Origin of the sequence: Sanguibacter sp. A247 (assembly GCF_052324925.1) — a bacterium.
Lineage (GTDB): Bacteria > Actinomycetota > Actinomycetes > Actinomycetales > Cellulomonadaceae > Flavimobilis.
On sequence record NZ_JBQPRE010000001.1, the window covers coordinates 522,060 to 579,730 of the forward strand.

Annotated in this window: 48 protein-coding genes (2 of these 48 cut by a window edge); 40 read left to right on the forward strand and 8 right to left on the reverse strand. The window is 71.1% G+C overall.

All coding sequences use genetic code 11. The features are described from left to right. The 5 genes in view from ACTVCO_RS02310 to ccsB are tightly spaced (at most 2 nt apart) and all read left to right on the forward strand, a layout consistent with a single transcriptional unit that may run on beyond the window. Window positions 1-621 carry the 3' portion of a histidine phosphatase family protein gene (locus ACTVCO_RS02310; protein ID WP_443726768.1) on the forward strand. Its footprint begins 60 nt before the window's first position, so only the last 621 of its 681 coding nucleotides appear in the window; the start codon falls outside the window, past its left edge; it ends in the stop codon at window positions 619-621. Next, a complete protein-coding gene (locus tag ACTVCO_RS02315; protein ID WP_443726769.1) occupies window positions 618-1,205 on the forward strand; it encodes a redoxin family protein in 588 nt (195 codons plus the stop codon). Before ACTVCO_RS02310 ends, ACTVCO_RS02315 begins: the two co-directional genes overlap by 4 nt. Before the next feature lie 2 nt (window positions 1,206-1,207). Continuing rightward, on the forward strand, window positions 1,208-1,981 hold the full coding sequence (locus ACTVCO_RS02320) for a cytochrome c biogenesis CcdA family protein (protein ID WP_443727139.1): 774 nt from the start codon (window positions 1,208-1,210) through the stop codon (window positions 1,979-1,981). Continuing rightward, entirely contained in the window at window positions 1,978-3,711 is a 1,734-nt protein-coding gene (gene resB, locus ACTVCO_RS02325) for a cytochrome c biogenesis protein ResB (protein WP_443726770.1), read from the forward strand. Before ACTVCO_RS02320 ends, resB begins: the two co-directional genes overlap by 4 nt. After that, window positions 3,698-4,699: a c-type cytochrome biogenesis protein CcsB gene (gene ccsB / locus ACTVCO_RS02330; RefSeq protein WP_443726771.1), complete on the forward strand. Its 1,002-nt coding sequence runs from the start codon at window positions 3,698-3,700 to the stop codon at window positions 4,697-4,699. The genes resB and ccsB overlap by 14 nt, the downstream gene beginning before the upstream one ends. 88 nt (window positions 4,700-4,787) lie before the next feature. Here ccsB and ACTVCO_RS02335 read toward each other — a convergent pair whose 3' ends face one another. Continuing rightward, on the reverse strand, window positions 4,788-5,459 hold the full coding sequence (locus tag ACTVCO_RS02335; protein WP_443726772.1) for an AIM24 family protein: 672 nt from the start codon (window positions 5,457-5,459) through the stop codon (window positions 4,788-4,790). Between the two features lie 139 nt (window positions 5,460-5,598). Further along, complete coding sequence (locus ACTVCO_RS02340) at window positions 5,599-6,006, reverse strand: PLD nuclease N-terminal domain-containing protein (protein WP_443726773.1); 408 nt, start codon at window positions 6,004-6,006, stop codon at window positions 5,599-5,601. 31 nt (window positions 6,007-6,037) lie between these two features. Here ACTVCO_RS02340 and ACTVCO_RS02345 point away from each other — a divergent pair, with 31 nt between their 5' ends. After that, a complete protein-coding gene (locus ACTVCO_RS02345) occupies window positions 6,038-6,304 on the forward strand; it encodes a DUF4229 domain-containing protein (RefSeq protein ID WP_443726774.1) in 267 nt (88 codons plus the stop codon). 55 nt (window positions 6,305-6,359) lie between these two features. Here the strand turns inward: ACTVCO_RS02345 and ACTVCO_RS02350 are convergent, their stop codons facing one another. Both ACTVCO_RS02350 and ACTVCO_RS02355 read right to left on the reverse strand, forming a co-directional pair. Beyond that, on the reverse strand, window positions 6,360-7,229 hold the full coding sequence (locus ACTVCO_RS02350; RefSeq protein ID WP_443726775.1) for a 1,4-dihydroxy-2-naphthoate polyprenyltransferase: 870 nt from the start codon (window positions 7,227-7,229) through the stop codon (window positions 6,360-6,362). A gap of 79 nt (window positions 7,230-7,308) precedes the next feature. Beyond that, window positions 7,309-8,547: an AMP-binding protein gene (locus tag ACTVCO_RS02355; protein ID WP_443726776.1), complete on the reverse strand. Its 1,239-nt coding sequence runs from the start codon at window positions 8,545-8,547 to the stop codon at window positions 7,309-7,311. Between the two features lie 118 nt (window positions 8,548-8,665). Between ACTVCO_RS02355 and ACTVCO_RS02360 the strand changes: the two genes are divergently transcribed. Next, window positions 8,666-9,718, forward strand: a complete 1,053-nt coding sequence (locus ACTVCO_RS02360) for a DUF3048 domain-containing protein (protein ID WP_443726777.1) — start codon at window positions 8,666-8,668, stop codon at window positions 9,716-9,718. Window positions 9,719-9,825: 107 nt separating this feature from the next. Then, on the forward strand, window positions 9,826-10,059 hold the full coding sequence (locus tag ACTVCO_RS02365; RefSeq protein WP_443726778.1) for a hypothetical protein: 234 nt from the start codon (window positions 9,826-9,828) through the stop codon (window positions 10,057-10,059). 70 nt (window positions 10,060-10,129) lie between these two features. On the opposite strand, the gene ACTVCO_RS02370 is transcribed toward ACTVCO_RS02365, so the two are convergent. Both ACTVCO_RS02370 and ACTVCO_RS02375 read right to left on the reverse strand, forming a co-directional pair. After that, window positions 10,130-10,969, reverse strand: a complete 840-nt coding sequence (locus ACTVCO_RS02370; RefSeq protein WP_443726779.1) for an aldo/keto reductase — start codon at window positions 10,967-10,969, stop codon at window positions 10,130-10,132. 106 nt (window positions 10,970-11,075) lie between these two features. Beyond that, complete coding sequence (locus ACTVCO_RS02375; protein ID WP_443726780.1) at window positions 11,076-12,038, reverse strand: 1,4-dihydroxy-2-naphthoyl-CoA synthase; 963 nt, start codon at window positions 12,036-12,038, stop codon at window positions 11,076-11,078. 125 nt (window positions 12,039-12,163) lie between these two features. On the opposite strand from ACTVCO_RS02375, the gene ACTVCO_RS02380 reads away from it, so the two are divergent. From ACTVCO_RS02380 to ACTVCO_RS02405, 6 genes are all read left to right on the forward strand, one after another. Then, complete coding sequence (locus ACTVCO_RS02380; RefSeq protein WP_443726781.1) at window positions 12,164-12,490, forward strand: DMT family transporter; 327 nt, start codon at window positions 12,164-12,166, stop codon at window positions 12,488-12,490. After that, window positions 12,487-13,095 carry a TetR/AcrR family transcriptional regulator gene (locus tag ACTVCO_RS02385; RefSeq protein WP_443726782.1) on the forward strand — a complete coding sequence of 203 codons (609 nt, stop codon included), beginning with the start codon at window positions 12,487-12,489 and terminating at the stop codon, window positions 13,093-13,095. Before ACTVCO_RS02380 ends, ACTVCO_RS02385 begins: the two co-directional genes overlap by 4 nt. A gap of 55 nt (window positions 13,096-13,150) precedes the next feature. Next, window positions 13,151-13,603: a PTS sugar transporter subunit IIA gene (locus ACTVCO_RS02390; RefSeq protein WP_443726783.1), complete on the forward strand. Its 453-nt coding sequence runs from the start codon at window positions 13,151-13,153 to the stop codon at window positions 13,601-13,603. A gap of 29 nt (window positions 13,604-13,632) precedes the next feature. After that, the gene (locus tag ACTVCO_RS02395; RefSeq protein ID WP_443726784.1) at window positions 13,633-14,598 is read left to right on the forward strand and encodes an o-succinylbenzoate synthase; all 966 of its coding nucleotides are present in this window, start codon (window positions 13,633-13,635) and stop codon (window positions 14,596-14,598) included. Window positions 14,599-14,605: 7 nt separating this feature from the next. Continuing rightward, a complete protein-coding gene (menD, locus tag ACTVCO_RS02400; RefSeq protein ID WP_443726785.1) occupies window positions 14,606-16,492 on the forward strand; it encodes a 2-succinyl-5-enolpyruvyl-6-hydroxy-3-cyclohexene-1-carboxylic-acid synthase in 1,887 nt (628 codons plus the stop codon). 95 nt (window positions 16,493-16,587) lie between these two features. Beyond that, window positions 16,588-18,057, forward strand: a complete 1,470-nt coding sequence (locus tag ACTVCO_RS02405) for a S1C family serine protease (protein ID WP_443726786.1) — start codon at window positions 16,588-16,590, stop codon at window positions 18,055-18,057. A 272-nt stretch (window positions 18,058-18,329) separates the two neighbouring features. Here the strand turns inward: ACTVCO_RS02405 and ACTVCO_RS02410 are convergent, their stop codons facing one another. After that, a complete protein-coding gene (locus ACTVCO_RS02410; protein WP_443726787.1) occupies window positions 18,330-19,649 on the reverse strand; it encodes an isochorismate synthase in 1,320 nt (439 codons plus the stop codon). A gap of 68 nt (window positions 19,650-19,717) precedes the next feature. Here ACTVCO_RS02410 and ACTVCO_RS02415 point away from each other — a divergent pair, with 68 nt between their 5' ends. The 25 genes from ACTVCO_RS02415 (at window position 19,718) to ACTVCO_RS02535 (ending at window position 56,238) form a co-directional block, all read left to right on the forward strand. After that, window positions 19,718-20,422 (forward strand): demethylmenaquinone methyltransferase, encoded by a 705-nt coding sequence (locus ACTVCO_RS02415; protein ID WP_443726788.1) that lies wholly within the window; start codon window positions 19,718-19,720, stop codon window positions 20,420-20,422. Between the two features lie 198 nt (window positions 20,423-20,620). Continuing rightward, the gene (locus tag ACTVCO_RS02420) at window positions 20,621-21,916 is read left to right on the forward strand and encodes a geranylgeranyl reductase family protein (protein WP_443726789.1); all 1,296 of its coding nucleotides are present in this window, start codon (window positions 20,621-20,623) and stop codon (window positions 21,914-21,916) included. 175 nt (window positions 21,917-22,091) lie between these two features. Further along, window positions 22,092-22,454, forward strand: a complete 363-nt coding sequence (locus tag ACTVCO_RS02425; protein ID WP_443726790.1) for an NADH-quinone oxidoreductase subunit A — start codon at window positions 22,092-22,094, stop codon at window positions 22,452-22,454. Between the two features lie 28 nt (window positions 22,455-22,482). After that, on the forward strand, window positions 22,483-23,034 hold the full coding sequence (locus ACTVCO_RS02430) for an NADH-quinone oxidoreductase subunit B (protein WP_443726791.1): 552 nt from the start codon (window positions 22,483-22,485) through the stop codon (window positions 23,032-23,034). Further along, on the forward strand, window positions 23,031-23,786 hold the full coding sequence (locus ACTVCO_RS02435) for an NADH-quinone oxidoreductase subunit C (protein WP_443726792.1): 756 nt from the start codon (window positions 23,031-23,033) through the stop codon (window positions 23,784-23,786). Before ACTVCO_RS02430 ends, ACTVCO_RS02435 begins: the two co-directional genes overlap by 4 nt. Further along, window positions 23,783-25,135 carry an NADH-quinone oxidoreductase subunit D gene (locus tag ACTVCO_RS02440; protein WP_443726793.1) on the forward strand — a complete coding sequence of 451 codons (1,353 nt, stop codon included), beginning with the start codon at window positions 23,783-23,785 and terminating at the stop codon, window positions 25,133-25,135. Before ACTVCO_RS02435 ends, ACTVCO_RS02440 begins: the two co-directional genes overlap by 4 nt. Further along, window positions 25,132-25,926: an NADH-quinone oxidoreductase subunit NuoE gene (nuoE, locus tag ACTVCO_RS02445; protein ID WP_443726794.1), complete on the forward strand. Its 795-nt coding sequence runs from the start codon at window positions 25,132-25,134 to the stop codon at window positions 25,924-25,926. Before ACTVCO_RS02440 ends, nuoE begins: the two co-directional genes overlap by 4 nt. After that, a complete protein-coding gene (gene nuoF / locus ACTVCO_RS02450) occupies window positions 25,923-27,263 on the forward strand; it encodes an NADH-quinone oxidoreductase subunit NuoF (RefSeq protein ID WP_443726795.1) in 1,341 nt (446 codons plus the stop codon). The genes nuoE and nuoF overlap by 4 nt, the downstream gene beginning before the upstream one ends. Further along, window positions 27,260-29,818, forward strand: coding sequence for an NADH-quinone oxidoreductase subunit G (locus ACTVCO_RS02455; RefSeq protein ID WP_443726796.1), 2,559 nt, complete (start codon window positions 27,260-27,262; stop codon window positions 29,816-29,818). Before nuoF ends, ACTVCO_RS02455 begins: the two co-directional genes overlap by 4 nt. Next, window positions 29,815-31,206 (forward strand): NADH-quinone oxidoreductase subunit NuoH, encoded by a 1,392-nt coding sequence (gene nuoH, locus ACTVCO_RS02460; protein ID WP_443726797.1) that lies wholly within the window; start codon window positions 29,815-29,817, stop codon window positions 31,204-31,206. The genes ACTVCO_RS02455 and nuoH overlap by 4 nt, the downstream gene beginning before the upstream one ends. After that, the gene (gene nuoI, locus ACTVCO_RS02465; RefSeq protein WP_443726798.1) at window positions 31,199-31,855 is read left to right on the forward strand and encodes an NADH-quinone oxidoreductase subunit NuoI; all 657 of its coding nucleotides are present in this window, start codon (window positions 31,199-31,201) and stop codon (window positions 31,853-31,855) included. Before nuoH ends, nuoI begins: the two co-directional genes overlap by 8 nt. After that, window positions 31,855-32,697 carry an NADH-quinone oxidoreductase subunit J gene (locus ACTVCO_RS02470; RefSeq protein ID WP_443727140.1) on the forward strand — a complete coding sequence of 281 codons (843 nt, stop codon included), beginning with the start codon at window positions 31,855-31,857 and terminating at the stop codon, window positions 32,695-32,697. Before nuoI ends, ACTVCO_RS02470 begins: the two co-directional genes overlap by 1 nt. Then, the gene (nuoK, locus tag ACTVCO_RS02475; RefSeq protein WP_443726799.1) at window positions 32,697-32,996 is read left to right on the forward strand and encodes an NADH-quinone oxidoreductase subunit NuoK; all 300 of its coding nucleotides are present in this window, start codon (window positions 32,697-32,699) and stop codon (window positions 32,994-32,996) included. The genes ACTVCO_RS02470 and nuoK overlap by 1 nt, the downstream gene beginning before the upstream one ends. A 49-nt stretch (window positions 32,997-33,045) precedes the next feature. Next, the gene (nuoL, locus tag ACTVCO_RS02480) at window positions 33,046-34,965 is read left to right on the forward strand and encodes an NADH-quinone oxidoreductase subunit L (protein WP_443727141.1); all 1,920 of its coding nucleotides are present in this window, start codon (window positions 33,046-33,048) and stop codon (window positions 34,963-34,965) included. A 16-nt stretch (window positions 34,966-34,981) separates the two neighbouring features. Further along, window positions 34,982-36,517, forward strand: a complete 1,536-nt coding sequence (locus tag ACTVCO_RS02485; RefSeq protein ID WP_443726800.1) for an NADH-quinone oxidoreductase subunit M — start codon at window positions 34,982-34,984, stop codon at window positions 36,515-36,517. Continuing rightward, window positions 36,514-38,313 (forward strand): NADH-quinone oxidoreductase subunit NuoN, encoded by a 1,800-nt coding sequence (nuoN, locus tag ACTVCO_RS02490; protein WP_443726801.1) that lies wholly within the window; start codon window positions 36,514-36,516, stop codon window positions 38,311-38,313. The genes ACTVCO_RS02485 and nuoN overlap by 4 nt, the downstream gene beginning before the upstream one ends. Then, complete coding sequence (locus ACTVCO_RS02495) at window positions 38,310-39,335, forward strand: polyprenyl synthetase family protein (RefSeq protein ID WP_443726802.1); 1,026 nt, start codon at window positions 38,310-38,312, stop codon at window positions 39,333-39,335. The genes nuoN and ACTVCO_RS02495 overlap by 4 nt, the downstream gene beginning before the upstream one ends. A 272-nt stretch (window positions 39,336-39,607) precedes the next feature. Continuing rightward, on the forward strand, window positions 39,608-41,248 hold the full coding sequence (locus ACTVCO_RS02500) for an RDD family protein (protein ID WP_443726803.1): 1,641 nt from the start codon (window positions 39,608-39,610) through the stop codon (window positions 41,246-41,248). Between the two features lie 8 nt (window positions 41,249-41,256). Beyond that, window positions 41,257-42,198, forward strand: a complete 942-nt coding sequence (locus ACTVCO_RS02505) for a PP2C family protein-serine/threonine phosphatase (protein ID WP_443726804.1) — start codon at window positions 41,257-41,259, stop codon at window positions 42,196-42,198. Beyond that, window positions 42,195-43,538, forward strand: coding sequence for an FHA domain-containing protein (locus tag ACTVCO_RS02510; protein WP_443726805.1), 1,344 nt, complete (start codon window positions 42,195-42,197; stop codon window positions 43,536-43,538). The genes ACTVCO_RS02505 and ACTVCO_RS02510 overlap by 4 nt, the downstream gene beginning before the upstream one ends. Then, window positions 43,535-45,112, forward strand: coding sequence for a serine/threonine protein kinase (locus tag ACTVCO_RS02515; RefSeq protein ID WP_443726806.1), 1,578 nt, complete (start codon window positions 43,535-43,537; stop codon window positions 45,110-45,112). Before ACTVCO_RS02510 ends, ACTVCO_RS02515 begins: the two co-directional genes overlap by 4 nt. Continuing rightward, window positions 45,109-51,495: an Ig-like domain-containing protein gene (locus ACTVCO_RS02520; protein WP_443726807.1), complete on the forward strand. Its 6,387-nt coding sequence runs from the start codon at window positions 45,109-45,111 to the stop codon at window positions 51,493-51,495. The genes ACTVCO_RS02515 and ACTVCO_RS02520 overlap by 4 nt, the downstream gene beginning before the upstream one ends. 84 nt (window positions 51,496-51,579) lie before the next feature. Further along, window positions 51,580-52,542, forward strand: a complete 963-nt coding sequence (locus ACTVCO_RS02525) for an AAA family ATPase (protein WP_443727142.1) — start codon at window positions 51,580-51,582, stop codon at window positions 52,540-52,542. Between the two features lie 49 nt (window positions 52,543-52,591). Continuing rightward, window positions 52,592-53,827: a DUF58 domain-containing protein gene (locus tag ACTVCO_RS02530; RefSeq protein ID WP_443726808.1), complete on the forward strand. Its 1,236-nt coding sequence runs from the start codon at window positions 52,592-52,594 to the stop codon at window positions 53,825-53,827. Beyond that, a complete protein-coding gene (locus ACTVCO_RS02535) occupies window positions 53,824-56,238 on the forward strand; it encodes a transglutaminase domain-containing protein (protein ID WP_443726809.1) in 2,415 nt (804 codons plus the stop codon). Before ACTVCO_RS02530 ends, ACTVCO_RS02535 begins: the two co-directional genes overlap by 4 nt. Here the strand turns inward: ACTVCO_RS02535 and ACTVCO_RS02540 are convergent. Beyond that, complete coding sequence (locus ACTVCO_RS02540) at window positions 56,207-56,863, reverse strand: TetR/AcrR family transcriptional regulator (RefSeq protein WP_443726810.1); 657 nt, start codon at window positions 56,861-56,863, stop codon at window positions 56,207-56,209. The two genes, ACTVCO_RS02535 and ACTVCO_RS02540, sit on opposite strands and share 32 nt — an antisense overlap. A gap of 278 nt (window positions 56,864-57,141) precedes the next feature. Between ACTVCO_RS02540 and ACTVCO_RS02545 the strand changes: the two genes are divergently transcribed. Continuing rightward, window positions 57,142-57,671, forward strand: partial view of an MFS transporter gene (locus ACTVCO_RS02545; RefSeq protein WP_443727143.1) — the beginning only. 1,108 nt of this gene lie beyond the right edge of the window; only the first 530 of its 1,638 coding nucleotides appear in the window; it begins with the start codon at window positions 57,142-57,144; its stop codon lies beyond the right edge, outside the window.

Genomic DNA, 57,671 nt, shown 5'->3' on the forward strand with positions numbered 1-57,671 from the left:
CTCTACGGACGCCTTCCCGGCTACCACCTCTCCGAGCGAGGCCACGCGATGGCACGCACGGTCGCCGCTCACTTCGCAGGCGAACGCGTCGCGACGACCCCGGCTGACGTCGAGCCCGTCCGGTTCGACATCACGCACGTCATCGCCTCGCCCCTCCAGCGCGCACAAGAGACCGCGACGCCCATCGCGGCGGCGTTCGGCCTCGAGCTCGGCACGGACGAGCGCCTCATCGAGGCCGGCAACTACTTCGAGGGCAAGACCTTCGGCGTCGGCGACGGCTCCCTGCGCCGTCCACGCCACTGGCCCAAGCTGTGGAACCCCTGGCGCCCGTCGTGGGGTGAGCCCTACGTCGAGCAGGTCGCGCGCATGCGCGCAGCGATCGAGGACGCCCGGCGCCTCGCCGAGGGCCACGAGGCCGTGCTCGTCTCTCACCAGCTGCCCGTGTGGATCACCCGCTCCTCCTTCGAGGGCCACCGGTACTTCCACGACCCGCGCAAGCGCGAGTGCTCGCTCGCGTCGGTGACGTCGCTGCGCTTCGACGGCGACCGCTACGTCGGTCTCAGCTACACCGAGCCTGCAGCAGACCTGCTGCCGGGCGCGAACAAGGTCGCCGGGGCGTGAACCGGCGTCGCGCCTCGGGCATCTGGGCGGCCCTCGCCTCGGCGACGCTCGTCCTGGCCGCGTGCGCGTCGGGCGGCACGAGCGCGACCGAGGTCGCGAACCCCGGGTACGTCTCAGGCGACGGCTCCACCCGGCAGTGGTCGCCCGCCGAACGCTCCGAGGCCGTGACGCTCACCGGAACCGACTACGACGGCGAGCCCGTCGACACGAGCGAGTGGCGCGGTGAGGTCGTCGTCGTCAACACGTGGTTCGCCGCGTGCCCGCCGTGCCGCGTCGAGGCGCCCGACCTCGTCGCGATCGCGACCGAGCGCGCGGCCGAGGGCGTGCACCTCGTCGGGCTCAACCGCACGGACGACGCGGGAGCAGCCCAGGCCTTCGAGAAGAACTTCGAGGTGCCCTACCCCTCGATCGACGACCGCACGGGCACGGCGACCGCCGCGCTCCAGGGCGTCGCACCCATCGCGGCCACCCCGACAACCCTCGTGCTCGACCGGCAGGGCCGCGTCGCCGCCCGCATCCTCGGGCTGCTCGAGCGTTCGACCCTCGACGCGATGATCGACGACGTCCTCGCCGAGCAGGCGTGAGCGTGACCGCGGACCTCGTCCCGACCCTCCTCACCTCCCCGGGGACGACCGTCTTCTCCGGCGCGCTCCTCCTCGCACTCCCCATCGCGCTGCTGGCGGGTCTCGTGTCGTTCGCCTCGCCGTGCGTCCTGCCGCTCCTGCCGGGGTACCTCGGCTTCCTCGGCGGCATGGTCGGACAAGACGCCTCGCGCGTCGCGTCGCGCCGACGCCTCGTGCAGGGCGTCGTCCTGTTCATCGCCGGGTTCACGGTCGTCTTCGTCGCCTACGGTGCGCTCTTCGGAACCCTCGGGGCTGCGCTCGCGCAGCACCAGACGACGATCACGCGCTGGCTCGGCGTCGTCGTCATCGTCATGGGCCTCGCGTTCGTCGGAGCGTTCGCACCGCTGCAGCGCACGGTGCGCCTTCCCGTCGCCCCCACGGCAGGGCTCGGCGGAGCCCCCCTCCTCGGCATCGTGTTCGGCCTCGGCTGGACCCCGTGCATGGGCCCGACGCTCGTCGCGATCTCCGCGCTCTCCCTCGAGCAAGGCACCGCGGGGCGCGGCGCGATCCTCGCGGCCGCCTACTGCCTCGGCCTCGGCCTTCCGTTCCTCGGCATCGCGCTGGGCCTTGAATCGTCAAAGAAGATGGTGGAGCTCATGCGTGCGCACCGGGTCGCGATCTCCCGCGCTGGCGGAGTCATGCTCGTCCTCATCGGGATCGCGCTCGTCACCGGCCTGTGGTCGGGGTGGACACAGTCCCTCGCGGGCCTCGTCGGCGGATTCGAGACGGTCCTGTGAGCGGCTACAGCCCCGACGGCATCGACGACGCGTTCACGCAGGACGGCGGGCCGGCCGGACCAGGCACCGGCTCCGGGTCCGCGCGCGAGCTTCCCGCGCTCGGAGCCGTCGGCTGGCTGCGCTGGGGCTGGCGTCAGCTGACGAGCATGCGGGTCGCCCTGCTGCTGCTCATGCTGCTCGCGGTCGCCGCCGTCCCGGGCTCGACGCTCCCGCAGCGGCCGCAGGACCCGGCCAAGGTCGTCGAGTTCTTCGACGACAACCCGCGGATCTCGCCGTGGCTCGACAGGCTCCAGATGTTCGACGTCTTCGGCTCGGCCTGGTTCTCCGCGATCTACCTGCTCCTGTTCATCTCGCTCGTCGGCTGCATCGTGCCGCGCGCCCGGGCCCACGCGCACGCACTGCGCTCGCGGCCGCCGCGCACCCCGCGTCGCCTGGGGCGCTACCCCGCCCAGGGCACGCGCACGTACGCGTCCGCGTTCACCCCCGAGCAGGTGGCCGAGGCGGCCGCGGCTCAGCTGCGCGGGCGCAGCCTGCTGCCTCGCTTCCGCGTCGAGCGTGGCACCGAGAAGAGCCCGGGCGTCCGGGCCACCGAGGACGCGCCCGGCCCCGTGTACGTCGTCGCGGCCGAGCGCGGCTACTTGCGCGAGACCGGCAACATCGTCTTCCACCTGGCGCTCGTCGGGCTGCTCATCTCGGTGGGCCTCGGCCAGGCGTTCCAGTACCGCGGGCAGGCGATCGTCGTGCAGGGACGCGGGTTCGCGAACTCCGTGAGCGCGTACGACACCTTCACCAAGGGCCCGTGGTTCCGCGAGGAGAAGCTCCCGCCCTTCACCATGGTGCTCGACAACTTCTCGTCGTCCTTCACCACGGGCCCCGCGCCCGTCGCGAAGGACTTCACCGCGTTCGTCACGGTGACCGACCCGACGGGGGAGCACCCCGAGACGGTCAAGGTCAACCACCCGCTCGTCATCGAGGGTGCCAAGGTCTACCTCCAGGGCAACGGCTACGCTCCGCGCGTCACGGTGCGGGACGTCGCGGGCAACGTGACGTTCGCGGGCACGGTCCCGTTCATCCCCGAGGACCAGGTGTATACGTCGCGCGGCGTCATCAAGGTGCCGGACGTCGTCACGGGCGAGCAGATCGGCCTCGTCGGCTACCTCCTGCCGACCGCACAGCTCACTTCCCAGGGCATGCGCTCCCTGCACCCGGACCTGCTCAACCCGGTCGTCGTCCTCACCGCCTGGACGGGTGACCTGGGACTTGACGACGGCGTGCCGCAGAACGTCTACGAGCTCGAGACGGACGGCATGACGCAGGCGATGACGCCTGAGGGCCAGCCGGTCACGCTCATGCTCACGCCCGGCCAGACGGTCGACCTGCCGGACGGCCTCGGAACTCTCACGCTCGAGGACCTGCCCCGCTTCGTGGCGCTCGACCTGCGGCACGACCCCGCCCTCACGTGGATCGCGATCTTCGCGTTCTTGGCGATCGGTGGGCTCATGCTCTCGCTGTTCACACCGCGCAGGCGGGTGTGGGTGCGCGTGACGAGCGAGGACGGCGCTGACGGCGTCGCACGTACAGTGGTGGAGGTCGCCGGACTGGCGCGGACAGACGACGCGGGCCTGCAGCCCGAGGTCGACGCGCTCCTCACGCACCTCGATTCCCGTGATCCCGCGCCGGACGATCGTCCGGCACTTCCTGATGGAGGAGAACCCGATGACCGTCGGTGAGCTGAGCGACCTTCTTGTGTGGGGGACTGCGAGCGCATATGCGATCGCGTTCGTCGCCTTTGCGATCGATCTCTCGGGGCGCCTGGGCGTCGCTGCGGAGTCTCGTCAGCCCGCGGCGGTCGCCACGGGGGCGCGCGTGCCCGAGGCGTCCCGGCCGGCCGGCCCCGCGGTCTCGGAGGCGTCGGCGCGTCGCGCCGCGCAGGTGTCCTCGCCGTGGCGCGCGTGGAGCGTGTCGAAGCCGCTGGCCATCGCGATGTCGGTCGCGTGGATGGGTGTGGCCCTGCATCTGGCTGCGATCGTCATGCGCGGGATCGCGGCTGGCCGCGCTCCGTGGGCGAACCTCTACGAGTTCGTCCTCGTCGGTGCCTTCTTCGCGATGGCGGTCTTCCTCGTCGTGCAGAGGCGGTGGGAGATCCGGTTCCTCGGGACGATCGTCTCGGGCATCGTGACGCTGGCGGTCGTCATCGCGCTCAACGCGTTCCACGTCGAGGCCGCGGGAGTTCAGCCCGCGCTGCAGTCGTACTGGCTCGTCATCCACGTCGGCATCGCGGTCCTCGCGACGGGCATCTTCACGGTGGCGTTCGCGGCGTCCGTCACGCAGCTGCTGCGTGACTCGCGCGACGAGGGCTCGCCCGTCCTCGCGTCGCGTGCGTGGTCGTGGCTCGACCAGGTGCCGCGTGCGTCGCAGCTTGAGCTGCTGAGCTTCCGCATCAACGCAGTCGGCTTCGTCCTGTGGACGTTCACGCTCATCTCGGGCTCGGTGTGGGCCGAGGACGCGTGGGGTCGCTACTGGGGCTGGGACCCCAAGGAGGTCTGGACGTTCGTCATCTGGGTCGTGTACGCGGCCTACCTGCACGCGCGCACGACGCGTGGCTGGTCGGGCCGCCCGGCGGCGTGGTTCGTCGTCGTCGGTTACGCGTGCGTGCTGTTCAACTTCACGGGCGTCAACATTCTCTTCAGCGGCAAGCACGCGTACTCGGGCGTCTGAGCCCGGACGGAGCCACCGCGAACGACGGGGGCGGGGGGGGGGGGGGGCAACCCCCCCCCCCCCCGCCCCCGTCGTCATGCGTGGAGCGTCAGGCTCCGAGGTGGACGCCTTCGCTCGGCTGGACGACGACGACGCCCTGCCCGCCGAACGCGAGCTGGAACGTCTCGCCCGAGCCGCCGCGCAGGAGCGAGCCGAGACCGCCCGTGTCGACCTTGACGTTCATGTGCACGCCTGCCGTCCACAGGACGACGGCCTGCGGGTCGCCGAACGTCGGCGCCTCGGCGACGTTGAGCGCGACGGGCTCTCCCGCGGTGGTCACGGCGACGTAGCCGGTGCCCTGGCACACGACGTTCGAGAGGCCGCCGGCGGCCATGCCTGCGCCGGGGCGGATCATCTTGATGTCCCACTGGATCGAGTCAGAGATCGCGAGGACGGACGCGCCGTTGATCGAGATCATGTCGTTCTCGAGGTAGATCACCTGGACGTTGGCTGCGCTGTCCGCGAGGAAGAGCTGCCCGGTGCCCGTGCACTTCATGAGGTCGAGGCCCTCGCCCGTGACGGCGGCCTTGAGGAAGCGGGCCGCGCCCTGGCCCTTCTTCTCGAAGTGCACGTCGCCCTGGTAGGCGACCATCGCGCCGGAGCGCGACCACACGGGGCCGAACCCCATGTTGATCTTGAGCATCTTGCTGCCCTGCAGGCTGAACTGGTCCTGCGAGGTGTTCTCGGCGAACTCCTGGAACAAGGCACCGTAAAGCGTCATGCGAACCCCCTGGTCGTGTGGTCCCCGGGTGGGACCGATGCGGCCAACATAGCGACGTTGGTGCAGGTCCGCACGGTGGGACCCCGGCGGGCGCGCACGTGCCGCCGCTGCCCGGGGGCGTGTCGGGCAGCGGGTGGGGTCAGCGGACCTCGTCGTCCGTCGTGGGTGGCGTCGTGTCGTCCGGGTCGGAGCCGGCGGCGCGACGGCGACGCTCCTGCTCGAGGCGCCAGAGGAATTCGGGGTCGTCGTCGGGGGCGACGGGTCCAGTCCGCGGGGTGCCAGGCCGCGCTGGGCCAGGGCGCGCGCTGCCGGGTGCGGGGGCGGTGCGCGGGCCCGAGCGGGGACCGCCCAGTGCTTCGCCGCGTTCGCGGCGGCCGTTCATGCTCACGACGAACCACACGATCGAGCCGAGCACGGGGATGAGGATGACGAGGACGAGCCAGATGCCTCGCGGCAGGCCGTGGAGATCCTCGTCGGGGGCGTTGATGATGTCGGTGACGGTGTAGACAACGACGGCGACGAGCAGGAGGAAGCCGAGGTAGCGCATGGCGCCACCTTAGTGGGCCTACGCTGGTGGTGTGCCTCTCGTCGCCTACACGCTGTGGCGTGTGCTGATCTTCGTCGCAGTCCTTCCGCTGCTGTGGTGGGCCGGGGCGCGGGGACCGCTGCTGCTGCTCCTCGCAGTCGTCCTCACGTTCCTCGTCTCGCTGCTCGCGCTGCGTGGTCCGCGCGACCGTGCGGCGCTGTGGCTCGCCGAGCGTGCGGAGGCCAAGCGCGTGCGTCAGGCGCAGGGCACGGACGACCCGGACGCGGCGGCAGAGGACGCCGAGACGTCGGGGAGCTGAGCGGGGCGTTCGCCGCCGCGCGGAGCTGCGTGCCAGAACGGGACGTGGCGTCGGCCTAGAGCGCCAGGCCCAGGGCGAGCAGGGTTCCGAGCGCGAGCTCGTAGAGGCCCGTCCCGCCGAGGACGGGCACGAGCAGCCGGCCGCGTGCGCCCATGAGCACGGGGATGCACAGCAGGACGACGGGCAGGGCGAGCACGCCGACGACGAGCACCCACGGTGAGGCGAAGACGCACACCATCGCGAGCAGCCACGAGCTGATGACCATCGCGACGTAGACGCGGCGGGCCCGCCGGTCACCGAGGCGCACCGCGAGGGTCCGCTTGCCGGCGACGACGTCGGTCGGGATGTCACGGATGTTGTTGACCATGAGGATCGCGCAGGCGACCAGCCCGATCGCGACGGCGCCGACGACGGACGGCCAGGTGACGTGCCCGACCTGCGTGTACGTCGTCCCGAGCGTCGCGACGAGCCCGAAGAACACGAAGACGAAGACCTCGCCGAGACCGAGGTAGCCGTAGGGCGTCGAGCCCCCGGTGTAGAACCAGCCGGCGGCCACGCACGCGACGCCGACGGCGAGCAGCCACCACTGGCCGCTCAGCGCGACGAGCCCCAGGCCGAGCAGCGCCCCGACGCCGAACGCGAGGAACGCGGCGAGCCTGACCGTCCGTGGGGGCGCGAGCAGCGAGGCCGTGAGGCGCAGGGGCCCGACGCGCTCGGTGTCGGTTCCGCGGATGCCGTCGGAGTAGTCGTTCGCGTAGTTGACGCCCACCTGCAGCGCGAGCGCGACGCCGAGCGCGAGCAGTGCCAGCCACGGGTCGAACGCGTCCGCGTGAGCGGCGGCGCCTGAGCCGACGAGGACGGGAGCGGCGGCGGCGGGCAAGGTGCGGGGGCGCGCTCCGGCGACCCACTGCGCTGGTGTGGCCATGCGACCGAGACTATCCGGCGTGGCGCCCGGGACCATGACGCTCGTGGCCGGAGGGGGGAACTCGGGCGGAGATCACACCTCAGGAGTCCGTGGGCTCCTGAGGCGAGAGCGTCGTCACGGTTGCCGGCCGGCGGCCGAGCACGAGGTCGCGGACCGCGTTGCGGTCCGGCTTGCCGATCCCGAGGGTCGGCAAGGCCTCGACGATCTCGAGCGCGCGGGGTGCCGCGGGCGGTGCGACGGCGCGGCGGACGTGGTCGCGAACCTCGGCGAGCCCGGGCGCGCTCGCGCCGGGGGTCAGGGTCGCGACGGCGACGATCGCGTTGCCCCACTCGTCGTCGGGCACTGCGACCACCGCAACCTCGCCCAGGCCGTGCCAGCCCGCGAGGGCGGCTTCGACCGCGCCTGCAGCAACCTTCTCCCCGCCCGTGATGATGATGTCGTCCGAGCGGCCGTGCACGGTGAGCGTGAGGAACGAGCTGTCTTCGGAGAGCTCGAGAGTGCCGAGGTCGCGCGTCCGCAGCCATCTGCCGCCGTGGATGGTCGTGAAGGACTGCGCGTCGGCGATGTCGTCGTCGAGGAACCCTTCGGCAAGGACGCGACCAGAGATGAGCACGTGGCCGTCCGCCGACGTGCGGATCCGCACCCCGGTGAGCGGCACGCCGTCGTAGACACAGCCGCCGCAGGTCTCTGACATGCCGTACGTCGTGACGATGCGACCGCCCGCGGCGGCCGCGCGCGCGGCGAGCTCGGGCGCGAGCGCGGCTCCGCCGACGAGGATCGCGTCAAAGCTCCTCAGGGCGTCGAGCGCTGCGGCCGAGTCGGGCCCGGGCTCGAGCAGGCGGTGCAGCTGTGTCGGGACGAGCGAGGCGAAGCGTCGCCCGCCGGGCGTGGCGGTGCGCTCGGGCATGCGGCTGACGGCCTCGACGAACGCGGCGGGACGGAAGGGCCCCGCGAGCATCGTCGGGGTCGTGCCCGCGAGAACGGAGCGCACGATGACCTGCATCCCGGCGATGTGCGTCGTGGGGAGCGCGAGCAGCCACGCACCCTGACCTCCGAGCCGCTCGGCGCTCGCGGTGGCCGAGGCGCGCAGGGCGGAGGCCGTGAGCATGACGCGGCGGGGAAGGCCTGTTGAACCTGAGGTGCCGACGACGAGGGCGACGTCGTCGGGGACGCTCGGGGGTGTGGTGGGTGTTCCCGCTGGCGGGACGGGCTGCGCGAGCAGGGCCGGGCCCGAGCCGTCGAGCGCTGCGCGGACGAGCTCGGGCAGAGCGCTGTCCGGGATGTCGGAGACTGCGGGCCAGATGACGGGACGGGGCACGCGACCACCCTAGTCGCGGACGTAGGCTTGCGAGCGCGTGCGCAGACACGGCGCGCGTGCAGGCAAGAGAGGGTGGACAAACGTGAACCGAAGGACGATGCGTGGCCGAGGTGCCGTCGTGGCTCTCGCTGGAACGCTCGTAGCGACGCTTGGCCTCGCGGCGTGCGGCAAGGACGACCCACCGCCCCCGCCGGCCACTCCGACCGTGACGGTCGACGCGACCGTCGACCCGTCGAAGACCGACGCTCCTACGCCCGCGGCCCCGATCGTCTTCCCGCTCACGGGCGTCAAGGTGGACGAGGTCCCCGCGCGTCCGGCGATCGCGGTCAAGGTCGAGAACACGGCAGCGGCGCGCCCGCAGGCGGGTCTCGAGGACGCCGACCAGGTCTGGGAGACCGTCGTCGAGTTCGAGGTCTCGCGCTTCATCGCCGTCTACCAGTCCAACACGCCGGACGCGGTCGGCCCGGTGCGCTCCGCGCGCCCCATCGACCTCCAGGTCGTTGCCGGCTTCAAGCCGCTCTTCGTCTTCTCGGGCGCTCAGAAGCGCATGGTCACGCGCATCGGTCGCGTCGCCGAGATCCAGCCGATCTCGCACGACGCGGGTGCTGCTGGTCTGGGTCGTGTCTCGACGCGTCGGGCGCCGCACAACGTCTACGCGGACCTCGCCACGATCTGGAAGGCTGCGGACTCCGACCACTCGGCGCCTCCGCGCGGTGACCTGAAGTTCGCCGAGAAGGCGGACGAGGCGAGCGCGGTCGTGGCCGGCAAGGGCGCGAAGAAGCTCTCGATCTCGCTCTCGGCTGCGGCCCGCCCCTCGTGGGCGTGGGACTCCGGCTCGTCCGCCTGGCTGCGGTCCGAGGGGTCGCAGAAGGCGATGTCGGCCGCGGGCTCGCAGCTGAAGGCGACGAACGTCGTGCTCATCGAGACCGTGCAGATCGACTCCAAGCTCGACGCTCAGGGCGGCGCGATGGTGCCGGACCAGAAGTTCAAGGGCTCAGGCAAGGCGCTCGTCGCGACGGGTGGCAAGGTCATCGAGGCGACCTGGAAGAAGGCCGGCGTGACGGACCCGCTCGAGCTTCTCGACGACAAGGGCGAGCCGATCCTGCTCGCACCTGGCAACACGTGGGTGGAGATGCTCAACAAGGGCAAGAGCTCCTACTCGCTCGACTGAGTCAGACTGCGGTATGACGGCGCCTCCTCCGGTCGGGGGAGGCGCCGTCGTCATGTCCAGACCGACGGCCGACGCGGTGGGTGGGGCGTGCGAGCGAAGGTTGAGCCATGACCACGACACACTCGCACCTCGTCTCCCGTCCGTCCGGCTCGGTCGCGGTGCGCCGCGTCGTCCGCCCCGCCCGTCAGCGCCGCCGCCGCACCCGTTCGGGCGACTCGTGGCGCACGTCGACCGCTCCGGCCGCGCTCTCGGTCGCGCTCCTCACGGCGCTCGCGACGGCGGTTGCGCTCGGCCTGCGCGAAGCGGTCGAGCTGGCGTTGACGTTCTTCGTCACGGGCTGAGCCCGCGCCAACGACAGACGGTCCCCGGGACGTCTCAGCGTCCCGGGGACCGTCTGTGTGTGCCGGGTGGTCAGTCGCGGTACTGCGTGAAGGCCGCGACGGCCGGGTCGGCGCCGAGGCGGTTGCCAGCCTCGAGCGCGTCGATCGCGGAGCGGTCGGCCTCGGTGAGCTCGAGGTCGATGGCTGCGAGATTGGCGCGGTAGCGCTCGGGGGTGACGGACTTGGGGATGACGATGCGGCCTGCGTCGAGGTGCCAGCGCAGGATCACCTGGGCGGGGGTCGCGCCGAGGCGCTCCGCGATCGCGGTGACGGCCGGGGAGTCGAGGTCCGCGCCGCGTCCGAGCGGCGAGTATGCCTCGACGGCGATGCCGTGGCCGAGCGAGCTCGTGTGGACGTCGACCTGCTGGAAGGTCGGGTGGACCTCGATCTGGTTGACGGCCGGCACGATCTCGGACTCTGCGACGAGGCGGTCGAGGTGGTCGGGAAGGAAGTTCGAGACGCCGATCGCGCGCACGGCGCCGTCGGCGTAGAGCTTCTCGAAGGCGCGCCAGGTCTCGACGTAGAGGTCGAGGCTCGGGACGGGCCAGTGGATGAGGAAGAGGTCGACGACGTCGAGGCCGAGCGCGGTCCGGGAGTCCTCGAAGGCGCGGAGCGCCTTGTCGTAGCCCTGGTCGCCATTGCGGAGCTTGGTCGTGATGAAGATGTCCTCGCGGGGCAGGCCGCTGGCGGCGACGGCTGCGCCGACGCCTTCTTCGTTGTAGTAGCCGGCTGCCGTGTCGATGTGGCGGTAGCCGGAGGCGAGGGCGTCCTCGACGAGGGCCTGGGTGCCGTCCTCGGGGACCTGGAAGACTCCGAGGCCAAGCTGGGGGATCTCGACGCCGTTGTTGAGGGTGACGTGGGGGGTGCTCATGCGCCTATCTTCCGCCCCGTCCGCCCTCCGGTCCAGTCGTTACGCTCTCCGGAACGCGTGGTTCGCGGACGGGGGTGCGCCGTGCGGAGTGCGCGCCTCTGCGGGCCTACACGTGGTACGGGAAGCCGGACCAGTCGGGTTCGCGGTGCTCGAGGAACGCGTCGCGACCCTCGACAGCCTCGTCCGTCATGTACGCGAGGCGCGTCGCCTCACCGGCGAAGACCTGCTGGCCCATGAGGCCGTCGTCGGCAAGGTTGAACGCGAACTTCAGCATGCGGATGGCCTGGGGGGACTTGCGAGCGATCGTCAGGGCGTACTCGAGCGCAAGGTTCTCGAGGTCGTCATGCTCGGCGACCTCGTTGAGGGCGCCCCACTCGTACGCGTCCTGCGCGGAGTACTCGCGGGCGAGGAAGAAGATCTCGCGTGCGCGCTTCTGGCCGATCTGTCGGGCGAGGTAGGCGGAGCCGTAGCCGCCGTCGAACGAGCCGACGTTCGCGTCGGTCTGCTTGAACCGGGCGTGCTCACGGCAGCCGATCGAGAGGTCGGCAACGACGTGAAGAGAGTGCCCGCCGCCCGCGGCCCAGCCGTCGACGACGGCGACGACGACCTTGGGCATGGTCCGGATGAGCCGCTGGACCTCGAGGATGTGGAGCCGGCCGGCGCGGGCCGGGTCGACCGTGTCGGCGGTCTCGCCGTCGGCGTAGCGGTACCCGTCGCGGCCGCGGATGCGCTGGTCGCCGCCCGAGCAGAACGCCCAGCCGCCGTCGCGTGGGGAGGGGCCGTTGCCCGCGAGCAGAACTGTGCCGACGTCAGAGGTGAGGCGCGCGTGGTCGAGGATCCGGTAGAGCTCGTCGACGGTCCCGGGGCGGAACGCGTTGCGGACCTCGGGGCGGTCGAAGGCGACGCGCACGACGGGCAGGTCGCGCTCGGCCGTGACGGCGCCGTCGGCGTCGAAGGTGCGCTCGACGCCACGGTGGTAGGTCATGTCGGCGAGGTCGTCGAATCCCGCGACCGTGCGCCACCGCGTCGGGTCGAACGTTGCTGACACGGTCGTGGGAATCTCGCTCATGGACACACCCTAGCGAGCCGCACGGGCCTCGCCGCCAAGTGGTACATCCGTACCGATCGACGGGTACGATGAGCGATCTGCGGCAGCCGCCCCACCGCAGACCCGTCGCACGCAGGGAGAACCTCATGGCCTGGCTCGTCCTCATCCTCTCCGGCCTCCTCGAGGCCGGCTGGGCTCTCAGCCTCAAGGCATCGAACGGCATGACGCGACTGTGGCCCGCGGTGAGCTTCGTCGTTCTCCTTGCGCTCTCGATGGCGGGTCTCGCCTACGCGCTGCGGACCCTGCCCGTCGGCGTCGCCTACGCCGTCTGGGTCGGCATCGGCGCCGCCACGACCGCGGTCGTCGCCGTCTTCGCCTTCGACGAGGCGATGAACGCGGTCAAGCTCGTCTCGCTCGGCCTCATCGTCGCGGGCGTCGTCGGCCTCAACCTCTCGGGCGGTGGGCACGCGTGACCGAGCCCCGGCCGCGCGGTGCCGCGCGCCGAGCCGCGCTCGTCGACGCGGCCGTCGAGCTCGTCCTGGCCGACGGCCCCGCCGCGCTCACCCACCGCGCGCTCGCGGCGCACGCGGACCTGCCTCTCGCCTCGACGACCTACCACTTCGCGACGCTCGACGACATCCTTGCGGCCGTCGGCGCCCGCCTGGCCGAGCGGTGGGTCGCCGCCGTCCACGACGTGCTCGACGACGACGCGTCCCTCGCGCAGGCCACGACCCCGGCTAAACGCGCTGCGGTTCTCGGCCGGGCGCTCCTGCCGCCCGGCGGCGACGCAGCGGTGCGCGCGCACTACGAGCACCTCGTCGGAGCCGGGCGCACGGGCCTCGGCCGTGCGTACGCTGCGGCCCGCGGCGGACTCGACGACGCGATCGCGCGCCTGCTGAGCAGGCTTGGCCATCCCGGCGGGGGCGTGTCCGCGGGGCTCGCGCTCGCGGTCGTCGACGGCGCAGCCGTCGCCGCCTTGAGCGAGGCGCGGTCCGTCCGCGCAACGGTCGAGTCCCGGTTGTGCGAGCTCCTCGAGCTCGGGCGACCGGCGCGGGCGCCGGCGCCGACCCTAGGATGAGCAGCGGCAACGTCACCGAACGCGTCCTCGACCGACGCCTCACCTAGGAGTAGCCATGTCCGCTCAGATCATCACGGCCGACCTTGTCTCGCTCGGGCTCAGCCCCGCGTCGACCGACGCACTCATCGAACGGCTCTCGGCGCAGCTGGCCGCGCAGGGCCGCGTCACCGACGGCGAGACGTTCGCGGCTGATGTGCGGGCCCGCGAGGCGCAGATCCCGACGGGCATGGAGGGTCGCGTCGCGCTCCCGCACGCGAAGTCGGACGCCGTTCTCGTCCCGTCGATCGCGGTTGCGACGGTCCCCGGCGGCCTCGACTTCTCGGGTCCCGACGGCGACGCGACGCTCGTGTTCCTCGTGGCGACGCCGACCGGCGGGGCGGACGTGCACCTCGGCCTCCTGCAGGCGCTCGCCCGCCAGCTGCTCGACGCGCACTGGGCTGACACGCTGCGCGCGCTGTCGGACCCCGCGATCGTGGCCCGCTTCGTCGCTGACGCCGTCGCGGACTGACGCCCGGGACGCCTCACTAGGGTGGGGTCATGCACGTCTACTCGATTCCGCTGCGCACCCGCTTCCGCCGCATCGACGTGCGCGAGGGCGTGCTGCTGCGCGGGCCGCGGGGGTGGGCGGAGTTCTCGCCGTTTGCCGACTACGACGACGTCGAGTCGGCTCAGTGGTTGCGCGCCGCGCTCGAGGCGGCCCGCGAGGGCGATCCTCCCGCGCTGCGCGATCGGATCCCCGTCAACGTCACGGTACCCGCGGTCGACGGCGTGCGTGCGCACGCGACGGTGCGGGCCTCTGGTGGTTGCCTGACGGCCAAGGTCAAGGTGGCCGAGCCGGGCCAGACGCTCGCGGACGAGGTTGAGCGGCTCGAGGCGGTGCGCGACGCGCTCGGGCCCGGCGGACGCGTTCGTATCGACGCGAACGGTGGCTGGGACACGGAGACTGCGCTCGCGCGGCTCAGCGTGCTCGATCGGGCGGCCGGTGGGCTCGAGTACGTCGAGCAGCCCTGCGCGAGGGTGGCCGAGCTCGCTGCGGTGCGGCGTCGGACGCACGTGCCGGTCGCCGCTGACGAGTCCATCCGACGGGCCGAGGACCCGTTCGAGGTCGTGCGGGCCGAGGCCGCCGATGTCATCGTGCTCAAGGTGCAGCCGCTCGGCGGTGTGCGGGCCTGCCTGCGTCTGGCCGAGGAGGTGGGCCTGCCCGTCGTCGTGTCGTCCGCGCTCGAGTCGTCGGTGGGCCTGGCCCAGGGGATCGCGCTCGCGGCGGCGCTCCCGGAGCTGCCGTACGCGTGCGGTCTGGCGACCGCGCACCTGCTGACGGACGACACGGTCGTCCGTCCGCTGCTCCCCGTCGACGGTGCGATCGGGGTGCGCCGACCGGTCGTTGCGCCCGCCGCGGTGGTGCGCACGGCCGCGCCCGACGACGTCGCCCGCGCGTGGCGGGCACGGCTCGAACGGTGCGCAGCCGTCCTGGGTGAGGATCTCGCTGACGTCCTGGGATGATGGGCGCGTGACGTCTCCGTCGATCACTTCCGCCCGCACCCTCGTCGCCGCGCTCGTGCGCCTCGGCGTGCGCGAGTTCGTCCTTGCCCCGGGTTCGCGCTCCGCGCCGCTCGCGTACGCGGTCGCCGAGGCCGCGGAGGCGGGGCTCCTCTCGCTCACGGTGCGCGTCGACGAGCGTGAGGCTGCGTTCACGGCGGTCGGGCTCGTGCGGGGCGCCGCGGTCGCGGCGGGTGGCGGGGCCGACGGCAGCGCGGCCCGCCACGCGGGCATCGCACCGGTCGCCGTGGTGACGACGTCGGGGACAGCGGTCGCCAACCTGCACCCCGCGGTTCTCGAGGCGCATCACGGCGGCCTTCCGCTCCTCCTGCTCACGGCGGACCGCCCCCACGAGATGCGTGGCACGGGTGCGAGCCAGACCATCGACCAGCCGGGGATCTTCGGGGCAGCGGTGCGTCTTGCGGCCGACGTCCCCGCGCCCACGGGTCGCGCGGGCGAAGCGGCCGAGGCCGTCCACCTTGCGGCGCGCGCGGTCGACGCCGCGACCGGCGGGCGCACCGGCTACCCCGGTCCCGTCCAGCTCAACCTTGCGTTCCGCGACCCGCTGGTTCCTGAGGCGGGCGAGGGTGCGCCGTGGCCCGAGGTCCATCCGCCTCGCGTCGTGCAGTCGGCCCCGCGTGCGCCTGAGCAGAGCCCGTGGACGCAGGACGAGCTGCGCGACGGCGGGACGCTCGTCGTCGCGGGCGACGGTGACGACGGTGTTGCTCGCCGTGTCGCCGAGGCTCGCGGATGGCCGCTCGTCGCCGAGTGCGTTGCGCCGTCTGCCGGCGGTCCGCAGCTCGTCGCCGCGCATGCCCAGGTGCTCGCCACGTCGGGGCTCGCGGGGCAGGTGCGGCGCGTTCTCGTCGTCGGCCGGCCGACGCTGTCGCGGCCCGTGCAGCGGCTTCTCGGGCGGGACGACGTCGACGTCGTCGTCGTCGCCCCGGCGGGGGCGCCGTGGGCGGACGCCCCGCGTGGTGCGCGGACCGTGCTCGCGGGGGTTCCGCACCGTTGGCTCCTGCCCGACGACGCCGCGGGCCCCGGCCCGCGCCCGACGGCCCGCACCCGGTGGGGCGCGGCGTGGCGGGCAGCGTCGGCCGCGGCTGCCGCCGCGATCGACGACGCGCTCGGGCTGGGCGCTGTTCCCGGACCGGCTGACCTCGAGACGCCCGCGCCGCTCACGGCGGAGGCCGCCGTGCGGGTGCTCGCGGACGCGCTCACCCCGTCCGACGTGCTCGTCGTCGGCTCCTCCAACCCGGTCCGTGATCTCGACCTCGTCCATCGGTGGGCCGAGCCACCGCACGTCGTCGCCAACCGGGGCGTCGCGGGGATCGACGGCCTGCTCGCGACCGCCGTCGGCGTGGCGCTCGCGGGGGGCCGCCCCGAGCGGGCGGGGGACGGCCGACGCACGGTGCGCACGCTCGTCGGCGACCTCACGTTCGTGCACGGCGCCGGGGGACTGTGGGCTGCGCGTGGCGAGGACCGGCCGCACCTGCAGATCGTCGTCGTCAACGACGCGGGCGGCTCGATCTTCACGGGTCTTGAGCACGGGGCGCTCGCGGCGGCCGAGCCTGCGCGGGCCGCAGCGGTCGAACGCGTCTTCGGGACCCCTCATGACGTCGACCTCGCGGCGCTCTGTGCGGCGCACGGCATCGGGCACACCTGCGTCGGCTCGGCCACCGGCCTCCGGGACGCGCTCGCCCGACCGCTGCCGGGCGTGAGCGTCGTCGAGGTGCGGGTGGATCGCGACGGCCGGCGGGCGCGTGCCGCGGCCGTGACCGCCGCGCTCGACGCGGCGCTCGCGGATGTGGCAGTCGCGGACGTCGCGGACGCGGGCGGGTCGCTCGCCGACGGCTGAGACCTGAACGTCGAGATTCTCAGACAACGTTCAGGGTCGTTGAGGGTTCTCCCCAGCAAGGACTGGTCGACTGAGGATGTCGAAGGAGGTCCACCATGGACGAGAACATCACTCAGCCGCTGCCCACTCCCGGTGGCGAACCCGCTGGACCCACCCCGAGCGTGCCCGCGCCTGTGCCCGCGCCTCCCGCTCCCGGCCCCGGCGGCCACGCGTTCGGGGCATCCCCGTACGCCACGCCCGCCAGGCCCGGCGCGGCCGACGGCGGCCCGGCAGGGCACGCACCCATCCCGCCGCACCCCACGACGCGCCCGGCGCGCACGTGGCCCGCGGTCGTCTCGACCGCTGCCGTCACGGCGCTTCTGGTCGGCGGCGGAGCAGCGTTCGCCACGACCCAGCTCATCGACCGCTCCGCTACGCCGAGCGGCGTGACGTCGACCGTCACGGACCTCGGCACGAGCTCGCCGATCAGCGTGGACGCGGTGAGCCCCGCGAGCTGGGAAGAGGTCGCCGCGCGTGTGGCCGCCTCGGTCGTCGCGATCGACGTGCAGACCTCGGCGGGCGGCGGGCAGGGCTCGGGCGTCATCATCGACACCGAGGGCCACATCCTCACGAACAACCACGTCGTTGCGGGCGCCCGGAACGACACGGTCACGGTGACGCTGAGCGACGGCCGCCTGTACGACGCGAAGATCGTCGGCCTCGACGCCTCGACGGACCTCGCGGTCGTCAAGCTCGTCTCCCCGCCTGCCAACCTCGCCGCGGCGACGCTCGCGGACTCCGACAAGGTCGTCGTCGGCAATGCCGTCATGGCCGTCGGTAATCCGCTCGGCCTCGCCAACACGGTGACGACCGGCATCGTCTCGGCCGTCGACCGGCCAGTGTCGACGTCGGACGGCTCACGCGCGTCGGCTGTCGTGACGAACGCGATCCAGATCGACGCGGCCGTCAACCCGGGCAACTCCGGTGGGCCGCTCTTCGACGCGGCCGGGCAGGTCATCGGCATCACGTCGTCGATCGCCACTCTCTCGAGCGGGTCGGGTCAGTCGGGCTCGATCGGCCTGGGCTTCGCGATCCCCTCGAACCTTGCGCGGTCCGTGGGCGATCAGCTCATGGCCAAGGGCTCGGCCGAGCACGCGTTCCTCGGTGTCTCGTTGCGGGACGCGACGGCTACTGCTGACGGTGCGACGCGGCGGGGTGCCGAGGTGGTCGAGGTGACGCCGGGCTCGGCGGCCGCGAAGGGCGGTGTGGAGGCAGGCGACGTCATCGTCGCGATCGACGGCAAGGCGGTGAGCGGGGCGGAGTACCTCACGGCTGCGGTGCGCGAGCGCGTCGAGGGTGACCGGGCTGTGCTCACGGTTGTGCGCGCGGGGACGGCCAAGGACGTCACGGTGACGTTGGCGGCGCGTGCGGATGCGGCTGGCGACGGCTCGACGCCTGGCCGTGAGGGGAGCGACGGGAGCCAGGACCAGGAGGGACGCCAGGCGCCCGACGGCGGCTCCGAAGGCACTCTGCCGGGGGGAATGACCCAGGAGGAGTTCTTCCGGTGGCTCCGTGAGAACCTCTGATCTAGATTAGGAACCAGTCGCGGACCCGCTCCCCTGTCGGGCTCCGCGACCCCGCCCGACCGCGTTCCCTGACGCTGTCGAGGCCGCGGCGAATCGGTCCCCCTGCCGAGGTCGCCGCCGGAGGGCCGAGACGATTCCCTGACGTCTCGGCCCTCCTCCTTTGTGTCCGTCGCGTTCCCGGTGGGGACACCGTCGCGCCTGGGCAGGGGGCTCCGTCGCGCTGGGCCAGGAACCTCGTCGGGGCGTTGGGCGGCGCCGCCCGACGCCCGAGCTCAGTCGCCGAGGGCGAAACGCATGGGCTCGAGCTTGGACTCGGTCTCGGCCAGCTCGTCGGCAGGGACGGACGCCGCGACGATCCCGCATCCCGCAAAGAGCCGCAGCTCATGGGGGTCTTCGGGGTCGAGCTCGGCGGCGCGCAGGCCGATTCCCCACTCGCCGTCACCGTCTGCCCCGAGCCACCCGACCGCGCCGGCGTACCGTGCGCGGTCAAGGTGCTCGATCTCACGGATGAGGTCGCGCGCGACCGCGGTCGGCGTCCCGCAGACCGCAGCCGTTGGTGCGAGTGCGTCGGCCAGGGCGAGGCTCGTCACGCCCGGTGCGGCGAGCACACCGGTGACGTCGGTCGCGAGGTGCAGCACGTTGGGGAGGTGGAGGACGAAGGGCGTCTCGGGGACGTTCGTCGACGTGCAGAACGGCGTGAGCGCCTGCGCGACGGAACTCACCGCGTACTCGTGCTCCTCGAGGTCCTTTGAGGAGTGCGAGAGGTGGGCTGCGCGTGCGAGGTCGGCGTCGTCGTCGCCCGTGCGCCGCACCGTGCCCGCGAGGACCCGTGAGATGACGAGGCCCTTCTCGGAGCGGACGAGCAGCTCGGGGGTTGCGCCCACGAGGCCGTCGACGCTGAACGTCCAGCATCCCGAGAACCTGTCCGCGAGCCGGGCGAGGAGGTGGCGCGGGTCGACGGGATGCGTCGTCCGGGCGTGGACGTCCCGTGCGAGCACGACCTTGTCGATCGCGCCCGCGCGGATCCGCGCGATCGCGTCGGAGACGACGTCGAGCCAGGCGTCGGGCGCGAGGGCGCCGTCGGTGTACGTGACGGGTCCGGGGACCGTGACGGGGGCTGCCCCGACGCGCAGCAGCTCGGCGACCGTCGGCTGGGGCACCGCGGAGCCCTCGGACTCCTCCGTCAGCGTCGTCACCCACGCGAGGGGGCCGCGCCGCCCGACGATGACCCGCGGGACGACGAGGGCGCCACCCGCGGGGGAGGCGGGGTCGAACGAGAACGAGCCGAAGGCGACGGGGCCCGTTCCGGGAGCGGTGACGTCGTCGTGGACCGACATCGTGCGAAGGAGCCGCAGCCACGCCTGCTCGGCGTGCGCGAACTGACCCTCCCCGCCCACCTCGATGCGCGCGAGCTCGCCCCAGGCGACGAGTCCGTCGCCGCGGCGGACCCACGACAGGGGGGAGTCGGCAGGCAGGAGGTCGAGGAGCGCACCCGGGTCGGTCCGTGCATCAGGCAGGTCGAGCGGGGTCGTTCTGACGACGACGCGCCCCGCGGGGACGTGCGCCGCAGGCATCGGCAGGTTGGAGTTCATCGCCGTCCAGAGTACGTCTCCGTCCGGCCTGGGCCTGACATTGCGCGTGGCGTCGCTAGGCTGGGGGCATGTCGCGCGCAAGCCTGGAGAAGAAGCCCCGTGAGGTCGCCTCGATGTTCGACGGCATCGCCCGTCGTTACGACCTGACGAACGACGTCATCTCGCTTGGGCAGGATCGTCGGTGGCGACGCCTGACGATCGACGCGGTGGGCGCTGCCCCTGGCGAGAAGGTCCTTGACCTGGCGGCGGGCACAGGCACGTCCTCGGAGCCGTTCGCGGACGAGGGTGTGCGGGTCGTCCCGTGCGACTTCTCGTTCGGCATGCTCCAGGTGGGCAAGGCGCGGCGTCCGGACCTGTCGTTCACGGCAGGTGACGCGACGAGGCTGCCGTTCGCCGACGAGTCGTTCGACGCCGTGACGATCTCGTTCGGCCTGCGCAACGTCGTCGACACGGTCGGGGCGCTGCGTGAGATGTTCCGCGTGACGCGCCCCGGGGGGCGCATCGTCGTGTGCGAGTTCTCGACGCCGACGTGGGAGCCCTTCCGCACGGTGTACCAGGAGTACCTCATGAAGGCCCTTCCGAAGGTTGCCGGAGCGGTGACGAAGGACACGGGCTCGTACGAGTACCTCGCCGAGTCGATCACGTCGTGGCCGGACCAGGTGGCGCTCGCCCACCTGCTCCAGGAGGCCGGCTGGCGACGGGTTGCCTATCGCAACGCGTCGGGCGGGATCGTCGCGCTGCACCGCGCCACCCGCCCCGACAACAGCGTCTGACCAGGGCATCCGTCTTTTCCCGGCCCTCATCGGTGGCATGGGACCTTGGTCCTGGTGTTTGCTGACGAGGTGAGGCTTACCTTGGCAGACATCGGCGGCTCGGGAGACTAGAGTGACGAGGGCGCTTGTGCCTTCGTGCACAAGGTCCACAGGCCCCGGTTCCACCCCCTCCGGACTACGCACCTCAAGGATTCAGCGATGGCGATGAACCACCCCGACGACGCAGACGTCGTCGTCGTCGGTGCCGGCCCTGCAGGGGCCACCGCCGCGCACTACCTCGCCTCGGTGGGGCTCGACGTCGTCGTCCTCGACAAGGCCCGCTTCCCGCGCGACAAGATCTGCGGCGACGGCCTCACGCCGCGCGCTGTCGCTGAGCTCGTCCGTGCGGGCGTGAGCATCGACGAGTCCGACGGCTGGATCCGCAACGTCGGACTGCGCGTCGTCGGCGGCGGTCACCGCATCGAGATCCCGTGGCCCGAGCTCTCGTCCTACCCGTCGTACGGCCTGGCCCGCTCCCGCATGTCGTTCGACCACATGCTCGTCGAGCACGCCCGCGCCTCGGGGGCGACGATCCTCGAGGGCCACAGCGTCACCGAGCCCGTCCTCGACGAGCGCACTGGCCGCGTCGTCGGCGTCACCGCACGCGTCCTCGACGCGGACGGCCGCCGCACGGGGGAGGAGCGCACGTTCCGTGCGCCCGTCGTCATGGCCGCCGACGGTGTCTCGTCGCGGCTCGCGACCGCGATCGGCATCGAGAAGCGCAACGACCGCCCCATGGGCGTCGCCGTCCGCACGTACTTCGAGTCCCCGCGCCATCAGGACGCGTGGATGGAGTCGCACCTCGAGCTCTGGGACGGCGCCCCGGGCGAGTCCAACCTTATGCCCGGCTACGGGTGGATCTTCGCCCTGGGCGACGGCACGGTCAACGTCGGCCTTGGCTCGGTGTCCTCGAGCGCGGCCGCGACCAAGGTCGACTACAAGGACCTCTTCGGGCGGTGGATGGCGAACGTCCCCGCCGAGTGGGGCTTCTCCGAGGAGACCCAGCGCGGGCCCGTGCGCGGTGCCGCGCTTCCCATGGCCTTCAACCGCGCGCCGCTCTACGACCGCGGGCTCATGCTTCTCGGCGACGCAGGCGGCATGGTCTCGCCGTTCAACGGTGAGGGCATCGCGTACGCGATGCAGGCCGCGCGCGTCGCGTCCGACACGGTTGCGCAGGCCCTCACCCGCCCGACGGACTCCGCGCGCGAGCGCGCGCTGCACCGGTACGCGCAGGTGATGAAGGACGACCTCGGCGGCTACTACCGCCTCGGCACGTACTTCGTGAAGCTCATCGAGAACCCGCACGTCATGCATCTGTGCACGAAGTACGGCCTGCCGCGCCCCCTGCTCATGAAGTTCGTCATGAAACTCCTCTCCGACGGCTACGAGCCGCGCGGCGGCGATCTCATGGACCGCGTCATCGCGGGTCTCACCAGGGTGGTGCCCGCGGCATGATGTGCTGTCCTCTGACGACGACATCCCCCGCGGGCACGCACCGTCGCCCCCGCTTCACCCGTAGCCTGGCTATGGGCTCCACCCACGTCCGGACCGTGCGCGCGTGCGCGGACCCGGCCACCACCCCGTATGGACCGACGGTCCGCACCGACCTCCCGACAAGGAGAGCGACGCGATGAGCAACCCCTACGTGCCCCTGCTGTTCCTCATGGGGGTCGCCGCGCTGCTGGCCCTCGGAGGCCTCGGCGCCAGCGCGATCATCGGCCCCAAGCGGTACAACAAGGCCAAGCTCGAGGCGTACGAGTGCGGCATCGAGCCAACTCCGAACGCCGTCGGCGGCGGCCGGTTCCCCATCAAGTACTACCTCGTCGCGATGACGTTCATCATCTTCGACATCGAGGTCGTGTTCCTCTACCCCTGGGCGGTCGAGTTCCGCACCCTTGCGGCGTTCGGGCTTGTCGCCATCCTCGCGTTCATCGCCATGATCACGGTTCCGTTCGTCTATGAATGGCGCCGCGGCGGGTTCGAGTGGGACTGATCGGGTTGACGCGGAAGAAGGACTGCAGATGAGCAACGAGACCGCCCCCTCGGGCTTCCTCCTCACGACCGTCGAGGACTTTGCGGGCTGGGCCCGCAAGTCGTCGATCTGGCCCGTGACGTTCGGCCTGGCATGCTGCGCGATCGAGATGATGGCGGCGGGTGCCTCCCGCTTCGACCTCGCGCGCTACGGCATGGAGGTCTTCCGGGCCTCGCCGCGCCAGGCTGACCTCATGATCGTCGCTGGACGCGTCTCCCAGAAGATGGCCCCGATCGTCCGTCAGGTCTACGACCAGATGGCCGAGCCCAAGTGGGTCATCGCCATGGGTGTGTGCGCGTCCTCGGGCGGCATGTTCAACAACTACTCGATCGTTCAGGGCGTCGACCACGTGGTGCCCGTCGACGTCTACCTGCCCGGCTGCCCGCCGCGTCCGGAGATGCTCATCAACGCGATCAACGAGCTGCAGCGTCAGATCCAGGCCGAGCCGCTCCTCACGCACCGCCGTGAGGTCGTCAAGGCCGTCGAGGCTGCCGCGCTCGAGGCGACGCCGACGCATCAGATGAAGGGGCTCCTGCGATGAGCGACGAGACCACTCCGGCCGCCGACGCGGTCGACCACGTCACCCCTGGCGGCTCCGTCCGCGCGGTGCCCACGGGCGACCTGCGCGGCCCGGACGTCATCAAGGTCCGCACGGGCCTGTGGGGCATCCACGGAACGGGCGACACCTCCGGCTTCGGTGGTCTTGTCCGCCAGATCGCGCTTCCCGGTTCGTCGGCGCGCCCTTACGGCGGCTACTTCGACGAGGTCGTCGACCTCCTCGTCGAGGTGCTCGAGGAGACCGAGCCCGGCCTCGCGACGAAGGCCCTCACGGGCGTCGTCGTCGACCGTGACGAGCTGACGCTCGAGGTCGCCCGCGAGCACCTCGTGGCCGTCTGCCGCGCGCTGCGCGACGACCAGGACCTCCGTTTCGAGCTGTCGCTCGGCGTCTCGGGCGTCCACTACCCCGAGGCCACCGGCCGCGAGCTGCGCGCCGTCTACCACCTCACGTCGGTGACGCACAGCCGCCGGGTGCGGCTCGAGGTCGCTGTCCCCGACGCCGACCCGCACCTGCCGTCGACCGTCGCGATCTACCCGACGCACGACTGGCACGAGCGCGAGACGTGGGACTTCTTCGGCATCATCTTCGACGGGCACCCGGGCCTCGCGCGTATCGAGATGCCCGACGACTGGCCGGGTCACCCGCAGCGCAAGGACTACCCCCTCGGCGGCATCCCCGTCGAGTACAAGGGCGCCACCATCCCCTCGCCGGACACGCGGAGGTCCTACTCATGAGCACCGCTTCCCCGCATGCGACGCGCGACGCGGGTTCACCCGCCCACGACGCGGGCATCCCGTCGTTCGAGGCCTACGGCGACGGCGACTGGTCGTCGATCGCCGAGGAGGCCGCGCGCCTCGGCGAAGAGCGCATCGTCGTCAACATGGGCCCGCAGCACCCGTCGACGCACGGCGTCCTGCGCCTCATGCTCGAGATCGACGGCGAGACGGTGACCGAGGCCCGCGCGGGCATCGGCTACCTCCACACCGGCATCGAGAAGAACATGGAGTTCCGTACGTGGACGCAGGGCGTCACGTACTGCACCCGCATGGACTACCTCGCGCCGTTCTTCCAGGAGGTCGCGTTCTGCCTGGGCGTCGAGAAGCTCCTCGGCATCACCGACGACATCCCCGAGCGTGCGACGCAGATCCGCGTCCTGCTCATGGAGCTCAACCGCGTCTCCTCCCACCTCATCGCGCTCGGCACGGGCGGTAACGAGATGGGCGCCACGACGATCATGACGACGTCGTTCACGGCCCGCGAAGAGATCCTGCGCCTGTTCGAGGCGGTGACGGGCCTGCGCATGAACCACGGGTTCGTGCGCCCCGGCGGCGTCCCGCAGGACCTCCCGCCCGGCTTCATCCCCGAGACGCGCTCGGTCCTCGTCAAGGTGCGCGAGTACCTTCGCCAGCTCGAGGCGCTCATGATGGAGAACCCGATCTTCAAGGGTCGCCTCATCGGGGTCGGCCACCTCAACCTCTCGGCGTGCATGGCGCTCGGCATGACGGGCCCCGTGCTCCGCTCGGCCGGCCTGCCGTACGACGTGCGCAAGAGCGACCCGTACTGCGGGTACGAGACGTACGACTTCGAGGTCCCGGTCGCCCAGGGCGCCGACGCCTACGACCGCGTCGTCGTGCGCGTCGCCGAGTGCTACGAGTCGCTCAAGATCGTCGACCAGGTGCTCGAGCGTCTCGAGAAGAGCAGCGGGCCCGTCATGGTTGCCGACAAGAAGATCGCGTGGCCGGCGCAGATGGCGATCGGGACGGACGGGCAGGGCAACTCGCTCGACCACATCAAGCAGATCATGAGCACCTCGATGGAGGCGCTCATCCACCACTTCAAGATCGTCACCGAGGGCTTCCGCGTCCCCGCAGGACAGGTGTGGCAGACGGTCGAGGCGCCGCGAGGCGAGCTCGGCGTGCACCTCGTCTCCGACGGCGGCACCCGCCCCTACCGGGCCCACTTCAGGGACCCGTCGTTCAACAACCTGCAGGCCGTCTCGATGATGTGCGAGGGCGGACAGCTCGCCGACGTCGTCGTCGCGGTGGCCTCGCTCGACCCGGTGCTCGGAGGAGTGGACCGATGACCACGACCGGATACGCCCCCGAGGTGCGTGCGCGCCTCGACGCTGACGCGGCGGCCGTCGTCGCCCGTTACCCCCAGGCCCGCTCGGCCCTCCTGCCGCTCCTGCACCTCGTGCAGTCTCAGGACGGTTACGTCTCGCGGCACGGGATCGAGTTCTGCGCCGAGACGCTCGGGCTGACGAACGCCTCGGTCTCGGCCGTGGCGACGTTCTACACGCAGTACAAGCGCCGTCCCAATGGCGAGTACACGATCGGCGTGTGCACGAACACGCTCTGCGCGATCATGGGCGGCGACGAGATCTTCGACCGCCTCTCGGAGCACCTCGGCATCGGTCACGACGAGACGACGGCCGACGGCCGCATCACGCTCGAGCGCGTCGAGTGCAACGCCGCGTGCGACTTTGCGCCCGTCATGATGATCAACTGGGAGTTCTTCGACAACCAGACCTCGGACTCGGCGCTCGACGTCGTCGACCGCCTCATCGCGGGCGAGGACGTGACGCCGACGCGTGGCCCCGACAAGGTCGTCTCCTTCAAGGAGATGTCGCGCGTGCTCGCGGGCTTCGAGGACGGTCGTGCTGACGAGGGCGTGGCGGCTGGTGCCGCAAGCCTCGTCGGGCTCGACGTCGCGCGCTCCAAGGGCTGGACCGCACCGTCGTTCGACGCCACCGAGCGCGAGGCGGCCGCTGCCGCCTCGGCAGGCGACGCCGCACCCGGCGTGGGCGAGGAGCACTCGAGTGCTGACCGCCCCGCGCCGTCCGAGGCCGACGTCAAGCCCGAGGAGAAGCGATGACCTCCCTCACCCCGATCCTCACGCGTTCGTGGGGCGACGAGACCCCGTGGAAGCTCGCGAGCTATGAGGCCGCGGGCGGGTACGAGGGCCTGAAGAAGGCCCTCGGCCAGCCGCAGGCGGACCTCGTCCAGCTCGTCAAGGACTCCGGCCTGCGCGGCCGTGGCGGCGCCGGGTTCCCGACGGGCATGAAGTGGGGATTCCTTCCCGCGCCCGACGGCGGCCCTCGCTACCTCGTCGTTAACGCTGACGAGTCCGAGCCGGGGACGTGCAAGGACATCCCTCTCATGCTCGCCGACCCTCACCTTCTTCTTGAGGGGGTCGCGATCACGAGCTACGCGATCGGGAGCCACCACTCGTTCATCTACCTGCGTGGCGAGGTCGTGCACGTCTACCGGCGCCTGCTCAAGGCCGTGGCCGACGCGTACGCAGCGGGTCACCTCGGCAAGAACATCCATGGCTCGGGCTTCGACCTCGACGTCACGGTGCACGCCGGTGCCGGCGCCTACATCTGTGGTGAAGAGACCGCGCTCCTCGACTCGCTCGAGGGCCGCCGCGGCCAACCGCGTCTCAAGCCGCCGTTCCCCGCCGTCGCGGGCCTCTACGCGCGCCCGACGGTCGTCAACAACGTCGAGTCGATCGCCTCTGTCCCGGCGATCGTCCGCGGTGGCTCGGACTGGTTCACGTCCATGGGCACCGAGCGGTCGACGGGCCACGGCATCTTCTCGCTCTCAGGTCACGTCACCCGTCCCGGCCAGTACGAGGCGCCGCTCGGCATCACGCTGCGCGAGCTCCTCGAGATGGCGGGCGGCATGCGGGGCGGCCGCGCACTGAAGTTCTGGACCCCGGGCGGGTCCTCGACTCCGATCTTCACGGACGCTCACCTCGACGTCCCGCTCGACTACGAGTCGGTCGGCGCGGCGGGCTCGATGCTCGGCACGCGCGCGCTGCAGATCTTCGACGAGACGACGTCGGTCGTTCGCGCGGTCTCGCGCTGGACCGACTTCTACGCGCACGAGTCCTGCGGCAAGTGCACGCCGTGCCGCGAGGGCACGTACTGGCTCAAGCTCATCCTCCAGCGCCTCGAGCATGGCCTGGGCGAGCCGGGCGACATTGAGAAGCTTGTCGACATCTGCGACAACATCCTCGGGCGCGCGTTCTGCGCGCTCGGCGACGGCGCCACGTCGTCGATCACCTCAGCGGTCAAGCTCTTCCGCGAGGAGTTCGAGGCCGGCATGACACAGCCCGCGTCTGAGCTGTTCCCGCCGGAGCGCTCGGCGCTCTTCGACTACACCCCGCGCCGGGCGACCGGCGCCGCAGCAGGGGCGGTGCACGCATGACCTCCACGACCGACAGCTCCACGCCGGTCGCCGTCGACCCTCAGCTCGTCACGTTGACGATCGACGGCGTCGAGACGGCCGTGCCCAAGGGCACGCTCATCATCCGCGCAGCCGAAGAGATCGGCATCGCGATCCCGCGCTTCTGCGACCACCCGCTGCTCAAGCCTGTGGGTGCGTGCCGTCAGTGCCTCGTCGACGTGGCGATGCCTGACCGTGAGGGCAACGTGCGAGCGATGCCCAAGCCGCAGCCGTCGTGTGCGATGGAAGTGTCTCCGGGCATGGTCGTCAACACGCAGCAGACGTCCGCCGTGGCCTCGAAGGCGCAGCACGGTGTCATGGAGCTCCTGCTCATCAACCACCCGCTCGACTGCCCGACCTGCGACAAGGGCGGCGAGTGCCCCCTGCAGAACCAGGCGATGAGCGACGGGCGCGGAACGTCGCGCTTCACGGACGTCAAGCGCACGTTCGCCAAGCCGCTGAAGATCTCGACCCAGATCCTCCTCGACCGGGAGCGCTGCATCCTCTGCCAGCGGTGCACCCGCTTCAGCAACGAGATCGCGGGCGACCAGTTCATCGACCTGCAGAAGCGTGGCGCGAACCAGCAGATCGGGACGTTCGACGAGGACGTGCTCGGGTACGCCCCGCTCGGCGACGCAACCGTCGGCCCCGCGGCCGAGGACGAGTCGGGGCGCCCGTTCGCCTCGTACTGGTCGGGCAACACGGTGCAGATCTGCCCGGTGGGCGCGCTCACGTCGGCGGCCTATCGCTTCCGCTCGCGTCCGTTCGACCTCGTCTCGACCGAGGCGATCGCCGAGCACGACTCGAACGGCTCGGCGATCCGCGTCGACCACCGTCGCGGAACGGTCATGCGCCGTCTCGCGGGCGACGACCCCGTCGTCAACGAGGAGTGGATCTCTGACAAGGATCGCTTCGCGTTCAACTGGCAGAGCGCGGCCGACCGTCTCACGCACCCGCTCGTGCGTGACCGGGCCGAGGATGGCACACGCGGCGAGCTCCGCACGGCCTCGTGGGTCGAGGCCCTCGAGATCGCGGCGACGGGTCTTGCCGCAGCACGCGACGCCGGTGGCGTCGGCGTGCTGCCCGGCGGGCGCCTGACGATCGAGGACTCCTACGCCTACAGCAAGCTCGCGCGCACGGCCCTCGCGACGAACGACATCGACCACCGGGCCCGTCCCGCGTCCGGCGAGGAGCAGTCCTTCCTCGGGCACACGGTTGCGGGCCGCGGCATCGACGTGACCTTCGGTGACCTCGAGAACGCGCCCGCGGTCCTCCTCGTCGGCTTCGAGCCTGAGGAGGAAGGCGGCATCGTCTTCCTGCGTCTGCGCAAGGGCACGCAGGCCGGACGCACCCGCGTCTGGTCGCTCGCTCCGTTCGCGACGCGCGGTCTCGAGCGTCTCGACGGGACGCTCGTTCCGACGGCTCCCGGCCTCGAGGTCGAGATCCTCGACGCGCTGGCGTCGGGCGCCGACGAGCCTGCCCTCGCGCCGCTGCGCTCGGCCCTCGCGGCCGAGGGCGCGCTCGTCGTCGTGGGGGAGCGGCTCGCGAACCTTCCCGGTGCGCTGTCAGCGGTCCTGCGACTCACGGCCGCAACGGGTGCGCGTCTCGCGTGGATCCCGCGCCGCATCGGCGAGCGTGCCGGTGTCGAGATGGGCACGCTGCCGGGTCTCCTCCCGGGTGGACGCACGGTGGCCGATGCCGCCGCTCGCGTCGACATGGCCGCGGCCTGGGGCGCGGATTCCCTTCCGACGGCTCCCGGCCGCGACACCGACGGCATCCTCGCCGCGCTCAGCGCGCGTGAGCTGCGCGGTGCGCTCGTGGGAGGTGTCGAGCTGGGCGACCTCACCGACCCGGTCGCGGCTCGCGCCGCGCTCGAGGCCGCCGACTTCGTCGTGAGCCTCGAGGTGCGCGCGAGCGAGGTCACCGACCTCGCAGACGTCGTGCTCCCCGTCGCACCCCCGGCCGAGAAGTCGGGGACGTACCTCAACTGGGAAGGCCGCGTGCGGCCCTTCCGGCAGGCGCTCGAGTCGTCCGCGCTGCCCGACCACCGGGTGCTCGACGAGCTGGCACGCGGGCTCGGGACGGACCTCGGTGCGCGCGACGGCAACGTCCTGCGCAAGGAGATCGACGAGCTCGGTGCGTGGGACGGCGAGCGGCTCGCCGCTCCCGAGGTGAGCGCGGCGAGCCCCGCCGCGGTCGCTCCCGGCACGGCTGTCCTCGCCTCCTGGCGCCTGCAGCTCGACGCGGGTCGTGGCCAGGACGGTGAGCCGTTCCTCGCGGGGACCGCGCGCAAGGCGGTTGCGCGGCTGTCGGCCGCGACGGCCGCTGACGTGGGCGTCGCCGACGGTGGGCTCCTGCGGGTCTCGACGGCCGCTGGTCGCGTCGAGCTGCCCGTCGCGGTCACGGACATGCCGGACCACGTCGTGTGGCTGCCCACCAACTCGCCCGGCTCAGCGGTGCGTGCGGCACTGGGCGTCCTGCCCGGTGCGGTCGTCGAGATCGCTGCGGGACCTGTCCCCACCACCGAGGAGGCATGATGGGCGGCTTCGCCCTCGCTGCGACGGTCGCGACGGAGACGCCGGCGGTGCCCGGCATCGCCGCCGACTTCAGCAACGACAACATCTGGGTGTACCTCGTCAAGGCGGTGCTCGTCATCGTCTTCCTGCTGACGAGCGTCCTCATGGCCCTGTGGTTCGAGCGGCGTCTTGTCGCTCGCATGCAGGTGCGCATCGGCCCGAACGTCCACGGCCCTCTCGGTCTGCTCCAGGCGGTCGCCGACGCGATGAAGCTCCTCATGAAGGAGGACATCACGGTGAAGATGGCCGACAAGGTCGTCTACATCATCGCGCCGATGATCTCGGTGTTCTGCTCGCTGCTCATCTACGCGGTCATCCCGTTCGGGCCTGAGGTGCGGATCCCGTTCACGGACTTCACGACGCCCGCGCAGCTGACCGACTTCCCCGTCGCGGTCCTCTACATCCTCGCGTGCGCCGCACTCGGCGTGTACGGCATCGTCCTCGGCGGCTGGTCCTCCGGCTCGACGTACCCGCTGCTCGGCGGAGTGCGTTCGACGGCGCAGATCATCTCCTACGAGCTCGCGATGGGCCTCTCGCTCGTCTCGGTCTTCCTGCTCGCCGGGTCGATGTCGACGTCGGAGATCGTCAACCAGCAGGAGCGCTTCTGGTACGCGCTCCCGCTGCTGCCGGCGTTCATCCTCTACATCATCTCGATGATCGGCGAGACGAACCGACTGCCGTTCGACCTTCCTGAGGCCGAGGGTGAGCTCGTCTCCGGTTACATGACTGAGTACTCCTCGATGAAGTTCGCGTGGTTCTTCCTCGCGGAGTACATCAACATGCTCAACGTCTCGGCCGTCGCCACGACGCTGTTCTTCGGCGGATGGCGGGCGCCGTGGCCGCTCTCGGCGATCAACGACGGCATGTTCAACGAGGGCTGGTGGCCGATCCTCTGGTTCCTCGCCAAGGTCTGGTTCTTCATGTTCATCTTCGTGTGGGTGCGTGGCACGCTGCTCCGCTTCCGCTACGACCAGTTCATGAAGTTCGGCTGGAAGATCCTCATTCCGGTTGCGCTCGTGTGGCTCGTCGTCGTCGCCATGTACCAGGGCGTCGTCGAGTTCGGTGAGATCGACCGCCAGGTCTTCATCTACGCCTCGCTCGGGCTGTTCGTCATCGCGATCGTCGGCCTCGTCATCTCGTCCTTCGTCACGAAGGACGAGCCGGAGCCCGCCGCCCCGGTCGAGCCGTTCGACGCCTTCGCGGGCGGCTACCCCGTGCCGCCTCTGCCCGGTCAGCAGCTTCCGCCCTCGCCCCGTGTCGCACGACGCGCAGCGGCCGCGGCCGCGGTCCTCGAGGTCACGGCCGAGTCCGAATCCACTACGTCGACGGAAGGGGACTCCGGTGAGTGAGAGCCCAAAGAAGTCCGGACCGCTCGCTGATCTGCTGGCGCCCGTCGCCGGCTTCGGCGTGACCTTCGCGAACATGTTCCGCCCCGTCGTCACGGAGCAGTACCCGTTCGAGAAGGTCCCGACCAAGCCGCGCTACCACGGCCGTCACCAGCTCAACCGCTACCCCGACGGCCTCGAGAAGTGCATCGGCTGCGAGCTGTGCGCCTGGGCGTGCCCCGCGGACGCGATCTACGTCGAGGGCGGCGACAACGCCGATCTGCCCGACGGCGCGCACATCTCGCCCGGAGAGCGCTACGGGCGCGTCTACCAGATCAACTACCTCCGCTGCATCTTCTGCGGCCTGTGCATCGAGGCATGCCCGACGCGCGCGCTCACGATGACGAACGACTACGAGCTCGCGGGCCCGACCCGCGAGGGCATGATCTTCGAGAAGGACGACCTGCTCGCGCCGCTGCGCGAGGGCATGCTGTCCGGCCCGCACCCCATGGTCGAGGGCACAGAAGACCTCGAGTACTACCGCGGTGAGATCACCGGTCCGACCGAGGCTCAGGTCGACTGGGTGCGCGAGCGCCGTCCCGACGACGCCTCGATCGACGCCGCGGCCAAGGCCACGGTCGCCGCTCCCCACGTCAACGGAGGAACGCGATGATGACCTCGACCGGGGAGGCAGTGCTCTTCTGGGTGCTCGCTCCCGCCATGGTTCTCGGGGCCCTTGGTCTCGTCTTCGCTCGTAAGGCCGTCTACGCGGCGCTCTCGATGATCTTCGTCATGGTGAGCCTCGCGGTCGTCTACGTCATGCAGCAGGCGGAGTTCCTCGGCATCGTCCAGGTGGTCGTCTACACGGGCGCCGTCATGATGCTCTTCGTCTTCGTCCTCATGCTCGTGGGCGTCGACGCCTCGACATCCGCAGTCGAGACGATCAAGGGACAGCGCTGGATCGGCGTCCTCATGGGCCTCGGTCTCGGCACCCTGCTCATCACGGTGACGTCGCGCGCGACCCTGCCCGCCGCGGTCGGGCTCGACTCGGCGAACTCCGAGACGAACCCCGCTGGGCTCGCTCGCATCCTCATGAGCGACTTCGTGCTCGACCTCGAGATCGTCGCGGTCCTGCTCGTCACGGCTGCGCTCGCGTCGCTCGTGCTCACGCACCGCCGGCGCCTCACCCCCAAGATCGGTCAGGCCGAGCGGGCCGAGCGTCGTCTGCTCGCGGGGGAGCACCCCGTCAACCTGCCGGCTCCCGGTGTCTACGCGCGGCACAACGCCATGGACGTTCCCGCGCTCGACCCCGAGGGCAACCCGATCGAGGCCTCGGTCTCGCGCGTGCTGCGCATCCGAGGCCAGGAGCACGGGCTCGGGACGGACGTCACAACGCTCGTCCAGGCACGGACCACGGCCGAGCTTGACGCCGGCGACCAGGCGAGCGACACCGCCGCCACGCGCGGCGGCCGTCACGACCAGACCGACGCTGCGACCACGGAGGGAGAAGCCTGATGGAGGTCAGCAACTACCTGTATCTCGCGATGATCCTCTTCGCGATCGGCGGAGCGACCGTGCTCCTGCGCCGCAGCGCGATCATCGCCTTCATGGGTGTTGAGCTCATGCTCAACGCCTCGAACCTTGCCTTCGTGACGTTCGCCCGCATCCACGGTGACCTCACCGGCCAGGTCATCGCGTTCTTCGTCATGGTCGTCGCCGCAGCCGAGGTCGTTGTCGGCCTCGCGATCATCGTGGCGATCTTCCGGACCCGGAAGTCGGCCTCCGTCGACGACGTCAACCTGCTGAAGGGCTGAGGCGCTGATGCTCACCTTGCAATCCGTCGCGGCCACGGCCGCTCCCGCCATGGCCGCCTCCGGCTTCTGGCAGGAGAACGCGTGGCTCCTCGTCGCCGCGCCCCTCGTGAGCGCCGGCATCCTGCTGCTCCTGGGGCGGCGCGCCAACAGTTGGGGCCACTGGTTGGGCCTCCTCGCGTCCACGGCGTCCTTCGTCGTCGGCGCGGGCCTGCTCGTCGACCTCCTCTCCTCGCCCGCGGGCGAGCGCGTGCGTGAGGTCGACGTCTTCTCGTGGATCTCGACGTCCGAGCTCAACCTCGTGGCCGGGCTGCGGCTCGACCCGCTGTCGCTCACGTTCGTCATCCTCGTGACCTTCGTCGGCTCCCTCATCCACCTGTACTCGGTGGCCTACATGGAGCACGACGCCTCGCGGCGCCGCTTCTTCGCGTACCTCAACCTCTTCGTCGCCGCGATGCTCCTGCTCGTGCTGGCCGACTCCTACCTGCTGATGTTCGTCGGCTGGGAGGGCGTGGGCCTCGCTTCCTACCTGCTCATCGGGTTCTGGAACCACGTGCCGCAGTACGCGACCGCCGCCAAGAAGGCGTTCGTCATGAACCGCGTCGCCGACGTCGGCATGATCATCGCGCTCGGGCTCATGTTCTCGACCTTCGGCGGTCTCGACTTCACGACCGTGCTCGCGGGCTCGGCGGACGCGGCCGAGGGCAAGCTCACCGCGATCGGGCTCATGCTGCTCCTCGCCGCGTGCGGAAAGTCGGCGCAGTTCCCGCTCCAGGCATGGCTCGGCGACGCGATGGCCGGCCCGACCCCGGTCTCGGCGCTCATCCACGCCGCCACCATGGTGACCGCGGGTGTCTACCTCATCGTGCGCTCGGGACCGATCTTCGAGGGCGCGCCCACGGCGCTCCTCGTCGTCGCGATCGTCGGTGCGATCACGCTCCTGTTCGGTGCGATCGTCGGCTGTGCCAAGGACGACATCAAGAAGACCCTCGCGGCCTCGACGATGTCGCAGATCGGTTACATGATGCTCGCCGCGGGCCTCGGCCCCATCGGCTACGCGTTCGCGATCTTCCACCTGCTCACGCACGGCTTCTTCAAGGCCGGGATGTTCCTCGGTGCGGGCTCGGTCATGCACGGCATGAACGACCAGGTCGACATGCGCCGCTTCGGCGGCCTCTCGACGTACATGAAGATCACCTGGCTGACCTTCGGCGCGGGGTGGCTCGCGATCCTCGGCATCCCCCCGTTCTCGGGATTCTGGTCCAAGGACAAGATCATCGAGTCGGCGTTCGTCGGCGAGGGCTGGCAGCCATGGGTCTTCGGAACCATCGCGCTCCTGGGCGCCGGGATCACCGCGTTCTACATGTCGCGCCTCTTCTTCATGACGTTCCACGGCAAGCAGCGGTGGACCTCTGAGAAGGAGGGGACGGGCCCGGACCAGCACCCGCACGAGTCGCCCATCCTCATGACTCTTCCGATGATCGTCCTCGCGGTCGGCTCGGTCGCGCTCGGTGGCGTTCTCGCGATCGGCGACGGCTTCGTCACGTGGCTCGAGCCCGTGACCGGCCACGTCGAGCACCACGCACCCGTCATCCCGGTGCCGGTCATCATGGCGGCCACGATCGTGCTCGTCCTCCTGGGCGCGTTCCTCGCCTGGCGGCAGTACGCGGCGTCGACGGTTCCGGTGCGCGCACCGCGCGGCTCGCTCCTCACCCGTGCCGCACGCGCCGACCTCTACCAGGACGCGGTCAACGAGGGGCTCGTCATGCGCCCCGGCCAGTACCTCACCCGCTCGCTCGTCTTCGGTGACGCGACGTTCGTCGACGGCGCGTTCGCCGGCCTCGGCCGGACGAGCTCGGGCCTCGGGCGCGCGTTGCGCGGCCTGCAGAACGGTTTTGTCCGCTCCTACGCCGCCTTGATGACGCTCGGCATCCTCGTGATCGCCGGCATCGTCCTGGCCGTGCAGGGCTGAGGAAGGACCTGAACGAATGGAATCCCTCGTGCCCGAGAACCTCACGGCCTCCTTTCCGTGGCTCACCGCGCTCATCGTCGTCGCCGTCGTCGGCGCCGTCGTCCTGTGGTGCCTGCCGCGGGGCGCGCGTGGCCGCGTCCGCGAGATCGCCCTTGGCTTCTCGCTCGTCAACGTCGGCCTCGTCGTCGGCGCGTTCACCCAGTTCGACGTGTCCCGGGCGGGTGTGCGACAGCTCTCCGAGCTGCACTCCTGGATCCCGCAGATCGGCACGTCGTACGCCGTAGGCGTCGATGGCCTCGGCCTCGCGCTCGTCGCGCTCGGCGTCGGCCTCGTGCCGGTCGTCATCCTCGCCGCGTGGCGGGAGCAGGGCGACGACGTCGAGCGTCTGCGTCACTACCTCGCGCTCGTGCTCGTCACGGCCGCGTTCATGACGCTCATCTTCGCCGCCCGCGACGTCTTCCTCTTCTACGTCGCGTTCGAGGCCATGCTCGTCCCGATCTACTTCATGATCGGTGCGTTCGGCGGTCCGCAGCGTCGGGGTGCAGCGGTGAAGTTCCTGCTCTACTCACTCGCGGGCGGGCTCGTCATGCTCGTCGCGGTCATCGGCCTGTTCCTCCAGGGACCGGGCGGTGCGCAGGGCTTCCTCACGGACAACCTCACGGGCCTCACGCTCGACGCGTCCGTCGAGCGGCTGCTCTTCGTCGGGTTCTTCCTCGCGTTCGCGATCAAGGCTCCGATGTTCCCGGTGCACACGTGGCTGCCCGACGCGGCGCAGCAGGCGCCCGCGGGCACCTCGACGCTCCTCGTCGGCGTGCTCGACAAGGTCGGCACGTTCGGCATGCTCACGCTCTGCATCCCGCTCTTCCCGAGCGCGTCGCAGTGGGCTGCCCCGACGATCGTCGTGCTTGCCGTCATCTCGGTCCTCTACGGCGCGCTCCTCGCGCTGGGGCAGAAGGACATGATGCGCCTCATCGCGTACACGTCCGTCTCGCACTTCGGCGTCATGGTGCTCGGCATCTTCACCTTCGGGCAGACGTCGGTCGCGGGTGCCTCGTTCTACATGCTGGGTCACGGTCTCGCGACAGGCTTGCTGTTCCTCACGGCCGGCATGGTCATCGCGCGTCACCCGAGCCGCTCGCAGCGCATCGCTGACTACGGCGGCCTGCAGCGCACGACCCCGGTCATCGCCGGCGTCTTCCTCGTGGCGGGTCTCGCGACCCTGTCGCTCCCGGGGCTCGCGCCGTTCGTGGGCGAGATCATGGTGCTCATCGGGTCGTTCGGGACGTACCCGGTTGCGGTCATCGTCTCGGCGTTCGTCGTCATCCTGGCCGCGCTCTACGTCCTGCTCATGTACCAGCGCATGTTCACCGGTCCCGAGCAGGAGCACCTCACGGGCCTGCCCGACATGGTGGGACGGGAGAAGTGGGTCGTGGCTCCGCTCCTCGTCGCTCTGCTTGTCCTTGGTTTCTACCCGCGTCCGGCTCTCGACCTCGTCGAGGCGCCCGCTGACGTCACCGTCTCGACCATCGCCCTCGAGGGGAGCGCGTCATGACCCCGCTCGTTGCCGCAGCACCGCAGTTCACGCAGCCTGAGATCTCGTGGCAGTGGCTCGCGCCCTACATCCTCGTGCTCGGGGCGGGCGTCATCGCCGTGCTCGTCGAGGCCTTCGTGCCTCCGCGGGCTCGCCGGACGACCCAGCTGACGCTCGCGCTCGCCGCGGTTCTCGGTGCGACCGGCTGGAACGTGTGGCTGTGGGTCACCGAGCTCGCGCCCACGACGTTCAAGGCGCAGCAGGTCGTGGGCGGCTCGCTCATGGTCACGTACTTCACGCTCGCGCTGCAGACCGTCCTGCTCGTCGTCGCGGCGATCGCGCTGCTCGTCATCGCGGACCGCTCGCGGGGCGCGGACGACTTCGCTCCGACCGCGGCCGCGACGCCTGGTTCGGACTACGAGGAGCTCGCTCGCAAGAAGGACGTGCAGCAGACGGAGATCTACCCGCTGTTCCTCTTCGCCGTGGGTGGCATGATCCTCTTCCCGGCGGCCGGTGACCTGCTGACGATGTTCATCGCGCTCGAGATCCTCTCGTTGCCGCTCTACGTCATGTCGGGCATGGCCCGTCACCGTCGCCTGCTCTCGCAGGAGGCGTCGCTCAAGTACTTCCTGCTCGGCGCGTTCTCGTCGGCGTTCTTCCTCATGGGGATGGCCCTCGTCTACGGGTACGCGGGCACGATCAACCTCTGGGCGATCACGGCGGGTCACGCGACCTCGGTGCCCACAGACCTCGTCGGCGGGCGCCCGCTGCTCGTCGCGGGCATCGTCATGCTGCTCGTCGGCGTGCTCTTCAAGGTCGGCGCGGTCCCGTTCCACCAGTGGACGCCGGACGTCTACCAGGGCGCTCCGACGTCGATCTCGGGCTTCATGGCGGCGTGCACGAAGGCGGCCGCGTTCGGCGCCGCCCTCCGCATCGTCCTGTGGACCGCACCGTTCATCGGCCTCGACCTGCACGACGAGGTCCAGCTGACGATCATCATCGTCGCGATCGCCTCGATGCTCGTGGGTTCCGTGCTCGGTGTCGTGCAGCACGACGTCAAGCGCCTGCTCGCGTACTCCTCGATCGCTCACGCGGGCTTCGTGCTCGTCGCGGTCGCGGCGGTCAAGCCCTTCGATGGTGCCGAGTTCACGTTCCCGATGAACTCCGCGATCGTGTTCTACCTGCTCGCCTACGGCTTGGCGACGGTCGGTGCGTTCGCCGTGGTCCGGCTCGTGCGCGAGTCGCAGGGGCGCGGCAGCGATCTCGTGACGCTCGGTGAGGCGACGCACCTGTCGCAGTGGGCGGGCCTGGCCCGTCGCAGCCCGTTCCTTGCGGTCGCATTCTCTGTCTTCCTCCTGTCGTTTGCGGGCATCCCGCTCACGGCGGGCTTCGTCGGGAAGTTCGCAGCCTTCAAGGTCGCGGTCGACTCGGGCCTGTGGTGGCTCGCGATGGTCGCGGTCGTGGGCTCTGCGATCTCTGTTTTCTTCTACGTGCGGATCATCGTGCTCATGTTCTTCGTCGACCCTGCGACTGACGACGGCGAGCACGCTCCTGTCCGCGAGGTCGTCGCGGTGGGCGCGCTCGGCGCGACGTCCGACGCTCCCGTGGGTACGCCGCTCGCTGGTGAGCCTGAGGCGGGCGTCGGCCTGCGTCTTTCGGAGGAGATGCGCCGCACGACCGCGGGGGTCGCGGTTCTGCGCGGCTCGGTGGGCTCGCGCGTGGCGATCGCCGTGACGATGGTGGGTACGCTTTTGCTCGGGGTCCTTCCCGGGCCTGTCCTCGACCTGCTGGAGAAGACGGTGAGCTTCCTTCCGTGACCTCTTCGACGACGCCGACCGCCGGTGTCGGGCTTCCTGTTCCCGACCCTGAGCTGGCCCAGCTGCTCGCAGACCGTCTCGAGACCGTCGAGTCGGTGCTCCGCGAGTCCGTCACGCAGACCGACCAGCTCGCGGACGACGCTTCCCGCCACCTGGTCGACGCAGGGGGCAAGCGTCTGCGCCCGCTCCTTGCGCTGCTGTGCGCGGAGCTCGGCGACGGTTCGCGGCCTGAGGTCGTCGACGCCGCGGTGGTCGTCGAGCTCACGCACCTGGCGACGCTCTACCACGACGACGTCATGGACTCGGCGCCGCTGCGGCGCGGGGCTCCTTCGGCGCACGAGGTGTGGGGCAACTCGGTGGCGATCCTCACGGGTGACCTGCTCTTCGCACGGGCGTCGGGTCTTGTGGCGGGGCTGGGGACGGAGGCCGTGAAGATTCAGGCGGCGACGTTCGAACGCCTGTGCCTGGGCCAGATGCGTGAGTCGGTCGGCCCGCGCGAGTCGGACGACGCGGTCGAGCACTACATCGGCGTGCTGGCCGACAAGACGGCGTCGCTCCTTGCCACGTCCGCTCTGTTCGGGGCGCGGTTCGCCGGGTGCTCCCTCGAGGTCGCGCAGATGGTCGCGGCGTACGGCGAGCGTCTGGGTGTCGCGTTCCAGCTGGCGGACGACGTCCTTGACCTCACGAGCTCGGGCGAGCTCTCGGGCAAGACCCCGGGCACCGACCTGCGCGAGAAGGTCCCGACGATGCCGACGATCCTGCTGCGGCGCCGCGTGGCGTCGGGTGAGGGCACGGCCGACGACGCCGACCTCGTCGCGCTTCTTGACTCTGACCTCTCCGACGACGCGGTGCTTGCCGAGGCTCTCGGTCGGCTCCGTGACCACGAGGTCGTCGGTGCGACGCGCGAGCTCGCGGCTCAGTGGGCGCGTGACGCCGTTGCGGAGATCGTCGATCTCTCGGACGGACGGGTCAAGGAGACGCTCGTGGCGTTCGCGGACGCGATGGTCGACCGCGCGACCTGAGCGCACGTCTGCTTGCGCAGCCCGCCCGGCGGGCTTCCGAGACGGTCTGATCCTGACCGTACGGGAGCCTCGGGGCGGGCTGCGGCGTTTGTGAGCGTGCGCTGCGGACCGCTGGACTTCCCCGTGCCGGTCTGAGGGGGCGCGTGTACCCTTGCACCGCACGGCGGTTACGTGCGTGGCGACTGGAACAAGGCCCCGCCGTCGCTGGCTGAGACCGACCAGGGGTTCGTGGCACGACAGGGAGAGTGACGTCAACGGTGAGCAGCTACCCCATGGCCGTGCCTTCGGGCTCCGCGGGTGCACCGGCATCGCTGGGCAAGCGATTCGGTGCGCGTCTTGTCGACGGGTTCTTGCAGGGCCTCGTGTACATGCCGTTCGTCTTTGCGGGCTCGGGCGCGACGACCGTTGACGAGCTGGCCCGCGCGGGCATGCTCATGGGCCTCGGCGGGGTGGTCGCACTCGCATTCTTCGTCGTGCAGTGCTGGCTTCTCGGCTCCAAGGGCTGGAGCATCGGCAAGAAGGTCATGGGCATCTCGGTCGCGGACGCCGCGACGGGCGCTCCGATCGGCTTCGGCCGGGCGCTGGTGCGTGAGGTCCTCATGGCTGTGCTGTCGCTCATCGTGATCGTCACGATCCTTGTCGACTCCTCGGGCCGCCACGACGGCCTGCACGACAAGGCCGGTCGCTCGACCGTCATCGACGGTGCTGTGCGTGGCGCCGCGAGCGCTGGGCGTTCGGTCGCCCGCCCGCGGTCGTCGAAGAAGTCTGCGCCGACGACCCCGAGCTTCAGCGTTCCCGGTGCTCCGCGCAGCGTTCCTTCGGCTCGTTCGGCTGCCGAGGCCGCGTCGGCGGGCGGGTCGGGCTACGGCGCTCACGGTGTTCCCGTCCCGCCGCCGGCCCCCGCGGCGCCGCACCACGCCGCGGCGCCCGGTTACCCCGGTGCTCCTGCGCCGGCGCCCGGTTACCCCTCGGCTCAGCCGGTCGCGCCGGGCTACCCCGCAGCGTCGGGCTACCCGGCAGCGTCGGCTCCGGCACCCGCCCCCGGCTATCCCGGTACCCCTGCCCCCGCACCCGGCTATCCCGGTGCCCCGGCCCCCGCGCCCGGCTATCCGTCGGCGCCGGCCGCGGGCTACCCGTCGGCTCCCGCGCCCGGCTACCCGTCGGCCCCCGCGCCCGGCTACCCGGATCAGGGCGCCGCGCCTGCGCCGCAGTCGCCCGGCTACCCCGGCGCACCCGTTCCTCCCGCCCCGCCGGCCAGCGCTCCCGGTGGACCGCTCATCACGAGCGTTCCGGGCCGCGACCGCGCGGTGCCCGCTGCTCCCGGCTACGGGGCCCAGCCCGCACAGACGAGCGTCCCCGCTGCGCCCGCGTATGCGGCCGGCTCCGCCTACGGCGCTGCTCCTGCCGCGCCCCCCGCACCTCCTGCACCGTCCGCGGCGCCGGCCGTCCACGTCAACGCGTCAGCGAGCAACGGCGTTCCGGCGGGCGGTGGCATGGAGCTCGACGAAGACCTCGAGCTCACTCGGCTGCGCCCTGAGACGCCGGTTGCGGCGTCCTCGGACGAGGACGGGATCCCGGCGTCCGCGCTCCTGCGCATCTCGGACGGCCGTGAGCTGACGATCACCGGAACCGTGCTCATCGGCCGCAACCCGGCCGCTGGTGAGGGTGAAGAGGTCGGCGAGCTCGTGCGGGTCTCCGACCCGGGCCGCTCGGTCTCCAAGACTCACGTCATGATGGGCGTCGACACCGAGGGCGTGTGGGCGGCAGATCGCGCGTCGACGAACGGCACGGTCGTGACGCTCGGGGACGGCCAGCAGATCATCTGCGCCGAGAACCAGGTCGTGCGACTCCCGGTCGGCGCGACCGTGAGCTTCGGTGACTATTCCATCTCGTTCGAGTTCCGCGGCGCTTGAGGATATCTGTGCACACTCTCTGGGGGTCCGCGACCGATCGCGGACGTGTCCGTTCGCTCAACGAGGACTCGCTCCTCGCCTGCCCACCGGTGTTCCTGGTGGCCGACGGCATGGGCGGGCACGACGCGGGTAACGTCGCGAGCCGGATCGTCGTCGACGCCTTCTCGGTGCTCGTCGGGCACGACTCCGCGACTCCTGACTCGGTGCACGACGCGTTCACGCACGCGGGGGCACGCATGCGTGAGACGCTCGGCGCCCGCATCGGCGGGACGACCGTGGCCGGGGTCGCCGTGACGGAGGTCGACGGCGCGGAGTACTGGCTCGTCTTCAACATCGGTGACTCGCGCGTCTACCGGGTCAACGACTCCGGCCTCGAGCAGGTGAGCGTCGACCACTCGGTCGTCCAGGAGCTCATCGAGCAGGGCGAGATCTCGCACGCGGACGCGCGCGTCCACCCCGAGCGTCATGTCATCACTCGCGCCGTCGGGACCGGCTCGGACCCGGACCCGGACTACTGGCTCATCCCCGTGACGACGAACGACCGGCTCATGCTGTGCTCGGACGGCCTGACGAGCGAGCTCGACGACGCGACGATCCACCAGGCGCTCACGACTCTTGACGACCCGCAGCAGGCGGCTGACTGGCTCGTCGGTGCCGCAGTCGAGGCCGGGGGCCGCGACAACGTCACGGTCGTCGTCGTCGACGTCGCCTCGACGTGGACGGAGCTGCCGATCGATGACGCGACGGTGACGCGCGGCTCGCTCGAGAAGATCCGTGAGCAGCGCCGTGCCGCGGGCGGCACGCGCTGGGACGAGGAGCTGCACGGCAAGACCGTGCCGCGTGCGCCCCGCGCCGTGTCCGCCCCGACCCCGCCGAGCGTGGGCGCGCCCGCCTTCGCGGTGGGCGTCGGTCCGGTTCCGCCACCTCCTCCCGTCGGAGGTGCGCTGTGATCGTTCCCCGCTCTGTTCCCGGCAACTGGTTCGCCGTCGTGACCGACGGCGTTGCCGTCCTCCTCCCGCCGGCGACGCCTGCGGCTGTCCTTGACGACGTGTGGCTCGCGCTGCGCGACGGCGCCCGGCCTGACGAGGTGCGCGATCTTGTGGGCGAAAGCCCCTCGTGCGGCATCGTCTCGGTCGTGGGTGGCACGGTGGAGGCGCAGCTTCGCGGTGACGTCGTGCTCACGGTGAGCGCGGACGACGGGCAGCAGATGCTGCGCGGCGACGACTCCCGGTGGAGCGCGCACACGCTCGGTGACATCGACGGTCTCCTGCTCGAGGCCGTGGGTGCCCAGCGGGGCTCCGGCGGACCGCTGCCTGTGCTCGCTGCCGTCGTTCCGTCGGCGGCTGTCGAGCTCGGGCTCAACGCCGACGGCGACCTCGACGGCGACGGGATCGACGACCTCACGTTCCGACGTGTGCCGCAGGGATCTGCGCCCGCGGAGAGCCTCGCGGACGTGCTCGACGCGGACGACGACACCGTCCTCAAGGTGACCCCGGCCCTGCGGGCCGAGGTTGAGGCGATCGCGGCAGCCGAGGCGCACGCCGCGCAGGCCGCGGGCACGGAGCTCCTCGAGCGCGACGGGCACGCGTCGTCCGGCCAGGACGTGGCCTTCGACGAGGACCACCTCGACGCGATGACGGTTCTTGGCGTGGGGCCCTCGCTCCGTGCCGAGGTCGACGCGCGCGCTGCTGCGGCCGACGCCGCCGTCGTGACGGCCGCGTCACCTGTCGACGCAGCGCCGTCCGCCCCCTCGCCCCCGGTCGTGCCCGTCGCGGACGCGCGTCCCGTGCCGCCGCCCCCTCCGGTTGCGGCGAGCACTGTCGTGCACGCGCCCGCCGACCACGACGGCATGACAGTGATGAGTTCGGACCTCGTCGAGATCCGCAAGAGCCTGCCGACATGGACGGGTGACCGCGTCCCCGGACCGTTCGCGGTCCCAGCCGAGCGTGGCACGGCGAAGCTCGTCATGTCGTCGGGGCTCGTCGTCACGCTCGAGCGCACCGTCCTCATTGGCCGGGCGCCCGTCGTCAGCCGCGTCCCCAACCGGTCCCTGCCGCGTCTCGTCACGGTTCCGAGCCCGCACCACGACATCTCCCGGACGCACGCGCAGGTCCAGGACGACGGTGACCGCGTGTTCGTCACGGACCTGCACTCGACGAACGGGGTGGTCGTGCGTGGGGGTGCGGGTGCGCCCGTGCGTCTTGCACCCGGTGTTCCGACGCTTCTGTCCATGGGGGCGATGGTGGACATCGGTGACGGGGTGACATTCTCGGTGGTGCGCGACCGATGAGAGCCCGTCGCGAACCCGCAGTTCCCCCGCAGATCCCCGGCTTCGAGTACGTCAAGCTCCTCGGACTCGGCGGCTTTGCGGACGTCTTCGAGTACCGGCAGGACCTTCCCTCGCGCTCGGTCGCGGTCAAGGTGCTGCTCGCGAGCTCGCTCGACGACGAGACACGCGTGCGGTTCTCGACCGAGGCCAACCTCATGGCCCAGCTTTCCCACCACCCGTCGATCGTCACGATCCACCACGCTGACATCTCGGCGGACGGCCGGCCGTACCTCATCATGGAGTACTGCTCGCGGGCCGGGATCGGTGCCCGCTACCGAACTGAGCGGATCTCGGTCCAGGAGACGCTGCGGACGGGTATCCGGCTCGCGTCGGCCGTCGAGTCGGCTCACCGGCTTGGCATCCTTCACCGCGACATCAAGCCGGCGAACATCCTCACGACCGACTTTGGCTACCCCGCGCTCACGGACTTCGGCATCGCTGCGGCGACGGGCGGAGCAGGCGCTGCGGGGACGGGCATGTCGATCCCGTGGTCGCCGCCTGAGCTCTTGCAGTCGGATCCGCACGGTGACACGCGAGCTGACGTCTACTCTCTCGGTGCGACGGTCTACTCGATGCTTGCCGGGCGCTCGCCGTTCGAGGTCGCGGGCCAGCCCAACGGCGCTGCTGACCTCATCTACCGCATCGAGCGGTCACCCCTGCCCAACATCGACCGGGACGACGTACCGCCCGCGCTCCAGGCGGTTCTTGCACGGTCGATGAGCAAGGATCCGGTGCGTCGCTACCCGACGGCCGTGGGCTTTGCTCACGCGCTGCAGCAGATCGAGCGGTCGCTCGGTCTCACGGCGACGCAGATCGACGTCCTTGACCCGGCTGAGCGGCCCGTTCCGCGCGCGCAGCCGACGACGCCTGAGGCCGTCGCGGAGGCGACGCGGGCGCGGCCGATCGTGACGATCGACCCGTCGGCCCAGACTCCCGCGCCGCCCGTGACGCCGGCTCCGGCTCCTCACGTGCCCGTCCTCGCCGCGCCCGCCGTGGCGCACGCGCCCGCGGGTGCTGCGGCCGTTCCTGGATATCGCGCGCCGGATCCTGCGGCGAGCACCGCGGTGGATGCGTCGGAGCGTGGGGCGACCCCGGCGGCACCCGCCAAGGCTGGTGTCGGCCGCACGCTGGCGATCGTCGCGTCGAGCGTCGTGCTCGTCGTGATTCTCGTGGGCGCCGCCTACCTGGCGTTCGGCCGTGACGGGGGCGTGCCCGCGCCGCCCGTCGCGACGACGACGGCGCCGCCGAGCCCCGTCCCGACGACGATCACGTCAGGCCGGGTGCCCTCGCCGACGACCCTCCAGGCGACCGAGCTCGGCACGGGCACGGTCCGCTTCACGTGGGTCAACCCCGAGCCCCTCGAGGGTGACGGGTTCTTGTGGGGCGTCGAGGACTCCGACCGGCGCGAGCGCGTCGAGCTGCCGTACGTCGACGTGCCGATCCCGGACGGTGAGGACACGGTCTGCATCGCGGTCTCGCTCGTGCGCACCAACGGTCAGATGTCGACGACGCCGCTCGAGGGGTGCTTCCCATGACCCGCCCGCACCGAAGGACGCAGATGCTCGACCGCGCCGCAGGCCTCTCGCCGCGGCGCCGTTGGGCGACGTACTCCGCCGTGGGCCTCGTGCCCGCGGTCCTGGCGACGCTTGCGCTTGTCAACCCGGGCGTGACGGTCGAGCAGGTGGAGCTCAACGACGGTGGTGTGTGGCTGACCAACCGCAACCAGCAGAAGCTCGCGCGGTTCAGCTCGCCGGTCCGGGAGCTGGACGGCGGGCTCATCGCGCAGGGCGGCAATGTCTTTGAGGTGCTGCAGTCGGGCCGCGACGTCGTGCTGGTCGAGCCCGGGGGGCTCACGCTCGTCGACCCGGCGGCTGTCGCGCTCACGAGCACGGTCGAGCTCACGGGTACTGAAAGGGCTTCGCTCGCGGGTGGCTCGTACGCGGTGACGTCGGCTGACGGACACGTGTGGGCCGGCCGGGCGGCCGACCTGGGTGCGTTGTCGCTCGACCCGGAGTCGGCGACGCTCACGCTGGGCCCGGGTGCGGTCGCTGTGGCGACCGAGGGCGGCGACGTGGTGGCACTCGACCCGGCGACCGGCACGGTGCACCGCGGTGACCTCGACGACGGTGCGTTGACCTTCGCGGACGACGGCTCGATGGCTGACGCCGGCACTGCGGTGTCGGCGGCGCTCGCTGCTGCTGCGACGCCCGCGGGCGGCGTCGACGCCGTCGTGGGTGGCGTGGGTCAGCCGGTCCAGGCAGCGGCGGTCGGTGACCAGCTCGTCGTGCTGGCGGGCACGACCCTCTTCGGTGACGGCTGGTCGGCGGATCTCGCGACGGCCGGTGCTGACCCGGTCCTGCAGCTCACGGGTCCGGACCACGACGTCGTGCTCGTGGCCACGGGCACGAACCTCGTGCGTGTCCCGGCTGACGGCGGTGACCCTGAGCTCGTCGCGCCCGGCGCGACGGGCATGGCTGCTGCGCCGGTCGTCGCGCGGGGTTGTGAGTATGGGGCATGGTCGACGCCGACCGCGAGCTACTTCAGGCGGTGCGCGGGCCAGCCCGACCAGATCGAGAGTGTCGAGGGAATGACGGCCTCGACGCAGCTGCGCTTCCGCGTCAACCGCGGTGTCGTCATCCTCAACGACATCGTCGAGGGCCTCATGTGGCTGCCGGACGACGTGCCGCAGATGCTCACGCCCAACTGGCAGGACATCGAGGACCGGACGGAGTCTGACTCTCAGGACGACGCGGACGCGCAGGACCAGGAGAAGGACAACTCGATCGACGCCTGCCGCGACGAGGAGTCGGAGCCGATGCCGGAGGCCGACACGTTCGGCGTGCGCGCGGGCCGCACGACGGTCCTGCCCGTTCTCGACAACGACGTCAACACCGAGTGTGGTGTGCTCACGGTGGCGACGGTCGAGCCGCTTCCCGAGAACGTCGGCCGGATCGAGCCCATCGCGGGCGGTCGCTCGCTTCAGGTCGTCGTCCTGCCGGGAGCGAGCGGGACCCACACGCTGACGTACACGGTCTCGGACGGCCGCCGCCGCGGCACGCCGCCGTCGTCGACGCTGACGATTCGCGTCGCTCAGGACGGCGCGGACGAGGCGCCCAAGCAGGTGCGCGTCCCTGTGGTTCAGGTGGAGGCGCGGGCCATGACTGAGGTCGACGTGCTGGCGTCGTTCCTCGACCCCGACGGCGATGACCTGCGACTCGTGGGTGCGAGCACGGGCGAGGGTGCCCAGGTGACGTCGCGTCAGGACGGCCTGCTGCGGTTCCAGGCTGGTGACCGACTGGGCCGTCATCGGGTCAACGTCCGCGTGACGGATGGCACGACCGACCCGGTCGAGGGCGAGATCCTGGTGGACGTGCGTGCGGCGGGCACCTTGCCCCCGCGCCTCGACCCCGTGCTTGCTGAGACGTTCGTCGGCACGCCCGTGCGGGTCGACGTTCTGGCCGCTGTGCGTCCGACGACGGCGGCGCCCGTCGCGCTCACCGCGGTCGACGCGGTTGAGGGCGTCGATGTCGCGCCTGACCTCGCGACCGGCACGTTCATGTTCTCGGCGCCGAGCGCAGGCTCGTACTACGTGCCGTTCACCGTGACTGCTGGCTCGCAGACGACGCGAGGCCTCGCGCGCATCGAGGTGCTCGTGCAGCCGGAGGAGTTCGGGCCGCCGGTTGCGGTGAGCGACCGCGCGATGCTCCCCAACGGCGGCGAGGTGACGATCGCGCCGACGCGTAACGACACCGACCCCAACGGTCTTGTCCTTGTTCTCACCTCGGTGCGCGCCTCAGAAGGTTCGGCGCTGCGCCTCGGGATCGTGCGGCACGAGCTGCTGCGTATCACCTCGACCCGCGCGCTCACGCGCCCTGAGACGGTGCGGTACACGGTGTCGAACGGCATCGCCGAGTCGACGGGTGAGATTCTCGTCATTCCGACCGCGGCCGAGGCGAAGGACCGTGCGCCGGTCGTGCAGGACATCGAGGTGTCGGTGCGCACGGGTGGCGTCGTGACGATTCCGGTGCTCGACGGCGCCTCTGATCCGGACGGTGATCCGGTCTCGCTCAGCAGCACGCTCGTCGAGGAGCCGACCGCGGGCCTCATGTTTGTCGCAGGCGATGTGCTGCGGTTCCAGGCGCCGGGCTCCCCGTCGACGGTGACGGCACGCTTCGCCGTCCAGGACCCTCATGGCAACGAGGCTGCCGCGCGCGTGACGATCAATGTGCGCGCATCCGATGCCGCGACGAAGGCGCCGCCGCGCCCGCAGGACGTCGAGGCTCGCGTGTTCGCGGGCCAGACGGTGCGTGTCACGATTCCGCTCGTGGGGATCGACGACGATGGCGACGGCGTGCTGCTGCTCGGCCAGGCGTCCGCCCCTGCCAAGGGTGTGGTCACCGGGATCGGCCCGGACTACCTCGAGTACCAGGCGTTCACGGATGCCGCGGGCACGGACACGTTCCAGTACGCCGTCGAGGACTGGGTGGGCCAGCGTGCGGTCGCGACCGTGCGCGTCGGTATCGCGCAGGCACCCGCGGACCCGCCGGCGATCGTCTCCCGTGACGACGAGGTGCGCGTGCGCCCGGGCGAGCGGGTCGAGGTGCGCGTCCTTCTCAACGACGTCGATCCCTCGGGTGGTGAGCTCTCGATCACGACGCCGCTCAAGGACGTCGAGGGCATTGATGAGCTCTCGGTCGAAGGGCGCCGCATCGTCGCGCGCGCTCCTGAGAAGCCGGGGACGTACAACGTGCCCTATCGCGTGACGAACCAGTTTGGTGCGTGGGCGACAGCGACGCTCGCGATCATCGTGTCCACTGACGCGAAGATCTTGCCGCCGATTGCGAACGACGTCGTCGTGCCCGCAACCGAGACGATCGACAAGACGTCCGTCCAGGTCGACGTGCTTGCCGTTGCGGTCAACCCGTCGGGTCCGTTGTCTGATCTGGCGTTGTCCGTTCCGGCGTCGCACGCGTCTCAGGCGCGGGTCACCCCGGACAACAAGGTCGAGGTGACGCTCGGCCCGACGGCCCGCACCGTTCCGTTCGCCCTGACGAACACGCGACCCGAGGCCGACGGCGCGCATGCGTACGCGTTCGTGTCGGTCCCCGCGCTCGGTGACTTCCCGCCGGTTAAGCGTCCCAAGGCGCGCGAGCTGCGGGTCGGTGCGGGTGAAGAGCTTCTCATCGACATTGCCGAGTTCGTCCAGGTGGGCCCGGGCAAGACGGCGCGTATCGCGTCGGAGCAGTCGGTCACGGCGACGCGCGGTGACGGCTCGGCTCTTGTCGTCGACGAGACGACGCTGCGGTATGTCTCGGACAAGGCGTTCCCGGGTGGGCTTGCGTCGATCACGTTCGACGTCATTGACGGTCCAACCGGTGTCATCGGCACCCGGACGGCAACGATCTCTCTTCCGATCACGGTCTTTGCGACCGCGACCGTTCCTCCGACGTTCGCCCCGCGTCTCATCGAGGTCGCTCAGGGAGGCGAGCCGATCGCTCTTGACCTCACGCGCGTGACGGTCGGCCCTGAGGGCGTCGTGGCCGATCAGAACCGCTATTCGTACACGCTCACGCAAGCGCCTTCGGGTGCATCCGGGGTCTCGGCGACGCTGTCGGGTTCTGTTCTCACGCTCTCGGCTGCTGCTGCGGCGACGCGTGGCGCGGTCGGCACCGTGAGTCTTGCGATCGGGTACGGCGACGGTCAGAGCCTGCCTGCGCAGATCGACTTCCGCGTCCTGGCGTCGGACCGTCAGCTGGCGCGTGTGTCGAACATCGAGCAGAACGCTGTTGCGGGCGAGTCGATGACGTTCAACGTGCTTGAGGGTGCGTTCAACCCGTTCACGCGTCCGTTGCGCGTCGTCTCCGCCGCCAACGAGACCGGGGGAGTGGCCGCGGGTGTCTCGATCTCTGACTCGAGCGTCACGGTGACGCCGCCCGCGGGCCATGTCGGCCGCATCACGGTGCGGTTTGCGGTGCGTGACGAGACGGACGACCCTGCGCGTGAAGTTGGCGCTCAGATCGTGCTCAACGTGCGTGATGTGCCCGACGCCCCTGCTGGCCTCACGGTCGGCACGGTCGGCAACCGCACGGTTGAGCTCTCGTGGCTCGCTCCGGCATCGAACGGTTCCCCCATCACGGGTTACACCGTCATTGATCAGACGGGCACCGAGCGTGCCTGCGCGTCGACGAGCTGCACGATCACCGAGCTGAAGAACGGAGCCGAGTACACCTTCCGCGTGCTCGCCCGAAACGAGATCGGCGACTCGGAGCTCTCAGGGGCGTCCGCGCCCGCGACGCCCGACACGCTGCCCGAAGCTCCTGCGGTTCCTCAGGTTGTCTTTGGCGACGGTTCGCTCACGGTGTCGTGGCAGGAGCCGCGGACCGAGGGCTCGCCCGTCGCGAAGTACCGCGTCGAGCTGCGCGGCACGGGCTCGCCGGGAATCGTCGAGGAGACCGCGCGGTCGCGGACCTTTACGGGGCTGCGTAACGGCGAGTCCTACTCGGTGCGTGTGCGCGCCGTCTCGAGCCGCGACCAAGAGGGTCCCTGGTCACCCGAGGCGACCGAGGTCCCGGCGGGTGTGCCCGGTGCTCCGTCGGTCAAGGCAGTGCGGAACGACACGAGCGCGATCGGTAACGGTGTTGTCGACGTGGAGTGGTCGAAGGCCCCGGACAATGGCGGCGCGATCAAGAGCTACGCGGTCACCGCGACGCCCGAGGGCGGCGGCGCAGCGATCAAGGGCAACACGACGGGTGCACTGTCAACGCGCCTCGAGGGCGTGCGCAACGGCGTCGTCTACACCGTGAGCGTCGTCGCGACGAACAAGGCGGGCGAGGGCGCCGTGGGACAGACGACAGTCCGGACGTGGGCCGCCCCCGCGGCGCCGACCCGCGACCCAGCCGAGGGAGCCGAGGGAGCCGTGGGATATGAGGACAACCCCTTCGGCAACGGTCGCGTCAGGTACTCGTGGGTTGCCCCGAGCAAGACGGGAGGTGCCGGGATCAGCGTGGCCCACTACCGTGTCAAGTACGGCCAGTCCGAGACGACGGTGACGTCCGAGTCGTTCGTGGTCGATGGTCTTGACGGTGGCTCAGACTCGCCGACCGTGAGTGTCAAGGCGTGCACCGTGCCGGAGTCGGGTTCGAGCCCGGTGTGCTCTGCCGAATCGCTGTCCATCTCGGGACTGCTCGTCATCACGGCTCCCGTCGCGGGGAAGGTCTCACCTGTCGACGGCGTGGGTCCCGCCCAGTACAAGCTCACGGCGCGCGCACCAGAAGGCGCGCAGCTGGGCGGTGACACGGCCGCGAAGACGGTGGCACGTCTCTTCATCAACGGCACGCAGACCGAGGAGCGGTCCGTCGCAAGTGGCGCGGAAACGACATTCTCGAGCGAGGGTTCCGACGATGGGATCGACCCCGGCACGATCGTCAAGGTCACTCTCACCACGACGAACAAGTTCAACCAGTCAGCCATGTCCGAAGAGACCTACCGAGTGACCGCCCCGGCGGACCCGGGCGCGCCTGTTCCGACCGCCGGTGAGTGCGGGGAGAAGAAGGCGTGCGTCACGTGGACGTACACCCAGCCGACGGTCTTCTGGACGTTCCAGAAGTTCATCGTGTCGTTCCGCATCGGCGGGGTCGAGAAGTCCTTCGATGTCACCGACAAGAACGTGCGAGAGTTCACCCACCCGGACGATCAGTCGGCGACGAGCTTCGAGTACCGGGTCGCGGTCGTCGGGAAGCGATTCGGCTCGGAGGTCACGCGATGGAGCGACTGGAAGTCGGGCGGCATCATCGTGCAGCCGCCACCGCCACCGCCGACGACGGAGCCGGAGCCGGAGCCGACGACGGAGACCACGGCCCCGACGGACCCAACCCCGGACCCGGGCGCGGGCGCCAGCGGTGAAGCCGGCGAAGGCTGACCCCCGGGCCGCGAGGCCCGCACACGCACCATGACGCACGACGCCGCACCAGCGGCACGTACCTCCCGAGGAGAACGCACAGTGATCACACCCGAGCAGGCAGGTTGGTTCCAGGAGACCTTCGAGACACTCGTCGACAACGTCTCCCAGGCCGTCCTCGGCAAGCAGCACGCGGTGCGCCTCGTCCTCACGGCGCTCCTTGCCGAAGGGCACGTCCTCCTCGAGGACGCGCCGGGCACCGGCAAGACGTCGCTCGCACGGTCCGTCGCCGCCACGGTTCAGGGCACGAACAATCGCATCCAGTTCACCCCCGACCTCCTCCCCTCGGACGTCACGGGCGTCTCGGTGTACGACCAGGGCGAGAACCGGTTCGAGTTCCACCGCGGACCGATCTTCGCCTCGATCGTCCTCGCAGACGAGATCAACCGCGCCTCACCCAAGACGCAGTCGGCGCTCCTTGAGGTCATGGAGGAGTCGCGCATCACCGTCGACGGCGTGCCCCACGAGGTCGGCCGTCCCTTCATGGTCATCGCGACCCAGAACCCCATCGAGCAGGCGGGCACCTATCGTCTGCCCGAGGCCCAGCTCGACCGCTTCCTCATCAAGACGTCGCTCGGCTACCCCGACCACGCCTCGACCGTCCTCATCCTTGCGGGTGCGGCGACGCGCGACCGCGCCGCAGGACTGCGCCCACGCATCACGACCGAGGCCGTCGCAGACATGTCAGACATGGCTGCCGACGTCCACGTCGACGACGCCGTCCTCGACTATGTCTCCCGCCTCGCCGAGGCGACGCGCAGCGACACCCGGACCCGTCTGGGCGTCTCGGTCCGTGGCTGCCTCGCGCTCGTGCGCTGCGCCAAGGTGTGGGCTGCTGCGCAGGGCCGCGCGTTCGTCGTCCCCGACGACATCAAGGACCTCGGCGAGCCCGTGCTCGCGCACCGCATCGTGCTCGACGTCGAGTCTGAGTTCGCGGGTGTCACCGCCCCCGAGGTCATCCAGGACGTGCTCGCGACGACCGCTCCGCCCGTGGAGCGGGTTGGCTGAGATGGCACGACGCGACCTACGCGCCGCAGGAGCGCGCACGAGGTCGGGCATGCGCGCCGCAGGTGTGCGCGCCCGCGACCTAGGCGACCGCGCCACGCGCGCGGGCGGCCCGCTGCGACGCGTCGGCGACTCGATCGGCAGGCACGTCGGCATCCTCGGCTGGCTCGTCCTCGCCGGTGCCATCGGCGGCCTCGCCCTCGGCCGGCACTACGGCTGGGACGAGCTCGTCGCCGGCGGCGCAGCCCTCGCTGCGCTCCTCCTCATCTCGATCCTGCTCACGCTCGGACGCTCCACGTACCGCGTCGGGCTCGACCTCGCCGACCACCGCATCGTCGTCGGCGAACGCGCCGTCGGCCGCCTCCACGTGACGAACGTCGGACGCGCCCGCACCCTGCCCGCGCGCATCGTCCTGCCCGTCGGCGCCGGGCAGGCCGACGTCCAGCTTCCTTCCCTCGCCTCGGAGGCCGAGTTCGAGGAAGTCTTCGCCGTCGCAGGCGCGCGCCGCTCCGTCCTCACCGTCGGGCCCGTGCGCTCCGTCCGCGGCGACGCCCTCGGGCTCGTCCGCCGCCAGATCATGTGGACCGAGCCCGAGCACCTCTACGTCCACCCGCGCACCGTCTCGCTCGGAACCGCGCGCACTGGCGTCCTGCGTGACCTCGAGGGCGAAGCCACCCGCGTCGTCTCCGACCACGACATGTCGTTCCACGCGCTGCGCGAATACGTGCCCGGCGACGACCGTCGCTCGATCCACTGGCGCTCCTCGGCGCGCCTCGGCAAGCTCATGGTCCGCCAGTTCGAGGACACGCGCCGCACCCACACCGCGCTCGGCCTCGTCGACACCCTCGCCGACTACCGCGACGAGGACGAGTTCGAGCTCGCCGTCACCGTCTTCGCCTCGATCGGCCAGCAGGCGCTGCGCGAAGAGCTCGAGGTCACCGCGCTCACGTGCCGCCGGACGCTGCGCACGACGACGCCCCCCTCGTTCCTCGACGACTGCGCGGGCCTCGAGCTCCGCGACGGCGAGACCGCCGAAGCCCCCGTCGCGCAAGAGATCGCGCGCACCGTCCCGCACGCCTCCCTCGCCCTCATCATCACGGGGTCCTCGCTCGACGCCGCCGCGCTGCGCGCGAGCGCCACACACATCCCGTCCGGGATCCGCACCGTCATCGTGTCGATCGGCGAGGACCACGAGCTCGCGCTGCAGACGCACAATCTGCTCACGGTCGCGACGCTCGGCACGACCAAGGACCTGCCCCGGCTCATGCGACGGCTGGTGGCCTCATGAGCGCCGACGTCCGGACGATCGACCTGGGCGGGACCACCGCGCGTCCCGCGCTGCGCCGCACGACGAGCGTCGTCGTCTCCGCGGGAGCCGTCCTCCTCGCCCTCCTCGCCCTCGTGCCCGCCTACGGGCCCGCAGCCGTCCTGCCCACCATCGGCGCCGGAGTCCTCCTCGGCGCCGTCATCGTGCTCGTCGGGCGCGCCCAGCGTGCCGGCGGGTTCCTCGTGCTCGGTGCGACCGCGGCCGCCTACCTCCTGTTCGGCGGGACGTTCGCCGCGCCGTCGACGACGGTGGCGCGCGTCGTCCCGACGGGCGCAACCCTGCGCACCCTCCTCGAAGGACTCGTCACGTCGTGGAAGGAGGTGCTCACGCTCGAGCCGCCCCTCGGAACCCTCGGTGCCGTGCTCGTGCCCCCGTTCCTCATGGCGCTCGGCGGAACGGTCCTCGCGGGCTGGGCCGCCACGGTCGACATCACGGCGGTCCAGCGCCGCGGACGCACCGACGCGGCGAGCGGCGCCCGCCGCCGCGAACGCATCGGCCTGGCCGTCGCAGTCGTCACCCCGCTCGTCCTGCTCGTCGGCGCGATCCTTCTCGGCACGGTCGAGGCACCCCTCGCGACCGCCGTCGGCATCGGCATCACCGCGCTCACGGTGCCCTGGCTCGCGTGGCGTACGCGCCGCTGGCACCCGCGCCGCATCATCACCCTCGGCGTCATGGCGTTCGTCGCGATCGGCGGCGGCGTCGTGAGCGCGCCCCTCGTCGCAGGGGACGCGCCGCGCACGATCCTGCGCAACGCCATCGTGCCGCCGTTCGACCTGCGCGACCAGGTGAGCCCGCTCTCGGGCTTCCGCACGTTCCACAAGGATCTCGCGGAGACACCGCTCGTCACGGTCGCGGGCCTGCCCGAAGGTGCTCTCGTGCGCCTCGCGACCATGGACACGTTCGACGGCGTCGTGTGGAACGTCGACTCCTCGGGCGCACGCGGGGGCTCAGGAGCGTTCCGGCGCGTGGGGGAGTCGATCCCCGTGACGACGCCCGGCGCCCAGGCGCACGTCGAGGTGACCGTCGACAAGCTCACGGGAGTGTGGCTGCCCACCGTCGGCCACACGAGGACGCTGACGTTCGAGGGTCGGCGCTCACGTGACCAGCAGCTCGCCTTCCGCTTCAACGACGCGACCGGCGCCGCGGTCCTGCGCGGCGGTCTGCGCGAGGGTGACCGTTGGGAGGCTGACGTCGTCGTGCCGCCCATGCTCACCGACGAGGAGCTCGCGGACGCCTCGGTGGCCGACGTCCGCCAGATCGAGCCCGAGCAGATCCCGGACTCGGCCGCGCAGAAGGCCGCCGACATCGCACGCAACGCGACGAGCCCCGCGCTCCTCGCGCGTGCGCTCGCTGCGACGCTCTCCGAGCAGGGCTACTTCTCCCACGGGATCACCGCCGCGGGCGACTACCCCTCGCTCGCCGGGCACGGCGTCTCGCGAGTCGACATGCTCCTCACCGAGGACCGCATGATCGGCGACGACGAGCAGTACGCGTCCGCGATGGCGCTCATGGCCCGCAACCTCGGACTTCCCGCGCGCGTCGTCCTCGGCCTGCGCCCGGCCGACGGAACCGACCTCACGCAGCCGGTGACGCTCACCGGCAGCAACGCGGTCGCGTGGGTCGAGATCGCGTACGCGGGGCACGGCTGGGTTCCGTACTTCCCGACGCCGGACACCTCGCGCACGCCGTCCGACGACCCCGAGGAAGCCGAGCCCGACCCGCAGCCCGAGGTCGTGCAGCCGCCGCCCAGCCTCGAGAACCCCGTCATCGAGCCGGAGGACGACGTCGAGAACGTCGACGTCGACGCGCGCGACGACGTCGAAGAGGTGACGACCGACTGGACCATGGTCGTCGTCACGACGCTCGCGATCGGCATCCCGGTGCTGCTCATCCTGTTGCCGCCGCTGCTCATCATCGCGGCCAAGGCACGTCGTCGTCGGCGTCGTCGCCGCGCTCGGGACCCCATGACGCGCGTCACCGCCGCATGGGACGAGGTCCTCGACGCGGTCCTCGACCGCGCCGAACCGCAGGCGCCGGGCGCGACGCGCTCGGAGACGTCGCGGGCGATCGAGGCCGCGTTCCCGGGCGTCTCCGCGCGCGGGGTCGCGCAGCGTGCGGACGCGGTCGTGTTCGGGCCGGGGGAGCCGGACGAGGATGCCGCGTCCGAGACCTGGCAGGAGGCCGACGCCTTCCTTGCCTCGCTTGCCTCGCATGGCTTGCGCCGTCAGCGGTGGGCGGGCACCCTGTCGCGGCGGTCCTTGCGGGCACGGGCCGCGCGCAGGCGCGCGACCAAGGCCGCTCGACGCGCGCAGAAGCGCGGGCGTCGCGCGGAGGCGGCTGCTACGAAGGGTCGCCGCGCCGCGAGGCGATGACGGACTCGAGGAGCGCGACGAGCTCGGCCGCACCGGCGGGGCTCGTCGTCGGCGAGGGGGCGGGCGCATCGCCGTCGGCGAGCGTGGGAGCGGGCGTACGGGGGCCCCGGCGGGTCGCGGCCTCGAGGTAGAGACCGTCGGAGATGAGGACGATCGCGCGCGCGAGAACCGGGTCGCCGACTGCGTCCTGGGTCGCCGCGAGCCACGCCTCGTGCGCGCGCGTGAGCGCGATGCGGGCCTGCGGAAAGGGTCCCTCGGCGAGGCGCGTCGCCGCGAGGTAGTCGAGGTCGAAGGGCGTGTCCGAGATCGCCGACGTCCGGATGAGGTAGGCGACGGCGCCGCGCGGGTCGTTGCGCATCGCGTCGACGTCCCTGAGCGCGAGGTGCACCATGCGCTCGAGGAGGCCGTCGACGAGCGCGACCTTGGAGCCGAAGTGGTAGAGCAGGCCGCCTTTGGAGACGCCCGCGACCATCGCGACGGCGTCGAGGGTTGCGGCTCGCTCGCCGTTCTCGACGAGCAGGCGCGCAAAGGCGTCGAGGATGCGGCCACGGGTGGCCCCGGCACGCGCTTGCGTCGCGGCGCGGTGCGCTGAGGGTTCGTCGGCGGATGGTGTGCTCGATGCCACCTTGCAACTATACCGGCCGGACGGTTACAGTCGGGCGGTCGGTTTCTATACCGTCTGGACGGTTGATGTGAGCGGTGCCACCTGGTGCCCGTCACCCGCGCCACGAGAGGAACGTCGTGACTACCCGCAACGGCGGCGACCACAAGGACGCCGTCACGCACCAACCAGCACCCCACAGCTCCGCGCGCCCTTTCCCTGGAGGGAACGCGGAACCCCGGGAGCGGTGCGGCACCCCTGAGCCGCAGACCCTCCCGAACGCCGCCGGCGTCGACAGCCCCCTGAGCAGTCGACGCCGGTGGGCGGCGCTCGCCGTCCTCCTGCTACCCGTGCTCCTCGTCTCGATCGACAACACGGTGCTGAGCTTCGCGCTCCCGCAGATCTCCGCCGCGCTCACACCGAGCGGCACGCAGCTGCTGTGGATCGTCGACGTCTACCCCCTCGTCCTCGCCGCGCTGCTCGTCCCCATGGGTTCGCTCGCCGACCGCTTCGGGCGCCGCCGCATGCTCCTCGTCGGCTCGACGGGCTTCGCGCTCGTCTCGGCGCTCGCCGCCTACGCCCCGAGCGCCGAGTGGCTCGTCGCCGGACGCGCCGCGATGGGGCTCTTCGGCGCGATGCTCATGCCGTCGACCATGTCTCTCATCCGCAACATCTTCACCGACCGTTCCGAGCTGCGGCTCGCGATCGCGATCTGGGCCGCAGCGTTCTCCGGCGGTGCCGCACTCGGTCCGATCGTCGGCGGTTTCCTGCTCGAGCACGCCTGGTGGGGCTCGGTCTTCCTCATGAGCGTTCCCGTCCTCACACTCATGTT

Bases quoted from the DNA above. Each gene is read 5' to 3' on its own strand.
- ACTVCO_RS02350 (WP_443726775.1), bottom strand. From the start codon at position 7,229: ATGGCCACACCAGCGCAGTGGGTCGCCGGAGCGCGCCCCCGCACCTTG.
- ACTVCO_RS02375 (WP_443726780.1), bottom strand. From the start codon at position 12,038: ATGAGCGAGATTCCCACGACCGTGTCAGCAACGTTCGACCCGACGCGG.
- ACTVCO_RS02365 (WP_443726778.1), top strand. From the start codon at position 9,826: ATGACCACGACACACTCGCACCTCGTCTCCCGTCCGTCCGGCTCGGTC.
- ACTVCO_RS02380 (WP_443726781.1), top strand. From the start codon at position 12,164: ATGGCCTGGCTCGTCCTCATCCTCTCCGGCCTCCTCGAGGCCGGCTGG.
- ACTVCO_RS02530 (WP_443726808.1), top strand. From the start codon at position 52,592: ATGCGCGCCGCAGGTGTGCGCGCCCGCGACCTAGGCGACCGCGCCACG.
- nuoL (WP_443727141.1), top strand. From the start codon at position 33,046: ATGGCCGCCTCCGGCTTCTGGCAGGAGAACGCGTGGCTCCTCGTCGCC.
- ACTVCO_RS02340 (WP_443726773.1), bottom strand. From the start codon at position 6,006: ATGCGCTACCTCGGCTTCCTCCTGCTCGTCGCCGTCGTTGTCTACACC.
- ACTVCO_RS02335 (WP_443726772.1), bottom strand. From the start codon at position 5,459: ATGACGCTTTACGGTGCCTTGTTCCAGGAGTTCGCCGAGAACACCTCG.
- ACTVCO_RS02470 (WP_443727140.1), top strand. From the start codon at position 31,855: ATGACCTCGACCGGGGAGGCAGTGCTCTTCTGGGTGCTCGCTCCCGCC.
- ACTVCO_RS02390 (WP_443726783.1), top strand. From the start codon at position 13,151: ATGTCCGCTCAGATCATCACGGCCGACCTTGTCTCGCTCGGGCTCAGC.
- ACTVCO_RS02515 (WP_443726806.1), top strand. From the start codon at position 43,535: ATGAGAGCCCGTCGCGAACCCGCAGTTCCCCCGCAGATCCCCGGCTTC.
- ACTVCO_RS02405 (WP_443726786.1), top strand. From the start codon at position 16,588: ATGGACGAGAACATCACTCAGCCGCTGCCCACTCCCGGTGGCGAACCC.
- ACTVCO_RS02410 (WP_443726787.1), bottom strand. From the start codon at position 19,649: ATGAACTCCAACCTGCCGATGCCTGCGGCGCACGTCCCCGCGGGGCGC.
- nuoF (WP_443726795.1), top strand. From the start codon at position 25,923: ATGACCTCCCTCACCCCGATCCTCACGCGTTCGTGGGGCGACGAGACC.
- ACTVCO_RS02420 (WP_443726789.1), top strand. From the start codon at position 20,621: ATGGCGATGAACCACCCCGACGACGCAGACGTCGTCGTCGTCGGTGCC.
- nuoK (WP_443726799.1), top strand. From the start codon at position 32,697: ATGGAGGTCAGCAACTACCTGTATCTCGCGATGATCCTCTTCGCGATC.
- ACTVCO_RS02440 (WP_443726793.1), top strand. From the start codon at position 23,783: ATGAGCACCGCTTCCCCGCATGCGACGCGCGACGCGGGTTCACCCGCC.
- ACTVCO_RS02430 (WP_443726791.1), top strand. From the start codon at position 22,483: ATGAGCAACGAGACCGCCCCCTCGGGCTTCCTCCTCACGACCGTCGAG.
- ccsB (WP_443726771.1), top strand. From the start codon at position 3,698: ATGACCGTCGGTGAGCTGAGCGACCTTCTTGTGTGGGGGACTGCGAGC.
- ACTVCO_RS02415 (WP_443726788.1), top strand. From the start codon at position 19,718: ATGTCGCGCGCAAGCCTGGAGAAGAAGCCCCGTGAGGTCGCCTCGATG.
- ACTVCO_RS02395 (WP_443726784.1), top strand. From the start codon at position 13,633: ATGCACGTCTACTCGATTCCGCTGCGCACCCGCTTCCGCCGCATCGAC.
- ACTVCO_RS02425 (WP_443726790.1), top strand. From the start codon at position 22,092: ATGAGCAACCCCTACGTGCCCCTGCTGTTCCTCATGGGGGTCGCCGCG.
- ACTVCO_RS02485 (WP_443726800.1), top strand. From the start codon at position 34,982: ATGGAATCCCTCGTGCCCGAGAACCTCACGGCCTCCTTTCCGTGGCTC.
- nuoH (WP_443726797.1), top strand. From the start codon at position 29,815: ATGATGGGCGGCTTCGCCCTCGCTGCGACGGTCGCGACGGAGACGCCG.
- ACTVCO_RS02455 (WP_443726796.1), top strand. From the start codon at position 27,260: ATGACCTCCACGACCGACAGCTCCACGCCGGTCGCCGTCGACCCTCAG.
- ACTVCO_RS02535 (WP_443726809.1), top strand. From the start codon at position 53,824: ATGAGCGCCGACGTCCGGACGATCGACCTGGGCGGGACCACCGCGCGT.
- nuoN (WP_443726801.1), top strand. From the start codon at position 36,514: ATGACCCCGCTCGTTGCCGCAGCACCGCAGTTCACGCAGCCTGAGATC.
- nuoE (WP_443726794.1), top strand. From the start codon at position 25,132: ATGACCACGACCGGATACGCCCCCGAGGTGCGTGCGCGCCTCGACGCT.
- ACTVCO_RS02520 (WP_443726807.1), top strand. From the start codon at position 45,109: ATGACCCGCCCGCACCGAAGGACGCAGATGCTCGACCGCGCCGCAGGC.
- ACTVCO_RS02500 (WP_443726803.1), top strand. From the start codon at position 39,608: ATGGCCGTGCCTTCGGGCTCCGCGGGTGCACCGGCATCGCTGGGCAAG.
- ACTVCO_RS02370 (WP_443726779.1), bottom strand. From the start codon at position 10,969: ATGAGCACCCCCCACGTCACCCTCAACAACGGCGTCGAGATCCCCCAG.
- ACTVCO_RS02435 (WP_443726792.1), top strand. From the start codon at position 23,031: ATGAGCGACGAGACCACTCCGGCCGCCGACGCGGTCGACCACGTCACC.